The 55,969-nt window shown below is 56.9% G+C and carries 61 protein-coding genes and 1 riboswitch (2 of these 62 running past the window's edge); of the genes, 20 read left to right on the top strand and 41 right to left on the bottom strand.

The features are described 5' to 3' along the window. The 3 genes from AACY26_RS07970 to AACY26_RS07980 form a co-directional block, all read right to left on the bottom strand. Positions 1–811, bottom strand: partial view of a TonB-dependent receptor family protein gene (locus AACY26_RS07970; protein ID WP_339512732.1) — the 5' end (the start) only. 1,244 nt of this gene lie to the left of the window's left edge; only the first 811 of its 2,055 coding nucleotides appear in the window; it begins with the start codon at positions 809–811; its stop codon lies beyond the left edge, outside the window. 30 nt (positions 812–841) lie between these two features. Continuing rightward, entirely contained in the window at positions 842–2,572 is a 1,731-nt protein-coding gene (aceK, locus tag AACY26_RS07975; protein WP_339512733.1) for a bifunctional isocitrate dehydrogenase kinase/phosphatase, read from the bottom strand. 120 nt (positions 2,573–2,692) lie between these two features. Next, complete coding sequence (locus AACY26_RS07980) at positions 2,693–3,571, bottom strand: LysR family transcriptional regulator (RefSeq protein ID WP_339512734.1); 879 nt, start codon at positions 3,569–3,571, stop codon at positions 2,693–2,695. A 103-nt stretch (positions 3,572–3,674) separates the two neighbouring features. Here AACY26_RS07980 and AACY26_RS07985 point away from each other — a divergent pair, with 103 nt between their 5' ends. The 4 genes from AACY26_RS07985 to AACY26_RS08000 all read left to right on the top strand — a co-directional run bounded on the left by AACY26_RS07985 (position 3,675) and on the right by AACY26_RS08000 (position 7,848). After that, positions 3,675–5,027 carry an acyclic terpene utilization AtuA family protein gene (locus tag AACY26_RS07985; RefSeq protein WP_339512736.1) on the top strand — a complete coding sequence of 451 codons (1,353 nt, stop codon included), beginning with the start codon at positions 3,675–3,677 and terminating at the stop codon, positions 5,025–5,027. Further along, the gene (locus AACY26_RS07990) at positions 5,027–5,350 is read left to right on the top strand and encodes an AtuA-related protein (protein WP_339512738.1); all 324 of its coding nucleotides are present in this window, start codon (positions 5,027–5,029) and stop codon (positions 5,348–5,350) included. Before AACY26_RS07985 ends, AACY26_RS07990 begins: the two co-directional genes overlap by 1 nt. Positions 5,351–5,426: 76 nt before the next feature. Then, a complete protein-coding gene (locus AACY26_RS07995) occupies positions 5,427–6,740 on the top strand; it encodes a CitMHS family transporter (protein ID WP_339512740.1) in 1,314 nt (437 codons plus the stop codon). A 169-nt stretch (positions 6,741–6,909) separates the two neighbouring features. Continuing rightward, on the top strand, positions 6,910–7,848 hold the full coding sequence (locus AACY26_RS08000) for a DMT family transporter (RefSeq protein WP_339512742.1): 939 nt from the start codon (positions 6,910–6,912) through the stop codon (positions 7,846–7,848). Between the two features lie 77 nt (positions 7,849–7,925). Here the strand turns inward: AACY26_RS08000 and cysK are convergent, their stop codons facing one another. Continuing rightward, positions 7,926–8,900 carry a cysteine synthase A gene (gene cysK, locus AACY26_RS08005; protein WP_339512744.1) on the bottom strand — a complete coding sequence of 325 codons (975 nt, stop codon included), beginning with the start codon at positions 8,898–8,900 and terminating at the stop codon, positions 7,926–7,928. Positions 8,901–9,024: 124 nt separating this feature from the next. Between cysK and AACY26_RS08010 the strand changes: the two genes are divergently transcribed. The 3 genes from AACY26_RS08010 to AACY26_RS08020 all read left to right on the top strand — a co-directional run bounded on the left by AACY26_RS08010 (position 9,025) and on the right by AACY26_RS08020 (position 12,369). Then, on the top strand, positions 9,025–10,089 hold the full coding sequence (locus AACY26_RS08010; RefSeq protein ID WP_339512746.1) for a DUF748 domain-containing protein: 1,065 nt from the start codon (positions 9,025–9,027) through the stop codon (positions 10,087–10,089). Positions 10,090–10,238: 149 nt separating this feature from the next. After that, positions 10,239–11,084 (top strand): AAA family ATPase, encoded by an 846-nt coding sequence (locus AACY26_RS08015; RefSeq protein WP_339512748.1) that lies wholly within the window; start codon positions 10,239–10,241, stop codon positions 11,082–11,084. 106 nt (positions 11,085–11,190) lie between these two features. Beyond that, on the top strand, positions 11,191–12,369 hold the full coding sequence (locus tag AACY26_RS08020; protein WP_339512750.1) for a vWA domain-containing protein: 1,179 nt from the start codon (positions 11,191–11,193) through the stop codon (positions 12,367–12,369). A gap of 38 nt (positions 12,370–12,407) precedes the next feature. Here AACY26_RS08020 and AACY26_RS08025 read toward each other — a convergent pair whose 3' ends face one another. From AACY26_RS08025 to AACY26_RS08035, 3 genes are all read right to left on the bottom strand, one after another. Next, positions 12,408–12,932, bottom strand: a complete 525-nt coding sequence (locus tag AACY26_RS08025; RefSeq protein WP_339512751.1) for a DUF2937 family protein — start codon at positions 12,930–12,932, stop codon at positions 12,408–12,410. Between the two features lie 24 nt (positions 12,933–12,956). Further along, entirely contained in the window at positions 12,957–13,733 is a 777-nt protein-coding gene (locus AACY26_RS08030; protein WP_339512753.1) for a class II glutamine amidotransferase, read from the bottom strand. Between the two features lie 240 nt (positions 13,734–13,973). Then, positions 13,974–14,447 carry an MFS transporter gene (locus AACY26_RS08035; RefSeq protein ID WP_339512755.1) on the bottom strand — a complete coding sequence of 158 codons (474 nt, stop codon included), beginning with the start codon at positions 14,445–14,447 and terminating at the stop codon, positions 13,974–13,976. A 113-nt stretch (positions 14,448–14,560) separates the two neighbouring features. Here AACY26_RS08035 and AACY26_RS08040 point away from each other — a divergent pair, with 113 nt between their 5' ends. Together AACY26_RS08040 and AACY26_RS08045 are read left to right on the top strand one after the other, a co-directional pair. Beyond that, positions 14,561–16,591: a S9 family peptidase gene (locus AACY26_RS08040; RefSeq protein WP_339512757.1), complete on the top strand. Its 2,031-nt coding sequence runs from the start codon at positions 14,561–14,563 to the stop codon at positions 16,589–16,591. Between the two features lie 104 nt (positions 16,592–16,695). After that, on the top strand, positions 16,696–17,169 hold the full coding sequence (locus tag AACY26_RS08045) for a cyclic nucleotide-binding domain-containing protein (RefSeq protein WP_339512759.1): 474 nt from the start codon (positions 16,696–16,698) through the stop codon (positions 17,167–17,169). A gap of 190 nt (positions 17,170–17,359) precedes the next feature. Here the strand turns inward: AACY26_RS08045 and AACY26_RS08050 are convergent, their stop codons facing one another. Further along, on the bottom strand, positions 17,360–17,707 hold the full coding sequence (locus AACY26_RS08050; protein ID WP_339512761.1) for a hypothetical protein: 348 nt from the start codon (positions 17,705–17,707) through the stop codon (positions 17,360–17,362). A 131-nt stretch (positions 17,708–17,838) separates the two neighbouring features. Between AACY26_RS08050 and AACY26_RS08055 the strand changes: the two genes are divergently transcribed. Then, the gene (locus tag AACY26_RS08055) at positions 17,839–18,210 is read left to right on the top strand and encodes a YajD family HNH nuclease (protein WP_089358868.1); all 372 of its coding nucleotides are present in this window, start codon (positions 17,839–17,841) and stop codon (positions 18,208–18,210) included. Between the two features lie 56 nt (positions 18,211–18,266). Beyond that, positions 18,267–18,734, top strand: coding sequence for an RNA methyltransferase (locus tag AACY26_RS08060; protein ID WP_010483143.1), 468 nt, complete (start codon positions 18,267–18,269; stop codon positions 18,732–18,734). Between the two features lie 190 nt (positions 18,735–18,924). Here the strand turns inward: AACY26_RS08060 and AACY26_RS08065 are convergent, their stop codons facing one another. The 5 genes from AACY26_RS08065 to rnd all read right to left on the bottom strand — a co-directional run bounded on the left by AACY26_RS08065 (position 18,925) and on the right by rnd (position 23,285). After that, positions 18,925–20,160, bottom strand: a complete 1,236-nt coding sequence (locus AACY26_RS08065) for a hypothetical protein (RefSeq protein WP_339512768.1) — start codon at positions 20,158–20,160, stop codon at positions 18,925–18,927. Positions 20,161–20,294: 134 nt separating this feature from the next. Next, positions 20,295–20,744 (bottom strand): YcgN family cysteine cluster protein, encoded by a 450-nt coding sequence (locus AACY26_RS08070; RefSeq protein ID WP_339512770.1) that lies wholly within the window; start codon positions 20,742–20,744, stop codon positions 20,295–20,297. A gap of 146 nt (positions 20,745–20,890) precedes the next feature. Beyond that, positions 20,891–21,835, bottom strand: a complete 945-nt coding sequence (locus tag AACY26_RS08075) for a D-2-hydroxyacid dehydrogenase (RefSeq protein ID WP_339512772.1) — start codon at positions 21,833–21,835, stop codon at positions 20,891–20,893. 11 nt (positions 21,836–21,846) lie between these two features. Next, on the bottom strand, positions 21,847–22,140 hold the full coding sequence (locus tag AACY26_RS08080) for a YcgL domain-containing protein (protein ID WP_339512774.1): 294 nt from the start codon (positions 22,138–22,140) through the stop codon (positions 21,847–21,849). After that, positions 22,137–23,285, bottom strand: a complete 1,149-nt coding sequence (gene rnd / locus AACY26_RS08085; RefSeq protein ID WP_339512776.1) for a ribonuclease D — start codon at positions 23,283–23,285, stop codon at positions 22,137–22,139. The genes AACY26_RS08080 and rnd overlap by 4 nt, the downstream gene beginning before the upstream one ends. 273 nt (positions 23,286–23,558) lie before the next feature. On the opposite strand from rnd, the gene AACY26_RS08090 reads away from it, so the two are divergent. Next, positions 23,559–24,617, top strand: coding sequence for an SMP-30/gluconolactonase/LRE family protein (locus tag AACY26_RS08090; RefSeq protein WP_339512778.1), 1,059 nt, complete (start codon positions 23,559–23,561; stop codon positions 24,615–24,617). Between the two features lie 47 nt (positions 24,618–24,664). Here the strand turns inward: AACY26_RS08090 and AACY26_RS08095 are convergent, their stop codons facing one another. The 3 genes from AACY26_RS08095 to AACY26_RS08105 form a co-directional block, all read right to left on the bottom strand. After that, positions 24,665–25,348 carry a spermidine synthase gene (locus AACY26_RS08095; protein WP_339512780.1) on the bottom strand — a complete coding sequence of 228 codons (684 nt, stop codon included), beginning with the start codon at positions 25,346–25,348 and terminating at the stop codon, positions 24,665–24,667. Between the two features lie 94 nt (positions 25,349–25,442). After that, positions 25,443–25,829: a VOC family protein gene (locus AACY26_RS08100; RefSeq protein WP_339512782.1), complete on the bottom strand. Its 387-nt coding sequence runs from the start codon at positions 25,827–25,829 to the stop codon at positions 25,443–25,445. A gap of 36 nt (positions 25,830–25,865) precedes the next feature. After that, positions 25,866–26,237 carry a SpoIIAA family protein gene (locus AACY26_RS08105; RefSeq protein ID WP_339512784.1) on the bottom strand — a complete coding sequence of 124 codons (372 nt, stop codon included), beginning with the start codon at positions 26,235–26,237 and terminating at the stop codon, positions 25,866–25,868. A 141-nt stretch (positions 26,238–26,378) separates the two neighbouring features. On the opposite strand from AACY26_RS08105, the gene AACY26_RS08110 reads away from it, so the two are divergent. From AACY26_RS08110 to AACY26_RS08120, 3 genes are all read left to right on the top strand, one after another. Further along, positions 26,379–27,233: a sulfurtransferase gene (locus AACY26_RS08110; RefSeq protein WP_339512786.1), complete on the top strand. Its 855-nt coding sequence runs from the start codon at positions 26,379–26,381 to the stop codon at positions 27,231–27,233. A 226-nt stretch (positions 27,234–27,459) separates the two neighbouring features. Next, positions 27,460–27,939 carry a hypothetical protein gene (locus AACY26_RS08115; RefSeq protein WP_339512788.1) on the top strand — a complete coding sequence of 160 codons (480 nt, stop codon included), beginning with the start codon at positions 27,460–27,462 and terminating at the stop codon, positions 27,937–27,939. A 198-nt stretch (positions 27,940–28,137) separates the two neighbouring features. Further along, on the top strand, positions 28,138–29,388 hold the full coding sequence (locus AACY26_RS08120; protein ID WP_339512790.1) for an OmpP1/FadL family transporter: 1,251 nt from the start codon (positions 28,138–28,140) through the stop codon (positions 29,386–29,388). Positions 29,389–29,635: 247 nt separating this feature from the next. On the opposite strand, the gene AACY26_RS08125 is transcribed toward AACY26_RS08120, so the two are convergent. From AACY26_RS08125 to ttcA, 24 genes are all read right to left on the bottom strand, one after another. Next, a complete protein-coding gene (locus AACY26_RS08125) occupies positions 29,636–30,844 on the bottom strand; it encodes an MFS transporter (protein ID WP_445261287.1) in 1,209 nt (402 codons plus the stop codon). Between the two features lie 30 nt (positions 30,845–30,874). After that, entirely contained in the window at positions 30,875–31,300 is a 426-nt protein-coding gene (locus AACY26_RS08130; RefSeq protein WP_339512792.1) for a MarR family winged helix-turn-helix transcriptional regulator, read from the bottom strand. A gap of 75 nt (positions 31,301–31,375) precedes the next feature. Then, the gene (locus AACY26_RS08135; RefSeq protein WP_339512794.1) at positions 31,376–31,645 is read right to left on the bottom strand and encodes a hypothetical protein; all 270 of its coding nucleotides are present in this window, start codon (positions 31,643–31,645) and stop codon (positions 31,376–31,378) included. A gap of 28 nt (positions 31,646–31,673) precedes the next feature. Further along, positions 31,674–32,408, bottom strand: a complete 735-nt coding sequence (locus AACY26_RS08140; protein ID WP_339512796.1) for an adenosylcobinamide-GDP ribazoletransferase — start codon at positions 32,406–32,408, stop codon at positions 31,674–31,676. Continuing rightward, entirely contained in the window at positions 32,405–33,001 is a 597-nt protein-coding gene (gene cobC, locus AACY26_RS08145; RefSeq protein WP_339512798.1) for an alpha-ribazole phosphatase family protein, read from the bottom strand. Before cobC ends, AACY26_RS08140 begins: the two co-directional genes overlap by 4 nt. Beyond that, positions 32,998–34,053: a nicotinate-nucleotide--dimethylbenzimidazole phosphoribosyltransferase gene (gene cobT / locus AACY26_RS08150; RefSeq protein ID WP_339512800.1), complete on the bottom strand. Its 1,056-nt coding sequence runs from the start codon at positions 34,051–34,053 to the stop codon at positions 32,998–33,000. The genes cobC and cobT overlap by 4 nt, the downstream gene beginning before the upstream one ends. Beyond that, the gene (gene cobU, locus AACY26_RS08155) at positions 34,050–34,571 is read right to left on the bottom strand and encodes a bifunctional adenosylcobinamide kinase/adenosylcobinamide-phosphate guanylyltransferase (protein ID WP_339512802.1); all 522 of its coding nucleotides are present in this window, start codon (positions 34,569–34,571) and stop codon (positions 34,050–34,052) included. The genes cobT and cobU overlap by 4 nt, the downstream gene beginning before the upstream one ends. Positions 34,572–34,599: 28 nt before the next feature. After that, positions 34,600–36,078, bottom strand: a complete 1,479-nt coding sequence (locus AACY26_RS08160; protein WP_339512805.1) for a cobyric acid synthase — start codon at positions 36,076–36,078, stop codon at positions 34,600–34,602. Next, positions 36,075–37,067, bottom strand: coding sequence for a threonine-phosphate decarboxylase CobD (cobD, locus tag AACY26_RS08165; protein ID WP_339512807.1), 993 nt, complete (start codon positions 37,065–37,067; stop codon positions 36,075–36,077). Before cobD ends, AACY26_RS08160 begins: the two co-directional genes overlap by 4 nt. Next, positions 37,060–37,968 carry an adenosylcobinamide-phosphate synthase CbiB gene (cbiB, locus tag AACY26_RS08170; protein WP_339512809.1) on the bottom strand — a complete coding sequence of 303 codons (909 nt, stop codon included), beginning with the start codon at positions 37,966–37,968 and terminating at the stop codon, positions 37,060–37,062. The genes cobD and cbiB overlap by 8 nt, the downstream gene beginning before the upstream one ends. Then, on the bottom strand, positions 37,965–38,765 hold the full coding sequence (locus AACY26_RS08175) for a cobalamin-binding protein (protein ID WP_339513125.1): 801 nt from the start codon (positions 38,763–38,765) through the stop codon (positions 37,965–37,967). The genes cbiB and AACY26_RS08175 overlap by 4 nt, the downstream gene beginning before the upstream one ends. Continuing rightward, complete coding sequence (gene bluB, locus AACY26_RS08180) at positions 38,762–39,406, bottom strand: 5,6-dimethylbenzimidazole synthase (RefSeq protein WP_339512811.1); 645 nt, start codon at positions 39,404–39,406, stop codon at positions 38,762–38,764. The genes AACY26_RS08175 and bluB overlap by 4 nt, the downstream gene beginning before the upstream one ends. Next, positions 39,403–40,695, bottom strand: coding sequence for a cobyrinate a,c-diamide synthase (locus AACY26_RS08185; RefSeq protein ID WP_339512813.1), 1,293 nt, complete (start codon positions 40,693–40,695; stop codon positions 39,403–39,405). The genes bluB and AACY26_RS08185 overlap by 4 nt, the downstream gene beginning before the upstream one ends. Further along, positions 40,692–41,303, bottom strand: coding sequence for a cob(I)yrinic acid a,c-diamide adenosyltransferase (gene cobO / locus AACY26_RS08190; protein WP_339512815.1), 612 nt, complete (start codon positions 41,301–41,303; stop codon positions 40,692–40,694). Before cobO ends, AACY26_RS08185 begins: the two co-directional genes overlap by 4 nt. Beyond that, positions 41,300–41,869, bottom strand: coding sequence for a hypothetical protein (locus AACY26_RS08195; protein WP_339512817.1), 570 nt, complete (start codon positions 41,867–41,869; stop codon positions 41,300–41,302). The genes cobO and AACY26_RS08195 overlap by 4 nt, the downstream gene beginning before the upstream one ends. 57 nt (positions 41,870–41,926) lie before the next feature. Continuing rightward, positions 41,927–43,777: a TonB-dependent vitamin B12 receptor gene (gene btuB, locus AACY26_RS08200; protein ID WP_339512819.1), complete on the bottom strand. Its 1,851-nt coding sequence runs from the start codon at positions 43,775–43,777 to the stop codon at positions 41,927–41,929. 129 nt (positions 43,778–43,906) lie between these two features. Continuing rightward, positions 43,907–44,136, bottom strand: a riboswitch (cobalamin riboswitch). Between the two features lie 85 nt (positions 44,137–44,221). Then, the gene (locus AACY26_RS08205) at positions 44,222–44,542 is read right to left on the bottom strand and encodes a hypothetical protein (protein WP_339512821.1); all 321 of its coding nucleotides are present in this window, start codon (positions 44,540–44,542) and stop codon (positions 44,222–44,224) included. Positions 44,543–44,563: 21 nt separating this feature from the next. After that, the gene (locus tag AACY26_RS08210) at positions 44,564–45,226 is read right to left on the bottom strand and encodes an O-methyltransferase (RefSeq protein ID WP_339512823.1); all 663 of its coding nucleotides are present in this window, start codon (positions 45,224–45,226) and stop codon (positions 44,564–44,566) included. Positions 45,227–45,272: 46 nt separating this feature from the next. Further along, complete coding sequence (locus AACY26_RS08215) at positions 45,273–45,791, bottom strand: C40 family peptidase (protein ID WP_339512825.1); 519 nt, start codon at positions 45,789–45,791, stop codon at positions 45,273–45,275. Between the two features lie 41 nt (positions 45,792–45,832). Continuing rightward, on the bottom strand, positions 45,833–46,477 hold the full coding sequence (locus AACY26_RS08220) for a C40 family peptidase (protein ID WP_339512827.1): 645 nt from the start codon (positions 46,475–46,477) through the stop codon (positions 45,833–45,835). A 137-nt stretch (positions 46,478–46,614) separates the two neighbouring features. Further along, on the bottom strand, positions 46,615–47,220 hold the full coding sequence (locus AACY26_RS08225) for a C40 family peptidase (RefSeq protein WP_339512829.1): 606 nt from the start codon (positions 47,218–47,220) through the stop codon (positions 46,615–46,617). A 45-nt stretch (positions 47,221–47,265) separates the two neighbouring features. Next, positions 47,266–48,054: an NAD-dependent deacylase gene (locus tag AACY26_RS08230; RefSeq protein WP_339512831.1), complete on the bottom strand. Its 789-nt coding sequence runs from the start codon at positions 48,052–48,054 to the stop codon at positions 47,266–47,268. Positions 48,055–48,088: 34 nt separating this feature from the next. Continuing rightward, positions 48,089–48,760: a DNA-3-methyladenine glycosylase I gene (locus AACY26_RS08235; protein WP_339512833.1), complete on the bottom strand. Its 672-nt coding sequence runs from the start codon at positions 48,758–48,760 to the stop codon at positions 48,089–48,091. A gap of 61 nt (positions 48,761–48,821) precedes the next feature. Further along, complete coding sequence (gene ttcA, locus AACY26_RS08240) at positions 48,822–49,646, bottom strand: tRNA 2-thiocytidine(32) synthetase TtcA (protein WP_339512835.1); 825 nt, start codon at positions 49,644–49,646, stop codon at positions 48,822–48,824. Positions 49,647–49,806: 160 nt separating this feature from the next. Here ttcA and AACY26_RS08245 point away from each other — a divergent pair, with 160 nt between their 5' ends. The 4 genes from AACY26_RS08245 to AACY26_RS08260 all read left to right on the top strand — a co-directional run bounded on the left by AACY26_RS08245 (position 49,807) and on the right by AACY26_RS08260 (position 52,704). Further along, a complete protein-coding gene (locus AACY26_RS08245) occupies positions 49,807–50,415 on the top strand; it encodes a DNA-J related domain-containing protein (RefSeq protein WP_339512837.1) in 609 nt (202 codons plus the stop codon). Positions 50,416–50,581: 166 nt separating this feature from the next. Continuing rightward, positions 50,582–51,181 (top strand): Yip1 family protein, encoded by a 600-nt coding sequence (locus tag AACY26_RS08250; protein ID WP_339512838.1) that lies wholly within the window; start codon positions 50,582–50,584, stop codon positions 51,179–51,181. A gap of 114 nt (positions 51,182–51,295) precedes the next feature. Beyond that, positions 51,296–51,796 carry a SprT family zinc-dependent metalloprotease gene (locus AACY26_RS08255; protein ID WP_339512839.1) on the top strand — a complete coding sequence of 167 codons (501 nt, stop codon included), beginning with the start codon at positions 51,296–51,298 and terminating at the stop codon, positions 51,794–51,796. 173 nt (positions 51,797–51,969) lie between these two features. Then, a complete protein-coding gene (locus AACY26_RS08260) occupies positions 51,970–52,704 on the top strand; it encodes a S1 family peptidase (protein WP_339512841.1) in 735 nt (244 codons plus the stop codon). A 61-nt stretch (positions 52,705–52,765) separates the two neighbouring features. Here AACY26_RS08260 and AACY26_RS08265 read toward each other — a convergent pair whose 3' ends face one another. Continuing rightward, positions 52,766–53,947 (bottom strand): CaiB/BaiF CoA transferase family protein, encoded by a 1,182-nt coding sequence (locus AACY26_RS08265; protein WP_339512843.1) that lies wholly within the window; start codon positions 53,945–53,947, stop codon positions 52,766–52,768. A gap of 322 nt (positions 53,948–54,269) precedes the next feature. On the opposite strand from AACY26_RS08265, the gene AACY26_RS08270 reads away from it, so the two are divergent. Then, positions 54,270–55,969: the 5' portion of a glucose/quinate/shikimate family membrane-bound PQQ-dependent dehydrogenase gene (locus AACY26_RS08270; protein WP_339512845.1), read on the top strand. The gene runs 691 nt beyond the window's last position; only the first 1,700 of its 2,391 coding nucleotides appear in the window; its start codon is at positions 54,270–54,272; the stop codon falls past the right edge of the window.

The raw sequence follows: 55,969 nt of genomic DNA on the forward strand, positions 1-55,969 counted from the left end.
GCGCGGCCTGACCACGATCATCGGCAACTTCACTGGCATTGAGGCCACCGGGATCTTCAGCGCGATTGTCGATGGCATTGAAGTTGATGCCCAAGCGGCCGTAGTCGCTGTACCAATTCAGCTTGCCGGTCAAACTGTTGGTTTCAGCCTTTGCATGATCGCGATAACCCTCTGATTGCGTGCTGTTGAATGCCAGCAAAGCACCGATATCCCCTGCAGTGCCGCCGGTTTCCACCCGCGCGCGCTGATAACCCAACTCGCCGACGCTTAAATCAAAGAAGCTGTAAGGCGTGGCAGGCGGCTGGCGCGTTTCAATATTGAGCACACCGCCCGCCGCATTGCCGTAAAGCACCGAAGAGGGGCCGCGCAAGACTTCCATGCGCTCAACCAGGCCCAGATCCAGGCCATCAAGTTCGGTTTGACCGTCTGGCATGGTCAACGGCGCGCCGTCGACCAACACGCGCACGCCACGGACCCCAAAGTTGCCACGCGAGCCATAGCCCCGAATAGACGGGCGCAAGCCTTGTGCAAGGTTGTATTGGTTCTGGCTGAACACCCCAGGCACCGCGGCCAAGAGCCCCTGCAAAGTGAGGTTCTTTTCCGCACTGGACTGATTGGCTTTAACCACGCTCACCGCCGCTGGCGTGCTCAGCCAACGGGTACTTGTACGGGGTGAAACAATCAACAATGGCGCCATTTCAAGCGCGTCATCCGTTTGTGGCTGAGCCGCGCTAAGTGCGCCTGCATTCGCACCAAACAGCACTCCGGCCACCGTTACCATGGCTAATCTCAAAACAACCTCATCACTCATTGAAATACCTGGCTGAACGCATCAACCGGGCTATTCGGATTTGCGCCGATACGGAAATACATCGATGACTTTACCCTCAACAATCGCCGCCTGCAGGCTCTTCCAGTAATCGGCATCGTAAAGCTCACCATGCAGCTGACTAAAGAGCCGCCGCTGTTTGATATCGGCAAATAGAAACGGAGGAAACTCCTCCGGAAACACGTCGTTAGGTGCAACGGAATACCAAGGCTCGGACGCCATTTCATCTTCTGGGTAGCGTGGCGGCGGTATGCGCCTGAAGTTGACCTCGGTCAGAAAACAGATTTCGTCATAGTCATAGAACACCACACGCCCATGCCGAGTCACACCAAAGTTTTTCAGCAACATATCACCGGGGAAAATATTCGCCGCAGCCAACTGTTTGATCGCCAGGCCATAGTCCTCAAGCGCTTCGCGCACCTGGGCTTCGCTGGCACTTTCAACATAGAGATTAAGCGGCGTCATGCGCCGTTCAGTCCAACAGTGGCGAACCAGCACGGTGTCTCCTTCCACCTCGACGGTGGATGGCGCGACCTCAAGCAACTCAGCCAAACACTCAGGACTGAACTTGGCCTTTGGGAAGCGAAAATCCGCAAACTCCTGGGTGTCGGCCATGCGCCCTACCCGATCGACACTTTTAACCAGCCGGTACTTCTCGATGACGGTGTCGCGCACCACCGTCTTGGTGTGCGAAAAGCGATCCTTGATGATTTTGAATACCGTATTGAAGCCCGGCAAGGTGAACACGCTCATGACCATGCCACGCACACCCGGCGCCATGATGAACTGATCATCGGTCGTCGCCAGATGATTGATCAGCGCCCGGTAGAATTCGGATTTCCCATGCTTGTAAAAACCGATGGAACTGTACAGCTCGGCAATGTGCTTGCCCGGCAAAATGCGCTTGAGAAAGCCAACAAACTCAGCGGGAATCTCCACCTCGACCATGAAGTACGAACGAGTGAAGGAGAAAATAATCGACACCTCGGCTTCATCTGTAATCAGTGCATCTACCTGAATGCCCAAGCCTTCGCGGTGCAACAGTGGAAACACCAGCGGCCATTGTTCATCCTGGTTGAACACACGCCCGACCAGATACGCCCCTTTGTTGCGGTAGAGCACCGAATAGAACAGCTCGACGGTCAGCTCCGGGTCCTTGCATACCCAATCCGGCAGGCTCTCACGCATTTGCGCCTCAAGCCGAACCAGATCACGCGGTAAGTCTTCAAAGGGCGCGTTGAAGCTGTAGTCCTTGAAGATGGACTCAAGCATCCGGGCCAGCCCATGGGCGTTTCCATGGTTCGCCCCCAAGTTATAGCGACGCGTCTGCGCCGGGCGCTGGCGGCTGTGTATCGAGGGCCGGGTGGTGTGAATGAACATGCAGTCATCGCTGATTTGATCATGGCTGAACAAACTGCAAAAAATCGAGTTGAACCAGGTTTCAGAGAGTTCATCGTCAAAACGGCTGTCGATCAACTTGATGTAGGCCGACTTGACCTGCGACCAGTGCCTGATATCAAGCAACTCGTCGCCAATCCCATCGCGCAGGCGCAGGTTGAACTCCTTGACCTTCTCCTCGTAGAGGTTGATGCGCGCCGCCGAGGCCTGTTGACCGGCCTGCCACTGCGCCTGCTCGAAGCGCGCTCGGGCACCGTCGGTGATCCGGCGAAAATGCTCGCGGTAATCATCAAAGCCATCAAGAATCAGGCGAGCGATATCCGCTGTGAGCGCTTGCTGAGTCATGGGCAACCCTCTGCTGGAACTGGGACGTTGCAGCCGAGCTTAGCCAGATGCCAGCTCCAGCGAAAGCACAACCGAGCTGGCAAGTAGATCAAAGCCGCTCCAGCCGCCATTGCCGTATGGCTAGACAAATGCCTGGCTCAAGCGACGCTCAAGATACTGCACAAACATTTGCAGCGCCGGGGTTTGCCTGACCGGCTTGCGTTGCAATAGCCCCAAAGAGCGCTGAACCGGTTGCGCCACAGGCAGCACCAGCAAGGCTTCGCCAACATGCAAAAAGGATGAGCAGCTTGCCGGCAGTAACGAAAAGCCCAGCCCCTCGCGAACCATGGCTGCGGCAGTGCTCATGTGCGCGACTTGCCAGGCCGGATGAGCATTTACGCCCAAACTAAGCAACGTCATGTCCGCCAATGGACGAATACTGGTGTCGGCTGTCAGGGCGATATAGGGCTTGCTCTTCCAGCTTTCGAGGTCGCCGTCCTCATCGCGCACCAGCAACACCAGGTTGTCGTTGACCAAGTGCTTGAACTCAAGACCGAGCATGTCTTCAGGCAGCGAGGTAATACCCACATCGACCTCGCCCGCCAGTACCCAGTCCCTGACCTCCCCGGCTCGGCCATCAAGCAAGGACACCTGCACCCCCGGATGATCCCGGCTATAGGCAGCAATCGCCCCCGGCAGGAATGATGCAGCGGCTGTCGGCAAGGCCGCCAAGCGCAATGTGCCGCTGTCCAGGTTCAACAGCTCCTGCGCATCGCTGACTGCATCGCCCATCACCCGTAACAATTGTTGCGCCTGCGGTAAAAAATGCTCACCGGCGGGGGTCAACTCTACGCTGCGAGTGTTGCGCGCCAGTAGTTTCAACCCTAGCGCCTCCTCCAACCGGCGGATGCTGTAGCTCAGTGCCGGTGGCGACAAATGCAAAAGCTCTGAAGTCCGGGTGAAACTCAGGGTTTGCGCGACCAGGGTAAACGCCCGCAATTGACGAAAGTTGATGTCCACGGCGGTTCTATAAAATTTTATTGAATAGTTGTTCTTATAATTAAAATTCACAGAAATATCAATTGACGCCACTATTGCTCGGGCACTCATACCGAGCTTTACCATGACAAATACAATTCACATCGGTTGCGGAGCAGGTTTTGCCAGTGATCGCCCGGACGCTACCCTGCGCCTGGCACGAAGCCTGGCCAAGCGCTCTGGAAAACGCTATTTGATGCTTGAGCTGCTTGCCGAGCGCACCCTTGCCGAAGCCCAGCTGCGCAAACAGCTGGATGCCAACAGCGGTTACGCTTCCCGCCTGTTTGACTTTCTCGACCCTATTCTCGATATCTGCATCGAGTCGGGCATTCCCATCGTCACCAATGGTGGTGCGGCTAACCCCAAGGCGGCAGCACTGAAGCTGCGCAACAAACTGGCCGGGCGCCACGCAGACCTGAAAATCGCCTGCGTGCTGGGCGACGACCTGCTTGAACTGGGCCAAGCACATTTCCAGCAATGGCTTGCGACCTCCGAGCTGCCCGGCGAGTTGGTGTCGGTAAACGTCTATACCGGTGCCGACGGTATTACCCAGGCATTGGAGCAAGGTGCCAATATCGTGCTCTGTGGCAGAGTGTCCGATCCCTCATTGGCGGTCGGTCCAATTCGCCATGGGCTGGGCTGGGCCTTTGATGACTGGACAAAAATGGCGATCGCCACCACCGCAGGGCACTTGTTGGAATGCTGCACCCAGGTGACCGGCGGCTATTTTGCTCACCCCGGAATCAAAGATGTGCCTGACCCCGCCAACCTTGATTGCCCGATCATTGAGATCAACAGCACAGGCGAGCTGGTCGTGACCAAGGTCGACGGCAGCAGCGGGTGCGTCAATGAGCGCACGGTCAAAGAGCAATTGCTTTACGAAATTCACGACCCACGCCGCTACCTGACGCCAGACGTAATACTCGACCTTGGCCAGGTCAGTGTTGAACAGATCGGTGAAAACCGAGTCAGGGTTGCAGGTATTCAAGGCCATCCGCGACCAGACAGGCTCAAGGGCTTGGCGGGCGGGCGCGGCCTCTGGTTTGGCGAAGCGTCCATTAGCTACGCTGGCCCCGGCGCAGTTGAACGCGCCAGCCTGGCCCGGGACATCTTGCGGCAACGTTTCGCGCAGTTAGGTCCGACGCTGAACCCCTGGATTGATCTGGTTGGCGTTGCCAGTTTGTTCAATGACCAGCACGGCGACTACCTGGACAAGCGCCTGGCCCGCTCCCCCGCTGTGGAAGATGTCCTGGTTCGTGTCGGCATCGTTGATGAGAATCGCCAGTTGATTGAACAACTCCAAGCCGAGGTTGAATCGCTCTACACCAACGGCCCTGCCGGCGGCGGCGGCGTGCGTAGACATCTCAGTGAATCCATCACCACCCGCGACTTTATGATCCCGCGCAGTGCTGTGCAAACCCGACTGGAGTGGTACTGATGAATACAACCATTACCCTGGCCGACTATGCCCATGCGCGGGCGGGCGATAAAGGCAACATTCTGTGCGTCGCCGTGTTCCCCCTGAACCCCGAACACTATCAATGGCTCAAGCGTGAGTTAACCCCAGAGCGAGTGGCCGAGCAGTTTTCGGGGCGACGCCCGGCGTCCATCAAACGCTATGAAATCGACTCACTGCAGGCCCTTAACTTCGTTTTGGAAGGCGCATTGGAAGGCGGCGTAACCCGCAGCCCTGGGCTCGACCGCCACGGTAAAAGCCTGAGCTACCTGCTTTTGGCCATGCAATTACCGGCGCCAGACTGAACGCAAGAGATGACAGTCGCCGCGCTGAACTGCGCGGTGTGTTGAACAATAAAAATAATGATTGAGGTTGAACATAATGATCACAACCCTGGGCTTTGTGATGATGCTTGGCATCATCTCGTTGATACTGCTGCGCAAGATGAGTCCGGTAGTAGCATTCACTACCATTCCTGTCGCTATCTGCCTGCTGGCCGGTTTTACACCGGGCGAAACCGGGGGCTTTATCAAAAGCGGCCTGATAACCGTGGCCCCGACTGCCGCACTATTTTTATTCGCCATTTTGTATTTTGGCATCATGCGCGACCGGGGGCTGTTCGATCCGCTGGTTAACTTTCTGATTCGACGCACCGGCGGCAAGCCGCTGGCTGTGGCGATGGCCACGGTACTGATCACCGCATCGGTACACCTTGATGGTGTCGGCGCCGCGACCTTCCTGCTGGTCATCCCGGCGTTGCTGCCCCTCTACAAGCGCTTGAACATGAGCCCCAACCTGCTATTGATGCTGGTGGGTACCACAGCCGGGGTCATCAATATGGTGCCCTGGGGTGGCACCACCGCCCGTGCGGCTGCCACCACAGGGCTGGATGCCACTGAGCTATGGCTGGGCCTGATCCCGGTGCAACTGCTTGGCTTGGGCTTGATGTTACTGATTGCCGCCTGGCTCGGCCTGCGCGCCCAACGCACCGCACCCAAGTCCCTCGGCGCCGCTGCGACTTTCGACCCCAGCCTGGGGCAGCCCGAGTCGCGAGAATATGGCCTGTCACCGCGCACCCTGCGCTACTGGTGCAACGTCGCGCTCACCGCTGCCATCCTGGCCTGTTTGTTTACCGGCACATTCCCGCTCTACGCATGCTTTATGGTGGGTCTTGGCATCGCATTGCCGCTGAATTTCCCGGATATAAACCTGCAGACCGAGCGCATCAAGGCGCACGCTGCAGACGCCCTGCAAATGTCACTGGTGATGATGGCGGCCGCCGTGCTGCTTGGCGTATTGTCGGGGGCCAAGATGTCTGATGCCATGGCGCTGTCGATTATCGACATCCTGCCCCACGGATCAGCCCAATACCTGCATGTACTGGTTGGTATGTTCGGTGTCCCGCTGGGCATGATTTTCTCGCCGGACGCCTATTACTTTGCCTTGCTGCCGGTCATTCGTGACGTCGCCGTGGCCGCTGGTGTGCCCTTGGAGTCGGTCGCGCGCGCCATGCTGATTGGTGAAAACACCGGCTTTGCAATCAGCCCGGTTGTGCCGAGCGTCTACCTCGCCCTTGCGCTGGCAGGCGTGGAGTTGCGCAAGCACATCACCTACACCTTCTTCTGGGCCTGGAGTGTCAGTCTATTAATGCTGACGTTTGCCTTGCTGACTGGGGCAGTGCAATTCGGCTCCTGAGCACGTTTAAGCCCCATGAAAACCGCCGAACTGCCAATCGTGCTCGGTGGTTTTATGCGTTGATCGGGACCGCGCAAGGCAGATAAAAATAATTCAAAAGCAATTTTCGGATTGCTATCGCGCCTGTAGATGGAAACACTAGGCGCCTTGCCTGATCTGGAGTTTCACCGTGCGCCTGACAGACCTAAGCCGACTGCTGTTGCTTGCCGCCATCTGGGGCGCCAGTTTCATGTTTATGCGTATTGTCGCCCCTGTGCTTGGCAGCATGCCGACCGCCTTCTTCCGCGCCACACTTGGCGCCCTGGGCTTACTGGTGATCCTGCTGGTCATGCGGGTCGACTGGGATTTTCGCGGCAAACTCAAGCAATGCCTGGTGCTCGGTATTATCAATGCTGGACTGCCTTCGGCGATGTATTGCCTGGCCGCTTTGGTATTGCCTGCCGGTTACTCTTCGATCTTCAATGCGATGACCCCGCTTATGGGCGTGCTCATCGGCATGCTGTTTTTCAGTGAGGCCCTGACCACCAGCAAGGCTGTGGGTGTCGCCCTGGGTTTATTTGGGGTCTGGCTCTTTACTCAGACTGGCCCCGTCAGCGTCGACCTGCACATGCTGCTCGGCGCGGCAGCCTGCCTGGTGGCAACCACCTGCTACGGCTTTGCCGGTTTCCTGACCCGCAAGTGGATTGGTCAGCAAGGCGGACTCGACAATCGCCTGACCGCCTTTAGCAGCCTGGTCGGTGCCAGCTTGTTCCTGACTCCACTGTTTATCGGCTCCCTGATCGTGCAGCCGCCTGTCTCCTGGGGTGGCGCCAGTGAATGGCTGTCCCTGGCTGGGCTCGGCTTTATCTGCACGGCGTTCGCCTATGTGCTGTATTTCCGTTTGATCAGCGATATCGGCCCAGTTCAGGCATCAACCACAACCTTTTTGATCCCGGTGTTCGGCGTGCTTTGGGGCTGGCTGCTGCTCGATGAGCCGTTGTCCTGGGCCTATGTCTATGGCGGCGCGGCGATTGCCCTGGCGTTGTGGCTGGTGGTCAGGCCGACTGCGGTAAAGACGCCGATTGCAGCGCCTGCAGCACCGTTGGTGACCGAAAAGACTGCCCAATAGCTTTACAATCTGCTGTGAATAAAAAACCCCGCAAGGCTCGCGCTGTGCGGGGTTTTATCGCCAATACCCGTGAAGAATTACTGGACCATTTCCTGCTCGCTGAACATGTCGCTGAATAACATGCTCGACAGATAACGCTCGCCAGAGTCCGGCAGGATTACCACGATCGTCTTGCCTTGCATGTTTGGCTCATTGGCGATTCTCAATGCCACGGCCATGGCCGCGCCACAGGAAATACCGCAAAGAATGCCCTCTTCGCGCATCAGGCGCAGCGCCACTGCTTTTGAGTCGTCATCACTCACTTGCTCAACCCGATCAACCATGTCCAGATCTAAGTTTTTCGGCACGAAACCTGCGCCTATGCCTTGGATCTTGTGCGGGCTCGGCTTGACCTCGTCACCCGCAATGGTCTGGCTGATAACCGGGGAGCTGGTAGGCTCGACCGCCACCGAAAGGATCGGCTTGCCCTGGGTCTTCTTGATGTAGCGCGAAACCCCGGTAATGGTGCCGCCGGTGCCGACCCCAGAGACCAGCACATCAATCGCGCCATCTGTGTCATTCCAAATTTCCGGACCTGTGGTCTTCTCGTGAATATCTGGGTTTGCCGGGTTCTCGAACTGTTGCGGCATAAAGTATTTGCTGCTGTCCGACTGGGCAATTTCGGTGGCTTTTTCGATTGCGCCTTTCATGCCTTTGGCCGGCTCCGTCAAGACCAACTCGGCGCCTAGGGCCTTAAGCACCTTGCGTCGCTCAAGGCTCATGGAGGCTGGCATGGTCAGCAGCAGCTTGTAGCCCCGCGCCGCCGCCACAAACGCCAGGCCAATGCCGGTGTTACCGGAAGTCGGTTCAACAATGGTCATGCCAGGCTTGAGCACACCGCGTGCTTCCGCATCCCAGACCATGTTGGCGCCAATCCGACATTTGACTGAGTAGGCAGGGTTGCGCCCTTCGATCTTGGCGAGAATGGTCACCCCTTTCGGGCCCAGACGATTAATCATCACCAGCGGTGTATTGCCGATGGCTTGTGCGTTGTCTGCGAAGATGCGGCTCATGATGGGATCCTTGTTCGGAGTTAGCTGATTAGCCTATGACGCATGTTGCTGACAGTCCAGTAGTCATGTGACGCTTGAACTTACGGAATGGAAACCAATTGTTATTTAGCGAGTCAGTTTAATTATGAGAAAACGTTTCGCTATACCTTTGTGGACCCTGATCAGCCTCGCCTGCCTGTTGGTGGTGCTGCATATCATGCTGCCGTCATTGGTTCGTGATTACCTCAATGAGCAGCTCGCCGACATGGGTGATTATCGCGGGCACATCACCGATGTCGACCTCGCGCTGTGGCGCGGCGCATACCGCATTAACCAACTGAATATCAGCAAGGTCAACGGTAAGGTTCCAGTGCCGCTGCTGGAGGCCCCCTCGATTGATCTGTCAGTGAGCTGGAGTGCGTTGTGGCACGACCATGCAGTGGTCGCGAGCGTGGTCTTCGAGCAGCCCAAACTGACCTTTGTTGATGGTGGCAACGCCGCAGCCTCGCAAACCGGTGAAGGGGTTGACTGGCGCCAGCAACTCAAGGCATTCCTGCCCATCACCCTCAACGAAGTCAGGGTCAACCAAGGCACCTTGGCCTTTCGCAACTTCAACTCAAAACCACCGGTGGATATAAAAGCCACGCAGTTGAATGCAACGCTGCTGAATCTAAGCAACACCAACAACAGCAAAGAGTTATTGCCCGCCAGCTTCCAGGCAACCGGAAAAATCTTTGGCAATGCGCCATTGCAGACCAGCGCCAAACTTAATCCCCTGGGCGAGCTGGATGACTTTGATCTCAAGCTGCGCACCACTGATATTGAGCTTAAACAACTCAATAGCTTCACCCGCACTTACGCCGACTTTGATTTTGCCAAGGGCAATGGCGATTTCGTCATGGAGCTTGAAGCGCGTAAAGGCAAGGTCGACGGCTATGCCAAGCCATTGCTGCGCGACATGGAAATCTTTGACTGGCAACAAGATGTCGTCGCCGAGGATAAAAACGTTTTCAGCGGCATCTGGGAAGCTCTGGTTGGCAGCGGCGGCTGGCTGTTGAAAAACCATAGCAAGGACCAATTCGCCACACGCATCGAAATTGCCGGCGACCTCAATGCCTATGACGTCAGCAACTGGCAAGCTTTCAAATCGATTCTGCGCAACGCCTTCGTCAAGGCGTTCAGTAATAGGTTTGACTCAAGCCAGCAATGACCCGCTCCAGGGAACGTTTACAAGCTGACTCGCCATTCAGTGACTGAATACCCCGTATTCGTTCACAGCCCACAACCGGCACGGTATAGTTGAGCTTTAACCCATTGACCCGCGGCGATTACCCGGGCGTACCGGTGTGAGGATTTAGCATGAAGTTCGAAGGCACTCAGTCATACGTCGCAACCGACGATCTCAAGCTTGCGGTTAACGCTGCCATTACCTTGGAACGCCCGCTGCTGGTAAAGGGCGAGCCCGGCACCGGCAAAACCATGCTGGCTGAACAACTGGCCGAGTCCTTTGGTGCGCGCCTGATCACCTGGCACATCAAGTCGACGACCAAAGCTCATCAAGGCCTGTATGAATACGACGCGGTTAGCCGCCTGCGTGACTCGCAACTCGACTCCGACAAAGTTCACGATGTGCGCAACTACATCAAGAAGGGCAAGCTCTGGGAAGCATTTGAGTCAGAGGAACGAGTCATCCTGCTGATCGATGAAATCGACAAAGCCGACATCGAGTTTCCTAACGACTTGCTGCAAGAACTCGACAAGATGGAGTTCTACGTTTACGAGACGGATGAAACCATCAAGGCGGTCCAGCGCCCGATTATCATCATCACCTCGAACAACGAGAAAGAACTGCCGGACGCCTTCTTGCGCCGCTGCTTTTTCCATTACATCGCCTTCCCCGATCGCGACACCTTGCAGCGCATCGTTGATGTGCATTATCCGACCATCAAGAAAGACCTGGTCAGCGAGGCCCTCGACGTATTCTTCGACGTGCGCAAAGTGCCGGGCCTGAAGAAGAAACCTTCGACCTCTGAATTGGTTGATTGGCTCAAGCTGCTGATGGCCGACAACATTGGCGAAGCGGTCTTGCGTGAGCGCGACCCAACCAAGGCGATTCCGCCGCTGGCCGGAGCCTTGGTCAAGAACGAGCAGGATGTTCAGCTGCTCGAACGCCTGGCATTTATGAGTCGCCGCGCCGGTCGTTAACTGTCGATTGTGACATTTCAACCGGACAGACTTCCCCGCTCGGTCAATGGCTCACGCGCCAGGCCGGGATGCAGCCCGGCCAGAACCAACACACGAGGGTGCAGCCATGCTGCTTAACCTATTCAATGAAATGCGTGCAGCCAAGGTGCCGGTCTCGGTGCGTGAGCTGCTCGACCTGATCAACGCGTTGAAGCACAACGTGGTGTTCGCTGACATGGACGAGTTCTATTACCTCGCCCGCACTATTCTGGTTAAGGACGAGCGCCATTTCGACAAGTTCGACCGCGCCTTCGGCGCCTATTTCAATGGCCTGGAAAACCTCAGTCAGCATATTGAAGCCTTGATCCCGGATGAATGGCTGCGCAAGGAGTTCGAGCGTTCGCTGAGTGAAGAGGAACGCGCCAGGATCGAATCCCTCGGCGGCCTGGACAAACTCATCGAAGAGTTTAAAAAGCGCCTCGAAGAGCAAAAAGAGCGCCACGCTGGCGGTAATAAATGGATAGGCACAGGCGGCACCAGTCCATTCGGCTCGGGTGGCTTCAACCCAGAAGGGATTCGTGTTGGTGACGCCGGAAAGCGCCAGGGCAAAGCGGTTAAGGTGTGGGATCAGCGCGACTATAAAAACCTTGATGATCAGGTTGAGCTGGGCACGCGCAACATCAAGGTAGCATTGCGCCGCCTGCGCAAGTTTGCTCGCCAGGGTGCGGAAGATGAGCTGGATCTCGACGGCACCATCGACCATACCGCCAAGGACGCAGGCCTGCTCAATATTCGCATGCGCCCAGAGCGACGCAATACGGTCAAACTGCTGATTCTGTTCGACATTGGCGGCTCGATGGACGCCCACGTCAAAGTCTGTGAAGAGCTGTTTTCCGCGTGCAAGACCGAGTTCAAGCACATGGAATACTTCTACTTTCACAACTGCGTCTATGAGTCGGTGTGGAAGAACAACCTGCGCCGCACCTCCGAGCGCTTCTCCACCCAAGACTTGCTGCACAAGTATGGCGCTGACTACAAAGTGGTATTTGTCGGGGATGCGGCCATGGCGCCCTATGAAATCACCCAGGCTGGCGGCAGTGTCGAACACTGGAACGAAGAGCCGGGTTATCTGTGGATCAAGCGATTCATGGAGAAATACAAGAAACTCATCTGGATCAACCCCTACCCGAAAGACACCTGGGGCTACACCGCATCGACCAACATCATTCGTGAACTGGTCGAGGACAAGATGTTTCCCTTGACCTTGCAAGGGCTTGAAGACGGCATGAAACTGCTGTCGAAATAAGCAAATGCCGCAGGCTTGCCCTGCGGCATTACCTCAATTTAACGCCAGTGGCGGTCACGCACGCGGCGATCCTGACCACCGCCAAGCAGCTGTAGTAGAGTCACCAGCAACAACTCGACCAGCAAGGCCAGCAGCAAGGCGCAGATAATCCCCCAGGCAATCGCCTCAGGCACCAGCAACACTTGGAAGCTGTAAGCAGCGTAGGTTTCCCTGAGCAATTCTGAATCGGCAGCGGTAGCCAGATGCCAAACCTGCTGATACCAAGGACCATGCATGGCTTTGGATTCAGCGTTAAGCCAGTCTGAGCGCATTACCAGAGTATTGACGCTCTTGGCATCGCTTTGCATCACCGGATCATCACTGGCCTGATAATGCGCCACCAAGGCAACCATATCGCCCTTGAAGAAGCGTTTGGCGGTGTCTCGAAAGCCTTGCAAGCTCTGCTCCGACTCCTGCAGGTGCGCATCAACACGCTTGCTGTAATCGTCGATATAGCCCGGTACTTGCACCCCGACCAGCAAGCCCAAAGCAAACAGCGCCAAGCGTAGATAGCTTTTAAACATCCGCCCCCTCCCCTTTATTCTTGGTTAATCCGCCATACCTTGTGCGATACATTCCCCGGCACGCCATAGACGCCACTCACCTGGCTGGTAGAGATTCCAGCTCTCGTTATTGGTCAGCGGCGCGGTGGCCAGCACTGTGACTATGTCATCAGGCGTGGTTTCTGACTGAAAATCAACCTGCACATCAGCATCCGTCAGCTGTGCCGGCCCGAAAGGTGCACGACGGGTAATATGCGCTAGCTTGCTTGAACAAAAGCTAAATAGCCAATCGCCATTACTGAGCAGGCAATTGAAGACCCCCTTGCGGCGGTAGGCGGCACAGGCCTGAACCAGAGTCGGTAACATTTTCTCTACATCAACCGCACAGGAAAACTCAGTGCGTAGCCGGTTGAGCAAATCGCAAAAGGCCGCCTCACTGTCCGTATCGCCAATGGGCTGATAGAAGCCCAGCTCAGGAGCGAAATCCGCCAATTGGCCGTTGTGGGCAAAACACCAGCTACGGCCCCACATTTCGCGTACGAAGGGGTGAGTATTGGCCAGGCAAACCCGGCCAACATTGGCTTGGCGAATATGTCCGATCACCACTTCGCTCTTGATCGGATAACGCTGCACCAGCTTCGCCACTTCCGACTCATAGCTGGCACTGGGGTCTTGAAACAAGCGCAGGCCGCGCCCTTCATAAAAACCGATCCCCCAACCATCCCGGTGCGGGCCGGTGCTGCCACCGCGCTGCATCAGCCCGGTAAAGCTAAAAACAATATCAGTCGGCACGTTGGCACTCATGCCCAACAGTTCACACATCCTGTTTTCTCCAACCGCTGTAATAACATGGACACTCTATTTAGAGGCTCGCCATGGCGCAAAGCGCGTTTGCACAAGATTAGCCCAGGCGATACCCGTCAGTCGCCCGCCATCTGCATGCCGCGAGAGTTTTTGCAGCTAGGTTTATGCTCAGGTTTCCTATAGGCACGCTAAAAGGTGCAAACCTGTCAGCTGATGCCTTGGAGACCCGCCTGCAATTAACAGGCGGCGTGGGCAGGGCTAGAGTCGTGGTTCTACACGCATGCCGTGACGATCGTGCTGTGCGTAGCTGGGCTCGGCATCACCATCATCCATAATTTCACGCAAGGTGCGTGGATCTTGCTCCTCTTGCGGCTCAAGCTTGGCTTGGCGACGCTCTTTCCACCAGCGTTCGATTGGCCAGCGAATCGCCACAAAAATCAGGTAGGCGGCAAAGGCAATCATGCCGTAGAGGGCCAGGTCCGCGACTGCGCGCCAGAGGTTATTGCCGACTTTGAACAAGATATCCAGGGCGCTAACCGCAATCGCTGGAGCAAACAGCTCTTTGCCCGGGTCAACAATGGTCGGGCTGAACAACAAGACCGCAACCAGAACCCGCAAAGGCTCGCGCACGTAACGCCACATCCAACTGGTTAAACGGAACCAAACCAATAAGCAACCTAGCGCAGCAACGGCATAGACGGCCCAAGCGAGTAGGTTTTCGTTCTCAAACATAAGGTGGCAAATCCCTGACAAGATAGCGGGCGATGTATGGTGGCCCTTATGATAGCGACTTTTACGTCCAACGGCGCCCCTGCTGTCGGTACTCAATGATTCTGGAGTTATTCATGGCCAACGCCCCTATCGCCCGCAGTGAAGCGGGCAGCGACCCCTATCGCTGGCTGGAAAACCGCGACAGTGAAGATGTTCTCCAGTATTTACGGGCCGAAAATGACTACCTTGAGGCTCAACTAGGCGATCAGGCCGAGCTACGCGAGCGTCTTTTCCAAGAGATCAAAGGCCGCATCCGCGAGACCGACCTGTCGCTGCCCTCGCCTTGGGGGCCTTATCTGTACTACCAGCGCACCACCGCCGGTGATGAATACCCGCGCCATTACCGCTGCAAACGCCCGGCAGATGGCTCCCATATTGTCGATGAAAGCAGCGAGCAACTGCTGCTCGACCCCAACCAACTGGCCGACGGCGGATTCTTCTCCCTCGGTGCCTTCAGCATTAGCCCTGATCATCAGCGCCTGGCGTACAGCACCGATACCAGCGGCGAAGAAATTTACCAGCTGCACGTCAAGCAACTCAGCGACAACAGCGTCCAGACCCTGGCGTTTGAAGGCTGTGATGGCAGCATGACTTGGGCCAACGACAGCCAAACGCTGTTTTTTGTCGAGCTCGATGAAACCCATCGCCCACACAAGCTGTACCGCACCTCGTTGGGCTGCGATAAGGCCGAGCTGGTGTTTCATGAGCCCGATGGGCGGTTCTTCCTGCACTGCTACCGCGCTTCATCGGAACGCAAGCTGATCCTGATGATGGGCAGCAAGACCACCAGCGAAGTCTGGGTACTGGATGCCGAAACACCCGAGCAAGCCTTTAGCTGCGTTGCCCCGCGCCAGGAAGATCACGAATACGACGTTGACCACGGCCTGCACAATGGCGAGTGGCAGTGGTTTATTCGCAGCAACCAAAGCGGTATCAACTTTGCGCTGTACCGCGCGCCCGAGCATAACTTCACCCGTGATCACTGGATTGAGCTGCGCGCCCATGATCAACAGGTGATGATCGACGGCATGACGCTCAATGCCAATGCATTGCTGCTTAGCCTGCGCGAAGGCGGCTTGCCGGTCATAGAAGTGACGCCCAATGGCTTACCGACCTACCGCGTCAGCCTGCCTGATGCGGCTTACAGCCTGTATGTACAGGATGCGCTGGAGTTCGAGAGCAACAACATGCGCCTGCGCTATGAGGCGCTGAATCGCCCTGCCCAGATTCGCCAACTGAACCTGGCCACAGGTGAGCAACAAGTACTCAAGGAAACCCCGGTCGAAGGCCGGTTTGATGCCGATGCCTATGTCAGCCAACGGGTCTGGGCCACGGCGGCGGATGGTCAGCAAATCCCGATCAGCCTGGTCGCACGCAAAGACCTGATCGGCACGCCCTCCCCGCTGTATCTCTACGGTTATGGCGCCTATGGCGAATGCCTCGACCCATGGTTCTCCCACGCACGTCTGAGCCTGCTTGATCGCGGTGTGGTATTTGCCATCGCCCATGTGCGCGGCGGCGGTGAGCTGGGTGAAGCCTGGTACCGTGCAGGCAAACTTGAGCACAAGCACAACAGCTTCGATGACTTTATCGCTTGCGCCGAGCACTTATGCGCTGGCGGTTACACCCGCCGCGAGCAGTTGGTCATCAGCGGCGGCAGCGCTGGCGGCCTGCTCATGGGCGCAGTACTCAACCAGCGGCCCGATCTGTTTGCCGCTGCCATTGCTGAAGTGCCTTTCGTTGATGTGCTCAACACCATGCTCAACCCAGACCTGCCACTTACCGTCACCGAGTACGATGAATGGGGTGACCCGAGCCAACCCGAAGTGTATTCGACCATCAAGGCTTACGCCCCTTATGAGAATGTCCGCGCACAGGCTTATCCGGCCATGTTGGTGGTTGCGGGCTACAACGACAGTCGTGTGCAGTATTGGGAAGCAGCAAAATGGGTGGCCAAGCTGCGCGCCAGCAAAACCGATCAGAACTTGTTGCTGCTTAAAACCGAGCTGGATGCAGGCCATGGCGGCATGAGCGGCCGGTATCAGGCGCTCAAGGACGTCGCCCTGGAATATGCCTTTATCTTCAAGGTTTTGCAGCTTGGCTAGCCGCTTCAACACAGCCTGTGAGCACCCGCCTGTGCGGGCGTTCACAGCTTTGAACACGCCAGGACTGGCATGCTTGAGCCATCCGAAAACTGCCTTGAACGACGATGACTGACCGCTCATACCTGATCGACGAAATACGCGACATGCTGCTCGACTGCGGCCTGTTCAATAGCTTGCATCCTGCGGACATACTCGCTGCGGCTGGCTATTTCAGCATCAGCAAGTATGAGCCAGAGCAATTGATCTGCAGCGAAGGTGAAGCTGGTACCTTTATGTGCGTCATTCATTTCGGCGCCGTATCGGTCTGCAAGACCAATTCTGGTGGCGACACTGTTGAAATCGCCAAGCTGCGCAAAGGGCGCGCCTTCGGTGAAATGGCAGTGCTCGACGGCGAGCGCCGCTCAGCCAGTTGCATTGCAGTGAGTGACTGTACCTTGGTGGTTTTATCACGGGATTCGCTGGAAAAAATGATCAACGAATCGCCAAAGGCCGCCGCTAAACTCGTCCGAGCAATTGCCGTGGCCATGTCCAAGCGCTTGCGCATGCTGGACGGCCAACGTGTAGAACAGCAGCTTTAGCTAGGGTGCGACAACGCAAAGCTTGTCCACCAAGATCGCATACCTTCAGCCAAATATTCGCGCCACCGGGCGGTGGGTAAAAAGGCGTTACCCACCCTACAAAAGCATCTGTAGGGTGCGACAACGCGAAGCTTGTCCACCACGCACTTAGACGCGCCAGCCATGGGTGGATAAAAAGGCGTCAACCACCCTACTGTTCGGGTTTCGTCTCTTGCTTGAAGCCCTCGCGATTGCGCTGCAATTGCTCTTCAAGCTCGGGAATGGGGTCGTCCGCCGGACTCAAGGTGGTAGTCGGCCTTTGCTGGCGGATCGGTTGGTTAACCGAATTATTAAGCAGACGTGGACTGCTGGCTGGCGCAGCGCTTGGCGCCGAACGTAAACGTGGCTGCTCATAGGGTTGCGGGGTTGGGCTGCCCGGTGAGCCGGCAGACGAACCACTGCCGGAACCCAGGGTGCCGTAATTTTGCGCCTGCGCCGTCATGGCCGTAGCGCATAGGCTCAACGCCAGAGCAGTTATAACAGGCTTGATAGCACGCATATTGACCTCCAGTACTTCGACCTCAGTGTAGTGCTTATCTCTTGCATTGGACGGCAGCCCATCAAGACAGTTCTCGCTGAACACTACTGGCGCTAAACTAATGAGCAAGGTCACTCACTCGGACAACCTGCATGAACTCGCAAAAACCACCTGCCACCGCCAAGCTCGACCGTATCCTTGCTGACGCCCAGCGCAGCCGCGAAGAGGGTTATCGCGACAAAGCCCTGAAAATGTACCCTCATGTCTGCGGCCGCTGTGCCCGTGAGTTTTCTGGCAAGCGCCTGAGTGAGCTGACTGTTCACCACCGCGACCACAACCATGACAACAACCCGCAGGACGGTTCAAACTGGGAACTGCTTTGCCTGTTTTGCCACGACAACGAGCACTCGCGCTACACCGACCAACAGTACTTCTCTGAGTCTTCGACCGGCTCGCCGAAAAAAGCCCAGGTCACCCATAATCCATTTGCCGACCTGGCTGCGCTGCTCAAGAGCAAAGAGTAATCACCGGCGCGCAACTGCACGTATAATCAGCGCCTTTTGCGCAAAGGGCACAAGCTGTGGCGAACAAACGATACAGTTGCATTGGCTTGGTCAACCCGAAGTCACCGGACAACGTCGGCTCTATCATGCGGGCTGCAGGCTGCTACAGCGTTAGCAGCGTGTTTTATACCGGCACCCGCTATGACCGCGCCAAGGACTTTGTCACCGACACCAAGCGCGTGCACCTTGATATTCCATTGATCAATATCGATGACTTGCAGAAAATCATTCCGCTGGGCTGCACCCCCGTGGCTGTGGAGTTGGTTGATGGCGCTCACGCGCTGCCGGAATACACCCACCCGGACCGGGCGATCTACATCTTTGGCCCGGAAGACGGCTCGCTCAGCAAGGAAATTCGCGCCTGGTGTGAAGATGTGGTGTACATCCCCACTCAAGGCTGCATGAACCTTGCGGCGACAGTGAATGTGGTGCTTTACGACCGCATGGCCAAGGGAAATAACACCAAGTCCGGGCCGAAATTCTAGGGCACAACTCCGTAGGGTGTGACAACGCGAAGCTTGTCCACCAAGATTGCACGTCATCAGCCAAGCATTCGAGCCAATGGATGGTGGGTAAAAAAGCGTTACCCACCCTGCAAAAGCCACTCCGTCGGGCGGTCAACGCGGAGCGTGTCCACCAAGCGCCCAGACGGGGCTGTGCAATTTACGGCTGTACTTATTTGCTCTTCAGCAACTTGGTATCAAGCACGTCCGAAGCCTTGCCCATGACGTTTTCGCTGATTTCGATAAAGTCCTTGGTGCTGACCTTGTCGAGGCGCATCAGGCCGCGAGTCACGTCATCCAGCGATAGTTGCTTACGGTCGTTGGTGGCTTTGCGGATTTCACGGTCTAAATCCTGCAACATCAACACTGCACGCGCAGTGACTGGTCCCGTCGAATTTTCGGTGCGCAAGGTCTTGACCGGCTTGCTCCACTTCAGCAGTTGTTCACGCACTTTCTGGTAGCGCTCTTCAGTCATACCGCCCGAGCGGCGAACCAGTTCGATCGCGTAATACTCGGCCAGGCCCTCACTGATCCAATCACTTTTGTCAGTGTCCTTGATACGGGTAAACACGTGAACCAATTCGTGAACCAATGAGCTGGTACCGTTTTCACTGACAACGGGACGCTCGGCATGCATGAAATAGGAGTTCGGTGCTGACAGACCGCCACGCCACATCGGATCGTTAGCGCCCACTATGAGCAGCTTTTTCGGGTCCCGTGGGAATACTGCCTGCGCTTCTGGCCAGACGAAGGTAAGCATGGTGAGCATGTCCATGCGACGCATGCCCTGGCCATCTGGCGCAGCGATGGTGACATCGGTTTCGCCTAGCTTGGTGCGGCGGGTGCCGATTTTACCGGCAAGAATCCAGCCCGTTGGACGGTCGAACTTGCGCTGCGGGTTGTCAATCCTGAATGTGTTTTTACCCACACGCGGCCAACCGGTTTCGACGCTTGGCCAACCTTTGGGTAACTCGAATTTCAGGTGCGCGACCAGGTTGGTCTTGTCCTGAATCTGCATCGCTGCGCTGGGTATCAGGTTGTCGCCACGAAACAGCGCCCAATCCTCGGTCATACGCGCATCGAACTTACCGTCACTGCGCGGATGGCTTATTTTCACCCGGTAGCTGAGCTTGGTCTTGCCCTTGCCCGGCGTCCAGATACCGCGTTCAGGGCTTTCCTGGGTCCACTCCCCGCCTTCAGTGCTGAAGTCCGAGTAGCGTTGCTCGTCACCCAGATTAAAAGAAAATCGGTTGATGGCTTCGCCCTTATCCAGGGTCATGCTCACTTCGGCCACGTCATCCTCTGGCACGAAACGCACGTTGTAATCCAGGTCAACCTTAGTGGCTGCCCATAACGGCGAGCCGAAACCAAACAGCGCAACAGACAACAACAGGGGACGAATCGACATCACAGGGCAACTCCATGGCAAACGAGGTCAGTTCCAAACATAGACAAGCAGCCAACCCGGCAATTCCATCACCGGCCTGGGCCTTTATTCAGGTTAGCGGGAACAATCTTAGCGAATGTTCAATGGTGCAGATATTAGCCTGCCCGAAAAATCAAATAGTCTTCCCAGTCATCTTCAGCGACGTTTTTCTCACTGAGCATGCGCCCTGACTGCGAAATACGCTCGATATGCACCGCCTCTGGGTCGCCACACACCAGATGATGCCAGAGCGGCAGGTCTTTACCTTCACTGACTAACCGATAGCCGCAGGTCGGTGGTAGCCACTGAAACTGATCCGCCTGCGCCGGTGTCAACTGAATGCAGTCGGGCACAAACTTGATGCGGTTTTCATAATTGGTGCAGCGACAGGTGTCTAGATCGAGCAGCTTGCAGGCAATGCGCGTGTAATAAACGCTGCCGTCGTCTTCATCTTCTAGCTTTTGCAGGCAGCACAGCCCGCAGCCATCGCACAGCGATTCCCACTCAGCCTGATCAAGCTGTTCGAGGGTTTTACGTTTCCAGAAGGGTTCGACTTTAGCGGCCATGACAAAACCAACAACTACGATTGAGGTGCGAAAAGGCCGGCAGTCTAACGCGGCGCCCTTTCGCGACCAAGTCTACTTCGGCGGATAGTGGGTATTTTAAATGACTGGCTAGCCGAGGCCGGGTATATGCCCGAACCTGACCGAGGTTAGTAATCGCGAGAAAAATCCACAAACCCTTGAAGCCTCTGTCCAGCCTGGAAGCGCTCCAGGTTGCTGACAAACAGCTTGGCCATCAACGCCGGCTGCGTCGGGGCGGAACTATGCCCGGTGAGCAACAAGCGCGGCCCAGTCCAGAACATATGTCCGGCTGGCAACGGCTCCACCCGGCAAACATCGATTACCGCGGCCGCCAGCTTGTCCGCCTGCAACGCGCTGACCAAATCTTCATCCACCACGGCTGCGCCGCGCCCGGCATTGATAAACATGGCGCTCGGCTTAAGCAGGGCAAACAGCTCGCTATTGTAGATATCCTGAGTTGCCGGTGTATCTGGCAGCAGGTTAATCAAGTAATCCGCCCGGGCTGCCATGCGCGGTAGATCAGAAATCGACGCTACCTCAATAAACGGCCCTTGTTCACGTGCCTGGCTGGCAACGCCTAGGAGCTCAACGCCAAAGGCTGCCAAAAACAAGGCCACGCTGTGGCCAATATCGCCACAACCTACAATCAATACCCGTCGCCCGGCCAGGCTGTGCGGTAATACTCCACGCCAGTGCTGCGCTTGTTGCGCCGCTTGTTGAGCCGAGATCTGCCGTTCATGGGCAAGCATGTGGCAAAGCACGTACTCAGCCATGACCTGGCCAAAAATACCAACCGCCCGGCTCAGTAAGTAGTCACGCGGTAAATCATCAGCCAGCAAGGGTTTGATGCCTGCCCAGGTCGATTGCAGCCACTGCGGTTTTAGCCCTTTACGCAGTAGGCCTGCGAGCAAATCTGGCTGCCCCAGCCAAACGTGGCAATCCGCGGCCAGGGCCGGCAGGCCTTGCAGATCATCACTAGCGACCAGCTCAAGCCGTGGCGAGCCTGAACTCAGCGTGGCCTTGATCAGTTCGGCGTATTTGGCATGGGACTTTTCAGCAATGAGTACACGCATAGCATTTCGACCTATACAGGGTCATTACGGCGCAACAGCTCTTCGGGCAGGTGCTGGATGTAGTCTTCTTCTTGCGGCGGCATCTGCAGGTGATAGCCCTGGTTGTCGAGGTTATCCAGCACCTGGTGAATATCCTCGCGGGCCAGGGCGCGCTCAGGGGTCAAGATCATGCTGAACGCCAGGGTTGGCGTGCCAAAAGCCGCCAGCAAGGATTCTGGTACACGCTTGAGCTCATCGCTTTTGAGCACGTAGAGGTACATCTCGTTGCGTTTTGAACTCTTGTAGATATTGCAGATGCGCTTCACACCCTTTCCTCTTCTTTGGCTTCGCTGATTTTAGCCAGACGATCTAATAATGCTTGTCCCATCAACTCACGGCGCCAGCCGGTAAGGGACTCAGGCAACTCATAAGGCCCCGTTGGATAGCCACTTTTGAGTAGTGCCTCGAGGATCTTCTTGCGCAGCATCAGCTCAGGCGCAATATCCAGACGCTCAGCTTCTCGCTGGCCAATGGCGCGCAGCTTTTTAAGGATTCCAGATGCCTCAATCGGCAGCGGCTCAGGCAAGGCTTCCGGCCACTCTGAGGCGGGCAGCGCCGTAGCATCCTTGATCAACTGCAGTATAAACTCGCCGTCTTGACGCACCGTCTTTGGATGCATCTCTTCGATACGCGCCAGGCTTTGCAGGTTATCCGGCTGAGTCTTGGCCAGCGGCCACAATGAGTGCTCACGCAGGATTCGATTGCGCGGCTGGTTGCGCGCCCGCGCTTCATGTTCACGCCAGGCACAGAGCTCGCGCAACACTGCCAATTGCGCACGGGACAGCTTCCACGCCAGCTTGGCTTCGCGGTAGGCCTCTCGTGGTTCGATTTCACGGCCAAGGTTATTGACCATGTCGGCGCAGTCTTCAAGCACCCATTGGTATTTTTCAGGCGAGAGCTTTGCTTGCAACTCACGGTAGACATGCGCCAAGTGCAGGACATCTTCGGCTGCATAGCTGACCTGAGTCTCTGAAAGCGGACGCTTGAGCCAGTCCGAGCGCGTCTCGCCTTTGGGCAACTCAATATCCAGCACGGCCTTCACCAAACGGGAATAGCCCATAGAGAACCCAAGGTTGAGGTATCCCGCGGCAATCTGGCTGTCAAACAGCGGCGCGGGCAAGCTGCTAGTCAGACGCAGGAAGACTTCAAGGTCTTCGCTGCAGGCATGTACGACCTTAACCACCTCGGGATTTTCGAGCAGCGCCGCGAATGGCGTCCAATCGCTGATCAACAGCGGATCAATCAGGTAGGCACGTTCACCTTCGCTAACCTGGATCAGGCCAGCAATCGGGTAGAAGGTATCAACCCGCATAAACTCGGTATCCAAGGCCACAAACGCCAAGCGCTGCCATTGCGCGCAGTGCTGGGTCAGGCTCTGGTTGTCATTGATCCACTGAATATCAATCGCCACGCGGCTCTCCCTTGTTGAATGTCCGGCAGTATATATGCCCGCGCCGTATATCGGGGGCCTGGTTAAGCGATAAGAATCTACAAGCGTCGTGTTTCATTGCGTCGACCGGTCGCCATGCAAAAGCTTAGGGGATTAATTGTGCACGGCAGCTACCATTCGACTGAATGATGCAACCATAAAGAGCTGCATGGTTACCCAACCATTGCCCCGAAACCTGTAGTCTGGTGGCTAGTCCCAAGGTGCTGCGCCCATCACTCAATACGGAAAATAATAATGAAAAAACTGCTTGGTCTTTTGATACTGCTGATCGCCTGCGCTGCGGTCTTCCTCGCCGTCACACCCAGCCCGATCAATCCAGTCGCCTGGCAGGCACCCAAAGCGCCAGCCATGACGGGTGTACTTGAACCAAATGACACGCTGATGAAGGCGCAGCTAATCGCCAAAGGCAAGGTTCACGGCCCGGAAGACACCGCAGTTGATGGCCAAGGCCGCGTTTATGCAGGCCTCGCAGACGGCAGGATTGTGCGCATTGAGGGCGAGACGGTCGACACCTTTGCCAACACCCAAGGTCGCCCTTTGGGCATGGATTTCGACGCACAGGGCAACCTGATCGTTGCCGACGCCTATAAAGGCCTGCTTTCAGTCGACCCCAAGGGCAGTATCAAGGTGCTCACCACCGGCGCTGAAGGCCTGCCGTTCAAGTTTACCGATGACCTGGCCATCGCCCGTGACGGCACCATTTATTTCAGCGATGCCAGTTCACGCTTCGGGCAGCCCGACTATTTACTGGACCTGCTCGAAGCACGCCCATGGGGTCGCTTGCTCAGCTACACGCCAGCCACCGGCGAAACCAAGGTATTGATGAAGGATTTGTACTTCGCCAACGGTGTCGCGCTATCCGCCAATGAAGACTTCCTGCTGGTCAACGAAACCTATCGCTACCGCATCAACCGTTACTGGCTCAAGGGCGACAAGGCGGGCAGCCACGATGTGTTTATCGACAACCTGCCAGGCTTGCCTGACAACCTTGAAAGCGACCATGCCGGCACCTTCTGGGTGGCAATGCCTTCGCCGCGCAAAGCCGATGCAGACTTTCTGCACCAGCATCCATGGCTAAAAGCGCAAATCAGTAAACTGCCGCGCATGTTCTGGCCCAAGGCCACGCGCTACGGACTGGTAATTGCCATCAACGAGCAAGGGGAAATCACCCGCAGCCTGCACGACACCAGCGGCAGCCACCTGAGCATGATCACCTCAGCCAAACCCGTGGGTGACTATCTGTACCTTGGCAGCCTTGAAAACGACCGCATCGGCAAACTGAAGATCCGCTAAAGCGATGCTGACAAAGGCCCCTCACCGGGGCATTTCATGACGGGTACTCAACCCTGCTTTTCGGCAATCCAGATGGTGTGGCGTGTGCCCTTGTTGCCATGGGCATAGACCTGCACCGCTTCGGCTTTAAAACCAGCCTTGGCGATTTTCTCGGAGAACTTGCGATCTGCACTTGAGGACCAGACCGCCAAAATACCTTGACTGCGCAAGGCCTTGTGGCACTGGCGCAGGCCTTCCATTGAGTACAGCCAGGTATTGCTCTTTTGCGTCAAGCCTTCAGGGCCATTGTCGACATCGAGCATGATTGCGTCATAGTCGTCCTTGGCGGCGTTAAGCACCTTGGCCACATCATCCTCAATGATTCGGGTACGCGGATCATTGATTGGGTGGCCTGACTTAGCACCCAAAGCGCCGCGATTCCACTCGATCACCCCCGGCACCAACTCTGCCACAACCACTTCGGCATTTTTGCCCAGATGCAGCAGTGCTGAAGCCAAGGTAAAGCCCATGCCCAAACCGCCAATCAGTACGCGCGGCGCTGGACGGCCTGCAATCTTTTTACAGGGGATCGCCGCCAAGGCATCTTCTGAGCCGTGCATCCGGGTATTCATCAACTGACCGCCATCACCACCGGCAATCTTGATCACAAAGTCTTCGCCGTACTCGAACAGGCACAGCGCGGAACTGCCTTGAGGAATAGGTGCGGTGTCCAGCAACACAAAGCGTTTCATTGGCAACTCACGTAAAGACATCATTGAATGCCGCGCACCATACAGCAGCGAAGCCAAGCTTAAAACGCTAAGGGACCTCCACGCATTAAAACGCTTAGAACTCGCCGTGCTGCCCGGCCAGGACTACGATGTAACCGTCAGGGTCGCGCAACCAGACCTCACGGTGCTGCGCGTTCGGGTTCAATAACGGCCCTTGCAGCACCTTGATTTGCAAAGCTGCAATGCGCACCAACGCGGCGGCAAAGTCATTGACCTGGAACCACAGCAATACACCATTGCCGCGCGAAGCCTGGCTGCTGTCGCCCAGGTACCGATGATTGTGCGCATCCCAAGCATGCAGCTGCAGGATCATCTGGCCCTTAGAGTTGACCAGTTGTTCATACTCAGCCCCACCATGGGCCGACCTACACCCCAGCAATTGCTGGTACCAAAGGCTACTAGCAGGCACATCGGCAACTGCGATCAGGGGTTGTGGCTGCATTGCGCTAACTCTCGTGGTTAATGGGGCATTCGATAATCAGACATTCTCTGTGACGTTTCGAATCCAGTAGCGCGCCTGATCAAGTTCATTCAGAGCAAAGTTACGGATCTGGGCCTGCATCAGGGGTTTGACAAGTTCGCTAAACCAGCCAATCCATTTTTGGTCGGCAACTATTGCCACATGGGAGAAATCCTTGAGGTGCTTGGGAGCAAATTTAAAATCGGCCCATAGCGCAGATGGAGAGATCGCGCCCACATGCTTGACCACCTCGACAATGCGCACCTCGCCGTACTCACTGATGACTTGCTCAATACGCGCAGCCAACTGATCAAACTCCTCACGACTTAAACCACCATCAAGCTCAAACTCGATGACATTAGTGTGTTCACTCGGTTTAATTGTCAGCATTTTATTCACCTCGCAATTGGCGGATGCTTAAAACGAAGGCTCAGGATCAAGCGCTACGATAATGAATAAGACCACGCCGCTACGCTTGAGTTTTGCAGCATGATAAAAAGCCTGTTGCCCCACCAGACCGAGAAGACCCAAATGCCTATCGCTCAACTGATCACTGCCGAACAACTGCATAAGCGCCTGCAAGCCCCCAACTTGCGGATTATTGATTGCCGTTTTGCGCTGGAGGACAAGGGCTACGGCAAACGCAGCTTCGCCGAAGGGCATATCGAAGGTGCGCAATTTCTCGACCTGGAAGACGATCTTTCCGGTGAAATAAAACCCGGCATCACCGGCCGCCACCCCCTGCCACAGCCGCTACCGCTGATCCAGCGACTGGCTGAGCTTGGCCTGGACAATCACAGCGAAGTCATTCTTTACGATGACGGCCCCGGCGCTTATGCCGCCAGGGCTTGGTGGCTATTGGCATGGCTGGGCAAGCGCGAAGGTGTTTTCCTGCTAGATGGCGGCCTCAAGGCCTGGCGCGAGGCGGGCTTGCCGGTCAGCACTGAGACGCCGCCTGTGACTGCAGGCAACTTCAGCGGCCAGCCCGACAGCGCGATGGTGCTCAGCGCCGAGCAATTGCAGGTCCGTTTGAACGCTCCAGATATGACCTTGCTGGACGCCCGCGCCCTGCCGCGTTTCAAAGGCGAAGTGGAACCATTGGACCCCGTGGCCGGGCATATTCCGGGGGCGCAATGCGCCGCATTCACCGACAACCTGGACAGTGACGGCCGCTTCTTGCCCGCCACTGAGCTGCATCAACGCTTCAGCGAGCTGCTCGGGCAACGCCCTGTTGAGCAACTGGTGGCCTACTGTGGTTCTGGGGTGACGGCTTGCCATAACCTGTTCAGCCTGTGCCTGGCAGGCTACCCGCTTGCAGCGCTTTACGCAGGTTCCTGGAGCGAATGGATCACCAATCAACACAGGCCCATAGCCACTGGCGAGTGAACAGCGCTACGACCGGCAAACCCGCTACATCAGCGGGTTTGTTAATTCCCAAGTGCTATATAGATATTTTGTGAGCGAAGAAAACAATTTAAAAACAGGCCTTTACAACTCAAAGGTAGCACTACACTTCAACATGAGCGGCTAAACCCGCCCCCGGTAGAGCCTTTGTACGAACAACCAGCTGCCAAGCGCCCGCCCTACCGGTCTCCAATTTTGTGAGGATGGTATGGGAATTGCGGCCTGTGAACTAAGCCAGCACGTTATTCGCCCGACATTGGTCTATCTGGGCCACTACTCACCAGCAGCAGAGGCCCTGCTTCTGGGTGCTGCAGCCAGTCAATCAAGCCTGTGCTCGGAGCTCGATGACAACCTGGGCCATGGCCTGTTTCGTATTACCGAAACCCGCCATCAGCAACTCTGGGACTGCCATCTCGCTTTTGACCCAGACCTTGCCAGCCTGATCCGTGGGCTGGCCAGCCAGCATGCCTTTCTCGATGCTCCGCATATAGAGCTCACGGTCAACCTGCGCTATGCAACTGCAATTGCCTGGATGCTGATTGAAATTGAACACCGCCCCCTGCCTGAAGTTGATGACCTGGCGGGCATGGCAACAATTTGGCGCCATGTTTTTCGACCAACGGGGCGTGCGCAGGATTTTATTGAGGCATGGCAACGTTGCATCGGCCAGCTCGGTCAAGTTGCCTGACATATTGCCAAACTGTCCGAATAGTCAGGGTTTGCGTCATTTCAGCTCAGTGTACGCCTGTTCACATTCAGCGAAGATAGCGGCACAACGCCACAAATTGTCCTACAAAACCCAACTTTTCAACTGAACTTTTGCTCTTGGCAAACGCCTAAAAAGCCTGTTAGCTTGCGCTCCCCAGCTACCCTTTGGAGTCCTCCCGTGAGCCAAAAAATTCTAAAAAGCAGTTTGGCCTTAGCCATCAGTGTTGTATCCAGCTACAGCCTTGCCAGCGGTTTTGCCCTCAATGAGCAAAGCATCAGCAGCATGGGTACTGCATTTGCTGGCCGCTCTTCCTCTGCCGACGACGCCACCACGCTGTACGGCAACCCTGCTGGTATGTCTCGCCTCAAGCGTGAAGAAGTCTCCGCCGGTGCCGCAGTGGTCATCGCCAAGACCGACATCAAAAACGCCGATGGCAGCCTTAGTGGCAGCAACGACGGCGATATGGTGCCAGTCGTGGGCGTGCCTATGGGTTACTACGTCAAGCCAATCGACGACAAGGTCAGTTTCGGTATCGGCATGTATGTACCCTTTGGTTTGGTAACGGATTACGAGAGCGACTTCCAGGGACGTTATTTTGGTGACAAGAGCGAAGTTCAGGTCATCACACTGCAACCCACTGTCAGCTACCGCTTCAATGACAATCTGTCGATCGGTTTTGGCCCAACCATCAACCACATCTCCGGCGAACTGACCTCGAAAATCCCAAGCTTCACGCCAGAAGACGGCAAGGTCAAAATCAAGGGGGACGACGTCGCCATTGGTTATAACGTGGGTGTGCTCTACGAATTCAACGAGCACGTACGTGCCGGTGTGACTTATCACTCCAAGGTGGATTACGAGCTTGATGGCGACACCAAGGTATCCGTGCCCGATGGCAGCCTGCTAAGCGGCTTCCAAGGCAAGTACGACGCTGGCCTGGATATCACCACGCCTGAATCGGTTGATATGTCCCTGACCTACGACATCAACGACCAGTGGACTGTTTATGCAGGCAGCACCTGGACCCGTTGGAGCCGCCTGGAAGACATCACGGTCAACAACGAAGGCGTAACAGCTCCGTTTGAAACCATCACCGAAGAGCAAGACTGGCACGACACCTGGGCCCACGCCATTGGTGCAGCCTACAAGCTCAACAAGCAGTGGGTGCTGCGCGCGGGCTTGGCTGTCGACCAGTCGCCTGCCAACAACACGCACCGCTCGCCGCGTATCCCGACCGGCGACCGCAAGATCTTCAGCCTGGGTGCTGGCTGGAGCCCAACCGATGACATGACCATCGACGTGGCTTACTCCTACCTCAAAGAAGACGACGCCAAGCTCGACAACAGCGATCCGCTGCGCGGCAACTACAGCTCTACCTATGAAAACAGCGCCCACGGTCTAGGTGCGCAAGTGACTTACCGCTTCTGATTCACGGCAGTTAAGCACTCCATTTGTGCGGCGCAAACAACAATAAGAAAGCCGCGCAAATCTACCGCCCCCGACACCAGCCCCATAACGCCTACTGCAATCTGTGCTTGCAAGCCAACGACCCTTCAGCAGATACCCACTCCTAGCTGCAACACTGCCAACCCGCCCTGAAGCCAGCCCCAGCCAATCAAGGCCAATAGCAGCAGCCCAGCAATTGCCAGGCAAGTCCGGATCAACCAAGGCTTATTCATATAGCCGCCGGTATAGTTTGCAAACGTGCAACCGGCTGTTCACGCACCGGCCAGTTAAGCGCCGCAGCGATCAGGCTCAAGCCAATCGAGATCTGCCAAACCAGGTCATAGTTGCCCGTCTGGTCATACAGATAGCCGCCCATCCAGCCGCCGAGAAATGCGCCAAGCTGGTGAAACAGAAAGACGATCCCACCCAACATCGACAAGTTGCGCACGCCAAACATGGTGGCAATGGTACCGTTGGTCAAAGGTACGGTTGAAAGCCATAAAAGGCCCATGGCGATACCAAAGGCATACGCACTCCAGACCGTAAGGGGCATCCAGATAAAGGCGCCTATCACCACTGCCCGCGCCAGGTACAAGGCACTGAGCAGTCGCGGCTTGGAACGCGAGGCGCCGAGCCAACCTGCGGTGTAGGTTCCGAAAATATTAAACAGTCCAACCAGCGCCAATACAGTGGTACCGACCAGCGCCGGTAAATGCTGATCGACCAGATACGCAGGCAAATGCACGCCGATAAATACCACTTGGAAACCGCAGACAAAGAAACCCAGGGCTAACAACCAGAATCCCGAGTGCGTACTGGCTTCATGCAGCGCCTCAAGCAAACTTTGATCGCCAACCTGAGCCGGAAGTGGCGCATCCTTGATCATCTTCGCCAGCGGCACGATCAGCGCAACCAGCAGTCCCAGGGCCAATAATGCCGACGACCAACCCAGCCAACTGATCAAGCCAAGCGTGCCCGGCAACATGGCAAACTGCCCGAATGAACCTGCTGCACTGGCTATACCCATCGCCATGCTGCGATCTTCGACCGCAACAGCGCGCCCCACCACGCCTAGAATCACCGAGAACGACGTGGCAGACAGGCCCATGCCAATCAGCAAGCCAGCGCTCAACGACAGCGACCACAATGAGTCTGCAAAGCCCATCAAGACCAGGCCCAGCGCATACAGGACGCCACCAATAATCACCGTGCGTTGCGCACCAAAGCGGTCGGCAATAGCGCCGGTGAAAGGTTGAGTCAGGCCCCAGATCAGGTTTTGCAGGGCAATGGCCAAGGCAAAGACTTCGCGCCCCCAGCCAAATTCTGCGCTCATTGGTGGCAGGAACAAGCCAAAGCCATGTCGAATACCCAGCGACAACGCAAGGATCAACGAAGCCCCAAGCATTATCCAACCACTTTTGCGCCACACATTATTCATATCAATTCCTGGATACGCAGTGAGCTGCGCTCAATCGAAGTCCGAGTCGAATGCTTGCAACTTGGCTAGCAGGTGGCTCAATTCATCCACCTGCTCAGCCCCCATACGCTCGACGAGCAGCTGCTGGACACCTTGCCATGCAGCAAACGCCGCCTTGATGACCTGTTCCCCATGGGCGCTCAGCTGCACAATGCGATTACGCTGATCGGCGCCCTCTTGCATCACGACCAAGCCCTTGGTCTCCAGCACACGCAGGTTGCGCCCCAGGGTGCTGCGATCCAGGCCAATGGCCAGGGCAAGGTCACTGATGCTCGGTTGTTCCAGACGCTGCAGATGTTTAAGCAGTGAATACTGGGCAACATTGATCCCGATGGCGCTGAGCGCATCGTCGTATAGCTTGCTGACCCCGCGACTCGCACGGCGCAGCTGAGTACATAGGCATTGAGTCGATAACATAAATGCGGGTATATACCCGCATCAATCTAAAAGCAACTTAAATCGAACTGAACATAGGCTGAAGGTTTTGCTTGGCTAGACAAGTTGCCAGCTTTGCTCCGTGCCTGGCGAAGGCTGAATCTTGGGGCTTTTCTGGCAAACCTGGTTGATGCGCTGCGGCTTCATCTGCGTTTGCAGAGCAATGGACTGGCTGCTCAATTGCGCTTGCCCTGAAGCGGTCTTTGCATCCTCAAGGCACTTGAGGATCACCCCTTCGTCGATCTTGAATTTCACCCAGCGATACAGCCAGTAATGCGCCGCCAGACTGACAATAACGACCAGAGCGATGATGATTTTTGCAGACACAGGCAAATCCTTTCCTTCTAGGTGTCGGTCAGCTAGCAGCGCAGCCCAAGACCACCACTATTGCGCACTCCATTATCTCGAGCAAGGCGCCCGCAGTGTCGCCAGTTGTACCGCCCAGGTGCTTGAGCATCAACTGACGGCAGAGGACAAAAACCAGCCCCGCTGTTATCAGTGCCAGCCAAGCAGCGGGGATAAATACCAGTGACACCCCAGCCACCGCGGCCAGCAACCAGGGTAAGTGCTGACGTGGCAAATGACTCGACAGCGCCTGACCCAAGCCACCCTTGCGCACATAGGGCGTGGTTAAAAACAGTAAAGGCAGCGCACTGCGTGCCAGAAGTGGCGCCAGCAACAGCGCTGAAGTTGAAGCGGCACCGAGCAAGACCATCAGCGCAGCAAACTTGAGCAACAGCAACAACAGCAAAGCCACCACGGCAATCGGGCCACTGCGCGGGTCTTTCATGATCTCAAGCGTGCGTTGCTTGTCACCAAAGCCGCCCGCCCAGGCGTCCGCGCTGTCAGCCAGGCCATCGAGGTGCAGGCCGCCGCTCATCGCTACCCAAAGGCTTAACAGCAACGCGGCCTGCAATACCGCCGGCACATCGTCGAGCAGATAATGGGCCAGCCACAACACAATGCCAATCAGCATGCCCACCAGCGGATACCAGAGCACAGAGCGGCCGTTCTGCTCGGCGCTGGGCATCTGCTTCAGGGTGACAGGCAGACGGGTCAGAAACTGCAGCGCAATAAGCAATCCGTTCATCGACGCTCACCCAAGGTGCCGTCCGGTTCGACCGCCAGCCTGACCAGTTGCGCATGGCCAACACTGACCTGCATCAGATCGCTGCGCGGCAAGCCACGTGCCCGCGCCAGCAACAAACGCATCACGCCGCCATGGGTGAGCAGCAAGATACGTTCGCCGCAATGCGCCTGTTGCATTCGCTGCACACTGGCGAGAATCCGCGCCTCAAACTGGAGCAAAGGCTCGGCATTGGGCGGGGTAAATGCATAAGGATCAGCCCAGAACTGGCCAAGCCCCTGCGCGTCTCGCTGCATGACCTCGGCGCTGCTCAAGCCTTCCCAGTCGCCAAAATGCAGCTCTTGCAAGGCTGCATCAAAACTCAGGGGAATGCCCTGCGCCTGGGCGACCTCTTCGGCAAAGCGCGCGCAACGTTGCAGCGGTGAGCTGATCACGCGGTCCCACAGCGGCTGGCCCTGCTGTTCACTCAGGGTAGTTGCCAGTGCTTCACGCAATTGGGTCCAGCCCGTGGCCGTCAGTGCATCGTCAATCGAGCCACGCAAGCCGCCGCCCTGCTCGGTTTCGCCATGTCGCAGCAGGTCGAGCTGCACGGTCATGCCGAACGCCCTGAGACAGCCGCTTCAGCAAAAGTCGCCATATCGTTGTGCAGCGCGCAGGCCATGCGCAGCAGTGGTGCTGCCAAGGCCGCGCCGCTGCCCTCACCCAAGCGCAAACCGATATCCAGCAACGGCTGCCCATCAAGCGCGTGCAACACCTTGCCATGCCCGGGCTCAGCCCCTCGATGAGCGAAGAACAACCAGCGCCCACACTCTGCATTTAACTGCTGCGCTACCAAGGCCGCCACTGTGCAGATAAAGCCATCGACCAACGCTGCAATGCCTTGCTGCGCACAGGCCAGATAAGCGCCCGCCAAGGCAGCAATTTCGAAACCGCCCAAGCGGCGCAGCCCATCAACCACGTCGTTTATCTGCGGACGATGCAGCGCCAATGCCGTGTCGATTACCTGAGTTTTGTGCTGCACACCTGCAGCATTCAGACCCGTGCCGGGACCAACCAGCGCCGAAGCATCGCATTGCAACAACCAACAGGCCAGCGCCGAGGCGGACGTCGTATTGGCAATGCCCATCTCACCTGCGATAAACAGCTCAGTACCTGCGGCTTGCGCGCGCAGCACCGCATCACGCCCGGCAGCCAACGCCTGCGTCACGTGCTCGGCAGTCATCGCTGGCCCATGCAAGAAGTTCTGGGTGCCTGGCCCCAACGCCAAATGACGGACACCGGGTAATGCGTCAAGCGCTGTCGCGGTACCAAGATCAATCACTTCAAGCTGAGCGTCCAGCTGACGCGCCAGCACATTAATGGCTGCGCCACCGCCGACAAAATTACCCAGCATTTGCCCGGTGACTTCTTGCGGATAAGCCGAGACACCTTCACTGGCAATACCATGATCAGCCGCGAAGATGCTGATCCAGATCTTCTCGACCCGGGGTTTCTCGCGCCCCTGCAAGCCAGCTAGGCGGACCGCAATCAGCTCAAGCTGAGCCAATGAACCGGCAGGCTTGGTCAGTTGAGCCTGGCGCTCTTGCGCCGCCTGCTGTGCGTCCACATCCAACGGACGACAAGCCTGCTGTAACCATGACTTGCTCACAGCGCCGCTCCTTTTAACACCATTGGCAATCCGGCGACGGTAAACACCACGCGCTGGCAGCGTTCAGCCAAGGCCTGATGCAGCCAACCCGCTTGATCGACATAACGCCGGGTCAGCTCGCCAAGCGGAATCACGCCGAGACCGGTTTCATTGCTCACCAAAATGACGCGTCCAGGTATTGCCTCAAGGCAGGCCAGCAATTGATCAACTTCCCTATGCAAGCGTGCATCATCGTTCAACATCAATAGGTTGCTTAGCCACAGCGTCAGGCAATCCACCAGTAAACAGCGATCCGCTGCAGCATGCTCCTGCAGAACCTTGGCTAACTGCACCGGCTCCTCAATCAGTTGCCAATGTGCTGGGCGACGCTGGCGATGATGAGCGATGCGCTGACTCATCTCGCCATCAAGCGCCTCGCTGGTGGCGATATAGGTCACCGCCATGCCAGATTCCGAAGCCAGGCGCTCGGCCAGACGGCTTTTGCCGGAACGAGCGCCGCCGAGAATTAATTCATGCATGGCGCGGCTCCAGATCGATAAATAAACATCAGCTTAATCCGCACAAGTTTTTAAGCACGGCGCAATCAAGATGCGCCTCGACCATATCGGCCAGCCGCTCGATATCACGCTCGCGCAAGGCGTGATAATCGATCTCTTCGACCTCGCTCAGGCCCGCCCAGCGCAGCAGCGCCGAACAGGCTGATGGCGACTCGAACAAACCATGCAGATAAGTCGCCAGAATCTGCCCATCGGCGCTGACGGCACCGTCGCTGCGGCCATCATCCAGCTCGATAGCGGGCGCCAGCACAGGGTCGATTACGCTGACACCGGCATGAATTTCATAACCACTAATGGCCGCGCCGCTCGCCCGCAATCGCCCAGACACATTGCGTAATTGCTTGTGCGACTCAAGCACGGTCTCGATACCCAGCAAGCCCAGGCCCGCGCTGTTGCCAGGCGTGCCTTCGAGCCCATGGGGATCATCAATCTGCTTGCCGAGCATCTGCAAGCCACCGCAAATCCCCAGCACCTTGCCGCCGTAACGCAGGTGCTTGGCAATGGCCTGCTCCCAGCCCTGTTCACACAAGAATGCAAGGTCGGCACGCACCGCTTTCGAGCCCGGCAGGATGATCAAATCGGCATTGGGTATCGGCTGGCCCGGCCCGACAAAGGTCAGCTCGACCTGTGGATGCAGGCGCAGCGGGTCAAAGTCGGTGTGGTTACTGATGCGCGGCAGCACCGGCACTATCACCCGCAGTACCTGCTCGGTTTTACTGATTTGCCGGGTATCGATTGCATCTTCGGCTTCGAGGTGAAAATCCATCAAGTAGGGCAACACCCCCAACACCGGCTTGCCGGTGCGCGCTTCGAGCCAGTCGAGCCCAGGTTGCAGCAAGGCGATGTCGCCTCGAAAGCGGTTGATCACAAAACCCTTGATCCGCGCTTGCTCGCTTTCCGAGAGCAGCGCCAAGGTGCCGACCAGATGGGCAAAGACTCCGCCTTTGTCGATATCGGCAATCAGGATGACCGGGCAATCGACCGCTTCGGCAAAGCCCATGTTGGCGATGTCGCCCTCACGCAAATTGATTTCCGCCGGTGAGCCAGCCCCTTCGACCATGACCACCGGATAGGCGCTGCGCAAACGCTGGTGCGACTCCAGCACGGCGCTCATCGCGACCTTCTTGTAATCGTGATAAGCCAGCGCATCCATGCTGCTGATCGCCCGGCCATGAATTATCACTTGCGCGCCGGTATCGCTGCTCGGCTTGAGCAATATCGGGTTCATGTCGGTATGCGGCGCCAAGCCGGCGGCCTGCGCTTGCACGGCCTGGGCGCGACCTATTTCGCCACCATCGGCAGTCACCGCGCTATTAAGCGCCATGTTTTGCGGTTTGAATGGCACCACGCTCACTGCTTGGCGCCGCAACCAGCGGCACAGCGCAGTCACCAAGGTGCTTTTCCCGGCGTCGGAGGTGGTGCCCTGCACCATCAAGGTCGCGCCGCCCGGCGGCTGATTGTTATTCATCGCAAACTCTCGTTGAATGCCTCAAGCGCAGCGGCCAGACGCTGCCAGCCGGATTCATCGGCAGGCAGTCCAAAACGCAGGCTTTCCGGCTGCTGGAAGTGACGCAGCAAAATGCCTTGATTGGCCAGATACTCATGCAGTTGCGAGGCTCGCTCAGTTGCAACCCACTGGAACAGAGAGCACCCGCCCAGAACGGGTAAACCTTGGCTTGCCAGCAATTCAGCAAGGCGCCGCGAATCATTGATCAAGCGTTGGCGTTGCGCCGACTGGCCCTCAAAATCCTTGAGCAAGGCCGTTGCCAGCACCCGGGTCGGCCCACTGATCGGCCAAGGCCCGAGCATCTCGGCCAGATCTTGCAACAAGGGTTGCTGCGCCAGCACAAAGCCCAGACGCGCACCGGCCATGGCGAAAAACTTGCCAAACGAGCGCAGTACGATCAGCCCCCGCAAATGGCTAAAACGGGCCAGGCTTTGCTCTGGGGTGCAGTCAATAAAGGCTTCATCCACAACCAGCCAACCGCCGCGTTCGGCAAGACGCGCGTGCCACGCCAGCAATTGCTCAGGATCGATAAGACGCCCAGTCGGGTTGTTCGGATTGACCAACACCAACACATCCAGGCGATCAATGGCGCGATGAATGCTGGCTTCGCTGAAGCTCAGCAACTTGTGCCCGTGGCGGCGCCATGCGGCGGCATGTTCGGCATAGGCCAGCGGCAACATGCCGACCACCGATTTACGGCGTAGCCGGGGTAGCGCCTGAATAGCCGCTTGCGAACCGGCCACGGCTAAAAGCGTACTGCAGCCATAATAATCACGTGCCGCAGCTTCCAGGCCATCTTCGGTTTCTGGCAAGCGTTGCCAGGCAGATGCAGGAATATCAGGCAGCGCCCAGCCATAGGGCGCAATACCGGTAGACAGATCCAGCCAATCCGGTAGCGCGATGCCGAATTGCAGCGCAGCCAGGCGTAAGCGTCCGCCGTGCTCAAGCACTGAACAATTCCCACGCGCCCAACAGCAGCAGCCAAAGCAACACGCCACCCCAAACCAGATTAAGCGCCCGCTCGATATCAGCGGCACGCGCCTGCGGCCCAGCACCCAGATCAGGCCGCTGGTGCGTCTCGCCCCGATATTGCGCCGCACCGCCCAGTTGCACATTCAAGGCACCTGCCCCAGCCGCCATGACCGGCCCCGCATTTGGGCTGTCCCACAGTGGCGCCTGCTGACGCCAGCAACGCAAGCCCAGGCGCGTATTGCCGAGCAATGCATAGGTCAGGGCAACCAGGCGCGCAGGAACATAATTGAGTGCATCGTCAATCTTCGCAGCGGCCCAGCCGAAGCGTTCATAGCGCTCAGTACGATAGCCCCACATCGCATCCAGGGTGTTGCTCAGGCGATACAAGACTACCCCGGGCGCCCCCGCGACGATGAACCAGAACAGCGCTGCAAACACCGCGTCGCTACCATTCTCAAGCACTGATTCGGTTCCCGCTCGCGCCACGCCATTCGCGTCGAGCTGCGCCGTATTGCGGCTCACCATATAACCCACACGCTCACGGGCCTGGCTTAAATCCCCCAGGCGCAATGCCTGTATGACTGGCCGCGCATGCTCACCCAGACTGCGCAAGCCCAAGGCAATGTAGAGCACGGCAATTTCGACAAACCAGCCAAAGGCTGACACCTGGCTGAGCAACCAGACCAAGAAGGTCAGCGGCACCACGGCAAGGCACCAGGCGCTGACACCATGACTGCGCCAGCCAGCGCCCGACGGATTAAACCGCTGCTCAATGCGCTCGGCCCACTGACCAAAAGCCACCAAGGGATGCCAACCTTTGGACTCACCAAAGACTGCATCCGCCGCCACGCCTGCAACAGTGCTAAAAAACAAACTCATCCTCGCGCTTCTACGCAACCTCTTATCAATGCCTGTAGCTGCTGCACGCCATCGGTGAGTGCAGCAGGACCGGGCTGGAGGATATCTGGCGATTTGATCTCATGCAGCTGTTGATTGCGCACAGCCGGAATATTTTCCCAACCAGAACGTGCAGCCACCTGCTCAGGACGAAAACGCTTGCCACACCAGGAGCCAATAATCAGATCGGGAGCACGGCGCACCACCTCGCTCGGATCGGCGATAATGCGCTGTTTGGCAGCCTTGAAATGCCCCAGTTCGGCAAAGCAGTCTTCCCCGCCCGCCAGCTGGATCAACTCACTGACCCAGCCAATACCGCTGATCAACGGTTCGTTCCACTCCTCAAAGTAAACTTTTGGACGAAACGCCAAGTGTTCGGCAGCTTGTCGAACTTGCTGCAGACCCGCCGTCAACTCAGTGACCAACTGGCTGGCGCGATCATTGGCATGTACCAACGCGCCAAGGGTTTCGATCATGCGCAGACAACCATTGATATCACGTTGATTAAACAGGTGAACCTCCAGCCCGGCACGGGCCAGATCCGCAGCGATATCCGCCTGCAAGTCGCTGTAACCAAGCACCAGGTCTGGCTGCAGGGCGATAATCATCTCCAGCCGAGCGCTGGTAAAACCGCTGACCTTGGGCTTTTCCTTGCGCGCCTGCGGCGGTCGTACAGTGAAGCCGGAAATACCTGCAATACGCGACTGCTCGCCGAGCATGTACAGGGTTTCACAGGTTTCCGTAGATAAACAAACGATGCGTTGTGGGCCGACCATCATGCTCCCCATTGGTTCTCAAAAAGCAGTTCGCTCAGCTCGCGTGGCTGTGCCCAGCCTTGTGCTTGCAACATGGGTTGCTGATAAAACGCCTCTACAGGTCCAAGACACAAAACGGCGAGCGGCTTACTGCCAGCGGGCATGCCCAATAGTTTGCCCAGTGCAGCAGGATCAAAAAGTGACACCCAGCCCATCCCCAAGCCTTCAGAACGTGCGGCCAGCCACATATTTTGAATCGCACAGGCGACAGAGGCTAAATCCATCTCGGGCAACGTGCGGCGCCCGAAAATATGCGCCTCACGCTGGTCCATCAGCCCGACGACCAACAGCTCGGCGCATTCGCGAATCCCCTCAACCTTGAGCCGCATAAACGCGTCAGAACGCTCATTGAGTGCTTCAGCCGTGCGCACACGCTCTTGTTCGACCAACCCAGCAATCGCCTCGCGGGTTTGCGCCTGGGTAATGCGGATAAAGCGCCAGGGCTGCATCAAACCTACGCTCGGTGCCTGATGTGCGGCTTCAAGCAGTTTGGCTAGCAGTTCAGGAGCGACCTGGCCGCCGCTGAAATGACGCATATCACGCCGCTCGGCAATCACCCGATAGATCGCCGCACGCTCTGCGGCGCTGTAGGCATGCTCAGTCATGGTCGGAACAGCTCAGCAACTGCCCGCGGGTTGGAGGCGAAGTAGAAATGAATGTACGAAGCGGTCAATCGTCCCTGACGGTAAACCGCCTCGCGGGTACGCCGGTAATTGGGGCACTCGCCACGTGCGATCTCAGGCAGTTCGCCTTCAAGCGAGGAGTGATGAAAGCTGTGCCCACGCAGCGCGCCCTCAGGCAACTCGACTTCTTGCAAGGCCAGCGCAGTCAAGCGCGGTTGCAACGTCGCCCGCCCCTTGAGCAAGCCCAACATGGTGCCGGTCTCGCCTTGCTTGTCGGTCAGGGACTCAAGCAGATAAAGCATGCCGCCGCACTCGGCCAACAGCGGTTTGCCTGCGCCATGATGCTGCCTGATCGCCGTGGCCATATCCTGGTTTGCGGCCAGTTGCTGCAAGTGCAACTCGGGATAGCCACCGGGCAAATACAAGCTATCGGCCTGGGGCAATGCACTGTCTTCAAGGGGTGAAAAGAAGCACAGGCTGGCGCCGAGTTGGCGCAGAACATCGAGGTTGGCCTGATACAAAAAGGCAAATGCAGCATCCCGCGCAACGGCAATCCGCACGCCAGCCAATAAGGGCTCGACGGGATGCACCTGAGGTGCTGAAAACTCAATCGGTGGCGGTAACTCAACCTGCGCACTGGCTGCCAGCGCATCTGCCGCAGCATCTAAACGAGCATCCAGATCCGCCAACTCATCGGCCTGCACCAACCCCAGGTGTCGGCTTGGCAGCTCGATATCGGCACTGCGCGGCAAGGCGCCATACCAACGAATCGACTCAGGCAATGCATCGGCCAGAATATGTCCATGACGCTCGCTGCCAACGCGATTGGCCAAAACCCCGGAAAATGGCAAGCCAGGCTGGAAACTGGCCAGCCCATGAGCCAATGCGGCAAAGGTCTGCGCCATGGCCGAGGCGTCGATGACCGCCATGACCGGCACCGCAAAGTGGCGGGCAAGATCAGCAGCCGAAGGCGAACCATCGAACAGGCCCATGACTCCTTCGATCAAGATCAAATCGGCATCGCCAGCCGCTTGCCACAACAAACGGCGGCTCTCGGCCTCGCCAACCATCCATAAATCCAACTGGTACACCGGCTGGCCAGAGGCGCGCGCCAGGATCATCGGGTCAAGAAAGTCCGGACCGCACTTGAACACCTGAACCCGTTTGCCTTGGCGCGAATACAAACGTGCCAGCGCAGCGGTAACCGTGGTCTTGCCTTGCCCGGAAGCAGGCGCGGCGATCAACAGTGCCGGGCATTGGCGGGCAGTCAAAACTCAACCCCTTTCTGCGCCTTCACCCCCGCTTTGAAGGCATGCTTGACCAGCGTCATGTCGGTCACGGTATCCGCCGCTTCAACCATTCCCGGCAAAGCACCGCGTCCGGTGACGACCACATGCTGCAACAGCGGCCGGGCTTCGATATCGGCCAGCACGGTTTCAAGTTCAAGGTAGCCGTACTTCAGCGCAATATTGAGTTCATCGAGTACCACCAGTGCAACGTCTGGATCCTGCAGTAACTGCGCGGCAACCGCCCAGGCTTCACGGGCTTTTTCGATGTCGCGCTGACGATCCTGGGTTTCCCAGGTGAATCCCTCGCCCATTACGTGATAACTGACTTCATCTGGAAAACGCCGGAAGAAGCTTTCTTCACCCGTGCTCGCCGCCCCCTTGATGAACTGCACGACACCGACTTTATAGCCGTGGCCCAAGGCCCGGGCGACCATGCCAAACGCAGAACTGCTTTTACCTTTGCCGTTGCCGGTATGCACCAACAACAGGCCATATTCATCTTGGGCCTGAGCGATTTTTTCGTCGATCAGGGCTTTCTTGCGCTCCATTCGCGCCTTATGCCGGGCATCGCGCTCAGTTGACTCGCTCATGACTGCACCTCAGATTTACGCCCGGCGAACGCTGCATGCAGACCGATATAAAAGACGCTTGCAACGCCCACATACAAAGCCAAAGTGGTCAGATAACGTGGGTAGTAAACCGCGATGCGCTCGCCCAACTGAGCCAGGCTTGGATCCGGGTAACGGCCCGAGAAGAACAAAAAGCCACCACCGGAAAACAGGTAACAAACAAAGGCACTCACCGAGACAACAGCTGCCAGCAACAGCAGGTTGCTCAACTGTTGGCGGTGCATGCCAGCATACAAACGGCCACCCAACCAGAGTGAACCGTAGGCTGGAACCAGCATCCAGTAGGCGGGAGACATGCACCAGTCACTCACGCCCGCCCATTGCACGGCAGCCATATCGAGCAAAGACGCCTCGATAAACAGTGCAGGAAATACCCAACGCGGTTTAAGCAACACACCCGCCAGAAAGAACACAGCCCAGGATGCGCTGGGCAGGTTGACCGTGGCGAAATGCTGACCTCGGGTCATGGCCATCAAGGCAGCAAGTGCAATGCCGACCAGCAACTGGTTACGCGGTGAAAGGTTCATCTTCTTCTCCTGTTGGTAGCCCAAAACGCCCTGGGACGTTCTGGGCAGTTTTGTCCGCTAGAGCGCTTGGTAACGCACGCTGAAATACACAGCCTGCCCTGGCTGGTTGTAGCCTTCGGCAGTTTCATAATCGGCACCGAGCAAGTTTGCCACCCGGCTTTGCAGGCGCCATTCCTCGGTCAGGCGATACTCACCGCGCAGGTCAACCGTGGCGAACCCCGACAGCTCCTTGGTGTTGGCCAAGTCGTCATAACGCTGCCCTTCAGCGTGCACAGTGCCGCCGATGCTGAACTTGCCAATCCGGCGATCAACGTCAAGGTTGAACAGTTGCTTGGCCCGGCGCGCCAATTCGTTACCATCATTGGCTCCGCTCGATTGGTTTTCCGGGTCCATCAGGGTGTAGTTGGCGCTCCAGTCGAACCCCAGCAACTGACTGGCGACTACTAGCTCAACACCATTGATGCGGGCTTTATCGACGTTTGACGGGCCCTGAACCGAGGAGTCGTAAGCAATCAGGTCGTCAATTTCATTGCGGAAAGCATTAACCGACCAATGTCCCCAGGCGTGCTGGCCGGTCAGGCCTATTTCCAGGCTTTCCGAGGTTTCAGCATCCAGATTTGGATTGCCATAATCGGGAAAATACAACTCGTTGAAAGTCGGAGCCTTAAACGCAGTGCCGTAACTGACAGTGCTGCGCAACCAATCGGTCAGGGCAAAGCCATAAGCGACGTTGCCGGTCTGGTGATCACCGAACTGCTCGTTATCATCGCGGCGCAATGCCACTTGCCAGTCATGGCGCCCCACATCGCCCAAGTACTGGATGAAGTAGCCATTGTTGTCACGCGAGTCACTGTCGTAATCGGTGCTGCCGCTGATTTCATCGCGTTGGTAGTCAGTCCCCAGGGTCAGGGTTTGGCCCTCGGCAATGCTCAGGTCGTTCTGCCAACTGGCGGTATCGCGGCGACTGTCAAAGCGCGAATTGAAGCTACCGTCGGTATAGGCATCGGACTTGTCTTCACTGCGCCCCGCTTGCAAGGTGACTTGCCAGATATCGAACGGAGCGAAACGGGCGCGGGCGCCATAGACATTGGATTCGCCATCGGCATTGGCGTTGAAACCGGAAGTGCGGCTGCGGTTAACACTGTCGTAATCGTTATGCGACTTGGCTTTAAGCACATTGCCGTCAAGCTCAAGGCCATTATCGAAACGATAACCAGCACTCAGGCTGCCCGACAGGTTGCGATAGCCATCGTCGTCGCTTTCATAACCGCTGACATTGGCTGATTTAACGTTGATGCCGTCGGTGTCTGAACTGCTGACCCCAACGCTGTACCAGGCCTTGTCATCGCCACCAGAAACACCCGCGCTGCCGGTGTAAGTGTCGTGGGTGCCGTAACCCGCCGAGAAGAATGGCTTGGCGCCGCCACTCTGGCCTTTGCGGGTAAAGATCTGGATAACCCCACCAATGGCTTCCGAGCCATAAAGGCTGGAACGTGGACCGCGCACCACTTCAATCCGCTCGATCAGCTCAAGTGGCAGATCCTGCAAGGCTGCGCCGCCTGAACTGACAGAGCCGATCTTGACCCCGTCGATCATCACCAACACATGGTCAGACTCTGTGCCGCGCATAAACAGCGAGGTCGACTTGCCCGGCCCGCCGTTATTGGCCAGTGAAACACCCGGGACCTTGCGTAATAGTTCAGGAACGGAATTGACCTGGCTTTGCTCGATCTCCGCGCGATCGAAGACGGTGACGGCAGACAGGCTCTGTTCGGCCGTTTGCGCCGTGCGCGTGGCGGTAACCACGGTATCGTCAAGCTGGTTCGGCTCTGCTGCGAAAACCTGGGAACCGCTGGAAACGCCGCACAGCACGACTGCTGCCGACGTCAAAAAGGACTTGCTCTTCATTGTGTATGCTCCGCCGCTCTCACCCGTGCGACATAGGCTGGGAAAGGCATACGGAGAACAGCAGAGGCATAAACCACAGGCACGCAAGAACGTACAGAGGGTACTACGCCCGACAAAGCCCTCCGCGATGCCGTGAACATGCGACAGGCCGGTCTCCGGGCTTACGAGCAGCGTACTGTTGCCAGCACAGCTACAAACGCACCTTCCCATGCGAATGCACAGTGGTTGAAAAAGCGTTTGGTTTGACTCGTTTACCGTTGCGGGGGCAGCGTCGGAATTGTTAGGCGTGGACACGCGAAACGCACCGACTTCCCTGTTTCACCCTGTAAATACAGGGCACCTGAAGCAAGTCGCGCAGAGTAGTGACTTGCGAGCAGAAGGTCAAACAACAATGCGCGAACAACATGCGATTGCCTGACTTCGCTGGAAAACCATCAAGACGGGTCAGTGACGGGGATGAAAACCCGCAGGCTTGGCCGCCAACCAGGCAACAAAGGTACTCAGGCGCTCATCACTCAATAGGCGTTCCTTATTGTTGTAAGTCAACGCCAGCTCCTTCTCGGTGAATAAGCGATGCACCTGGTTATGGCAGGCACGACACAGCCACAAGGTTGCAGTGATGCGCTCGCTCTTGGCGTAGCGCTTTTGCACATAGGCTTTGTTATGCAGAGACTTGGGGATCAAGTGATGGCGAGTCAAGGGGGCATTGCGCGCGCACAGCTCACAGGCAGATGGCTGCGTGGGCAAGCGAAGCGGTTCAGGCATAGCGGACTATCTCTACAGTGTTTAGCGCTTGCGACAGAGCGTCAGCCCATCGCCCAGCGGCAGCATCGACAAATCAATTCGTCTGTCATTTTTAAGCTGCAGGTTTAGCGCTTGGATTGCACGGGTATCCGCGCTTTGCGGCGCCACCTCAAGCACTCGTCCACTCCACAGGGTATTGTCAAAAAGCAGCAGGCCAGCCGGTTTGAGCAACCGCAAGCCACGCTCGAAATACTCGGGATAATTGGCTTTATCGGCATCGATAAAAATCATATCGAAGGTCTCGGCTAGCCCCTGAGCTTCTAGCTCGGCCAGGGTTTGCAAGGCTGGCGCCAGGCGTTGCTCAATACATCCACTGACCCCAGCTTGCTGCCAATAGCGCTCGGCAATGGCGTTGTAGTCTGCTGGCAAGTCGCAGCAGATCAGTTGACCGCCGGCGGGCATTGCCTGAGCCATGCAAATGGCGCTGTAACCAGTGAAGGTGCCAACCTCGATGATGCGCCTGGGTGCGAGCAACTGGACCAGCAGCGCCATGAACTGACCTTGCTCAGGCGCTATTTGCCAGCGCGCATTGGCCAGCCCGGCAGTTTCGTCACGCAATTGTTTAAGCAACTCCGATTCACGCAGCGATACATCGAGCAGGTATTGGTAAAGGGACTCATCAAGATTGAGCGTTCGATTGGTCATTATCTTTCCGGCTCTCAATAAGCGGGCTCCCTAACACGCTGGCTGCCTACAGGTTATGCGCAAGCTCAGGGCTAAATACCCGCTTGGCATCCAGGTAGACACCCTGCCAATAGCTGTTAGCCAGGCTGTCGAGGCGCACAGTGCCACCACTGGAAGGCGCATGTACAAAGCGGCCCTCACCCACATAAATGCCCGCATGGCTGACTTTGCTGCCGCCACTGGTGGCAAAGAACACCAGATCGCCACTTTGCAGGTTGTTGCGACTGACATTTTGCCCGCGCATCCGACTCAGTTGGCTGGTGGTGCGCGGCAGGCTGATACCAGCAACATCCCGGTAGACGAAGCCTATGAGGCCGCTGCAATCGAAGCCGCCGTCGGGCGTATTGCCGCCATAGCGGTATGGCGTACCGACCAAGCCAATCGCTCGGATCAGTACATCGTCAGCATTACCATTGGCGGCGGGGTTGGTTATTCGCGGGACAGGTTGCGGTGTCGGGGGATGACTGGAGCAGGCGCTGAGCAGCGCTGCAAGAGATAGCAATGCAATGCGGATCGTTCGAGTCATGCGAGGCGCACCTTATTCCCTAATGCGCCTACTCTGCCGCGCTATCGCTTATGACGCAAGCGTGAGCGTGATGCGAGCACAGGTTGGCTGCGCGAAGCTTTATGTGCTGAAAGCACCGTTCGCGAGAATCCACCCTTGTGATTCAGCTCAGAGCGAGTACGCGAAGCCAGCATCGGCTGGTCCCGCGAGCCATCACCTTTAAGGAAGCGCTTGGCCCCGATGTAGTGACGCGACCAGTAGCCACTGCCCAACTTGCTGATACGGATGCTCTTGCCAGTGCGTGGCGCGTGAATGAACTGCCCCTCGCCGATGTACAAGCCCATATGGCTGACGCGCCCACGTCCATTGTGATTGAAGAACACAACATCGCCTGCACGCAGGTCGTTCTTGGCAACCTTGGGCGCCTTCATCTTGATCATCTGCGCTGTGGTACGCGGCAGGTGGATATTCGCCTCGCTACCGAAGAGGTAGACAATCAAGCCACTGCAATCGAAACCACGACGAACATTGGTGCCGCCCCAGCGATAAGGCACACCGATCAATTCTTGCGCACGGCCAACCACCGCAGCGGCTTTTGGTAAAGAAGCCTTTTGCGCACTGAGGTGTTTCTCTGTGGCCTGCGCAGAAAAACTGGCCAAGAGCCCAAAGAAGCAACAAAACAAAATACTGAGTAGAGACCTGCGCATTACGAAACCCAAACAGCAACAGCGGTTGCGGATGCCAAAAAAGTGAAAAAACAGTACGACCCATCCGGGCCAAGCGCCCGCAGAAAACCAGTACCACCAAAATGAAAAAGGCGCCGAAGCGCCTTTGCACACACAACTTAACGAACAGTAACTCCCTGCCCGGTTGAAGCCATCGCCAGTACGCGTTTGGCTTCCATGTAGTTTCGCTTCCAGTAGGGGCTTTGCAGGCTGTCAACCCGGACCCCGCCACTGCGCCGGCTGGCAGAGTGGATAAATTGATCATCACCCAGGTAAATCCCGGCATGGCTTACACGGCCGCGACCGTTGGTGCTGAAGAACACCACATCACCCGGTTCCAACTCATCACGCTTAACAATAGGCGCATCAAGATTGATCATTTCGCGGGTGGAGCGCGGTAACTGCATGCCCGCTTCTTCTTCGAACAAATAGCCGATAAAGCCACTGCAATCGAAGCCTGACTTGACGCTGCTACCGCCCCAGCGATAACGCGTACCAACCAAGGAAAGACCATGTTCGAGAATACTGTCGGCCAGTTGCGGCAACTGATAAGACTTCTGCGCAGCAAGCGCATCAGTGAAATCAGTAAAATCTTCCGTCGCCGGATTAACTGCCTCAGCCAGAGGCTCAGGCTGATTGACTGGTGGTTGCGGTGCCTGGCTAGCACAGGCTGCCAGAAGAACCGTAAGTGCAATAGGCACGAGGGGTGCGAAGCGTTTTAGCATGGGCACAGCCGTGTCGAATTTAATAAATTCGCGAGACTATGCCTTCTATGGCGTCGATTTGCAAATTCTATCGCCCGAAATGTGACTTAGCAGTTGCGGCAAAACATCTAAGGCCTTCCCGGCTATGTAGACATCAACAGCGTCGCTCAGGTCGGTTCGCGAAGGGTTTATTTCCGCCGTGAAGCCACCAATGGCCCGGGTTCGCAGCACCGGTTCGGCAATATACGCGAAACTGGCGCTGGTGCCGATGCTCAATACCAAATCAAAGCCCTCGGCCAACTGTTGATAGAGCATGGCGATGGCTTTTTCCGGCAGCATCTCTTCAAACAACACCACCGGCGGGCGCATCAGCCCTGCGCACTGCCGACAAAGAGGCGGTAAGTCCTGCTCCAAACGAGCGGCCAGTTGATTATCCTGCAGCCCACATGCCTGGCAATACAATGGCGCAAGCTGGCCGTGAATCTCTATCAGCCGCTCTACAGGGCTGCCTGCGGCACGATGGAAGCCATCGATATTCTGGGTCAGCAGCCAGCATTGTGGCTTGAGCCTTTGCAGCTCGGCGATGGCCTGATGCCCTGCGTTAGGCTGCGCACCAAGGCAGGCCCGACCCAGTTCAGCCAGGTACTTCCAGCACAACGCCGGGTCGCGCTGCAGCATTGGCCCGCTAAGCGCGACTTCGATGGGCACACCTTCGTCGGTATTGCCGTTATACAGGCCGCCAACGCCACGATAGGTCAGCAGGCCGGAATCCGCTGAAAGCCCCGCACCCGTGATAATCAGCACGCGCTCGGCGCATTTAAAGGCTTGGGCCAGTTGTTCGATTTCGCTCAGCATCATCCACCCCTGCCGCCGCGGCAAATGGTCGCATTCAATGATTAACCGTGTAGGCCAACATCGTAGACAACTGACACAACGGCCGCCCGCTTTGCTCATGCCAGGCATTGAACGCCGCCTGCACCTTTGCCAAATCCCTGAGGCTGGTCGGGACCTTGTCGATAATGCCCTGCGCATTCAGCGCCGCGACCATGTCATTGGTCGGTACAAAGGTATCTTTACCGACCATGCGTAAAAATCGTGGCGCCGACAAACCACCCATTTGCGCGCCGTGCTTGGCGATGTACTTCCACAGGCCAACGATATCCGTCACCGGCCAGCTGGCGATCAGCTCACCAAAGCTGCCCTTTTCGTGGCGCACATCGAGAATAAACTGGGCATTGCGTGGCACGCTCTTGAGCTTGCCCAAGTGACGAATAATGCGCGCATCCTGCATCAGGTTTTCAATACGCTCGGCGCCCATCAGCACCACTTTTTCCGGGTCGAACCCAAAGAAAACCTGCTCAAATGCGGGCCATTTGGCGTCTATCACACTGTGCCGCAAGCCTGCGCGGAACACTCGCAAGCTCATCACCGACAGATAGCGGTCATCACTGATGCTACGCAGATGTTCAGCCGACTCAGGCCGAGGCAAGTGCGCCTCAAGCGCGGCGGCGGAGCCAAAACGGTTTAGACAATATTCATGGAGCCACTTGTAGTCGCGCATGCATTACCTTTGTGAATTGTGTGAGCGCTGCCGGCTGTTGCTTGCTGCCCAAGGCGGTTCCTCAGAGGTTCATCACATCCACAAACCGTGGCGTCGCCCCCTGATCGATCTTCAAGCTGGCGAAGTCAAATAACTCCCGGTCAGCCAGTTGCGAAGGCACAATGTTCTGCAGGGCGCGGAACATGATCTCGGTACGTCCCGGGGTTTTACGCTCCCACTCCTGCAGCATTTCCTTGACCACCTGACGTTGCAGGTTTTCCTGCGAGCCGCACAGGTTGCACGGAATGATCGGGAACTCTTTCAACGTCGAATAGGCTTCGATATCCGCCTCGTTGCAGTAGGCCAGCGGACGAATCACCACATTGCGCCCATCATCTGAACGCAGCTTGGGCGGCATGGCCTTCAAGGTGCCGCCGTAGAACATATTGAGGAAGAAGGTTTCCAGAATGTCGTCCCGGTGATGGCCCAGCGCCATTTTCGTCGCACCGATTTCATCGGCAAAGGTATACAGCGTGCCTCGGCGCAAGCGCGAGCACAGCGAGCACGTCGTTTTGCCTTCAGGTATCTTTTCCTTGACCACCGAGTAGGTGTCTTTCTCGACGATGTGGTACGCCACACCAATGGAGTCCAGATAGGCTGGCAACACGTGCTCGGGAAAGCCGGGCTGCTTTTGATCCATGTTCACGGCGACAATTTCAAACTTGATCGGCGCGACTTTCTGCAGGTGCAGCAACACGTCGAGCATGGTGTAGCTGTCTTTACCGCCCGATAGGCACACCATTACCTTGTCGCCATCTTCGATCATGTTGTAGTCGGCAATGGCTTCGCCAGCCTGACGACGCAGACGTTTTTGCAGTTTGTTCTGATTGACCGAAAGGGTGCCCATGGTGCGCTGGTGTCCGCATAGAAATACTAAAGCCCGACAGTTTACCTAGATTGGGCGCGCTGCCCTACCCCCATTAAGCAAATGAGACTTTGCACACAGTTACCGCGGCCCAACTTGATCATCCGCTGCCAGCGGGCGGCACAGTTGGTAGGCTTAGCCCATGACTGAAGCCCTTGATCCAACACTCGATTTATCCGAGCAGGTGCTGGGCCTGCTAAAGGCCGCACCCGAAGGGCTGAGCGAGTACGCGCTCATCCAGCAGCTAAAAGCCCTGCATTCAACGCACATTCCCAATTTGCCGCTAACCGACAAGCTGGCTTTGTTTCGCACACATTTTGTGCTGTTTAACGCACTCTATCGACTGCGTGATCAGCTTTGGCGTGAACAGGCTGCCGAGCTGCACATCAGCGCAATCTTGATCGAGCTACGGCCCTATCCGGACAATCTGCACCCAGGCGAGCAAAACCTGGGCGAGCACGACCCCTTGCGCAGCTATTACCTGGATATGGCCAACTTGCGCGGAATGGAAGAGCGCGATGTTGAAAAGTTATTGGCGAGTTTCTGGACGCGAATGCAAGGTGGCGATGAGAAATTGGCTGCACTTGAGCTATTCGAACTTCAACACAGCGCTGAAGCCCTCGATCTTGCGCGAATCAAGCAGCGCTATCGACAGTTGGTCAGCATCCACCACCCGGACCGGGGCGGCAATACCGAGCGGTTGCAGTCGATCAACAAAGCCATGGAAATTCTTACGCGCTATTACCAGTGAGCTGTACAGAGCAATTTGCTCTAAGCCAATACCCCTCATGATCGCCAGCCTCTGCCTATACTGCGACATACGGTCGCATTTAAATTGGCCTGTACCCGGCAACGCTGCTCATGCGTCTCGGGCACTTCGCTGGGGGGCGATCGGATAACAAGAGGAGGTGCCTGGTATGATCCACCATGTTTGGGGGCTCTTCACCCATCCCGACCAAGAATGGCAAGAAATACGTGGCGAGGAAGAATCCATCAGCCACATGTATCTCACCCATGTACTGGTGCTTGCAGCCATTCCCGCAGTATCGGCCTATATCGGAACCACGCAGGTTGGCTGGTCCATCGGCCAGCGCGAACCGGTGATGCTGACCGAAAGCAGCGCCCTGTATCTCACCATAATGTCCTACATCGCCATGCTTGCCGGGGTTGCAGTCATGGGCGCGTTTATCCATTGGATGGCACGCACCTATGACGCCACGCCATCATTCACCCGCTGCGTGGTGTTCGCCGCGTATACCGCGACCCCGCTATTCATAGGAGGTTTGGCTGCGCTTTATCCGCATATGTGGCTGGGTTTGGTGCTCGGCACCGTTGCCATTTGCTACACGGTTTACTTGCTCTACGTCGGTATTCCAACCTTTATGAGCATTCCCGAGGATGAGGGCTTTATGTTCTCAAGTTCAGTGCTCGCCGTTGGCTTGGTGGTGCTGGTAGCAATGATCGCCGCATCGGTCATCTTCTGGGGATTGGGAATTGGCCCTGAATACACCAACTGATCACTAGCTGAAAACCACTGACGAAACCACCAACCGGTGGTTTCGTCGCTTAATAGCTGCTGAAACAGCTAGGCACGGGCATAATCGGGGCTCTGATTAGTTGCTGTGAAGCCAATGCCCGAGCAGATCCACGACCGTGTAGAAGCCTGTTACTTACAAGCTGAGGCCTTCTTCAAGCGACCTTTCCCGCGCCCGGAAGTCAGTTTCAAGCTGCGCGGACAAAAGGCTGGAGTCGCCCACCTCACGGAGAATAAGCTGCGTTTCAACCTGCAGCTCTACCGTGAAAATCAGCAAGATTTTCTAAAACAAACCGTCGCCCACGAAGTCGCCCACCTGATTGCCCACCATCTGTTTGGCTTGAGCATCCAGGCCCATGGCGAAGAGTGGCAACTGATCATGCGCGGCGTTTACGAACTGCCGCCCCACCGCTGCCACAGCTATGAAGTCCAGCGGCGCCAGGTGCAGCGTTATATCTACCGTTGCACCTGCCCGGACAGCAAGGGTGAATTCCCCTTTTCGGCCCAACGCCATGCGCTGGTCGCCAAAGGTCGGCGCTATTTCTGTCGGCGCTGCCGGGTGACGCTGAGCTTCACCGGTGAGCAACGCGTCGAATAATCCCCGCAACGCCGCGCTGTTGTTTTTCGCACAGGCCTGGATGGCAGCCAATTGCAGCCGAGCCAAATCGCTAGGTTGCGGCCTGACCGGCACTATTGCGCAAAATGCCCGTCAAACCCCCATGCATGCCCGCAAGGTGCATACTCACTTTTTCTTTGCGCAAGGACAGGCTAATGATCGAACCCATTTTGCTGACGGCCACTCGCTTATCGACCTTTGACCAGGAACGTCACCTGACCAACGCCACAGGCTTTTACTTCGAGCGTGATAATCGACTTTTTTTGGTGACCAGTCGACATGTGGTGGTCGATGCAGCAACCGAGCATTACCCCAATCGCATTGAAATCGAGCTGCACACCGATCCAGACAACATTGCACAGTCAATCGGTTTCTCGATCCCCTTGTACCTGGATGGCAAAAGCATCTGGCGCCAGGCAGAGGATGCCACGGGGGAAATTGATGTCGCGGTCATCGAGCTCGACCGCACCGCCCTGCCCGAGCAAATGTTCTATCAGGCCTACACCCCGGCGCACTTGCAGCATTCGCTGGACCAGGTCGAAGTCGGCAGTTCAATGCTGGTGGTTGGCTTTCCACTGGGTTTCCACGACACCTTGCACCACATTCCCGTGGTCAGGCAGGCGGTTATCGCATCATCGTTCGGTCTCAGGTTCCAGGGCGAAGGCTACTTCTTGAGCGATGCCCGCACCCACCGCGGCATCAGTGGGGCACCGGTGGTAATGCGTGCCACCTCGGAGCAAAAGGACAGTCTTGGCGGATTACCCTGGGTGCTGCTGGGCATCCACTCGGCACGTCTGGATGTCGGCACCCGCGACCTTGAACTGGATGAGGCCTTGGGGCTCAACTGCACCTGGTACGCCGACGTGCTGATGACCCTGACCAAGAACTAGGGAATCGCTGAGCCGTGGCGTATTCAGGCTCAGCCAACCCCTGCACCAAATGGCTTGCGGCTCATATTGCAGCTTTGCTGGCCTTTAGATCTGCGATTTGCTGCTCGCTGTAACCCAGTTCAGCGAGCACTTGAGCGGTATGCGCGCCAACCTCAACCCCAACATGCCGGGGTGCGGGCAGTCCAGCAGAGAACTTGATCGGACACGCTAACTGTTTTTGCGCCGCCAGGCCTTCACGCGGCACTTCTGTGACCAAGCCGCGGGCCTTTGCCTGCGGATGCTCACAGGCCTCGGAAAAGCTCAGCATCGGCTCGACACAGGCATCGATTTGCGCAAAACGCTGGCATAGCTCCTCGAAATCGTGCTTCTCGAATTCGATCTCCAACTCGCGCTTGAGCGCCTGCTGCTCTTCGGGCTTTGCCGACAAACCCGATGCTGCCAACTCGGGACGGCCAATTGCAGCACAAAACTGCTGCATAAATTGCGGTTCCAGACTGCCCACCGAAATCCAACGCCCGTCCCGGGTGCGGTAGTAGTCATAGAAACTGCCGCCATTGAGCGCCTGCTTTTGCATTTCCGGCTCAACACCTGCGGCTAAATAGCCCGCACCCGCCATGGCATTGAGGCTGAACGCGCAGTCCGTCATGCTGATATCTACATACTGGCCTTCGCCTGTAACATTGCGCTGGATCACCGCCGCTAAAAGCCCCATCACGCCATGCAGCGAGCCGCCTGCTAGATCAGCAAGCTGCACGCCTAGCGGCAAAGGCCCGGACTCGCTGCGCCCGGTGTAACTGGCAACCCCCGCCAGGGCCAGATAGTTGATATCGTGTCCCGCACGGTCCTTGTAAGGCCCGGTTTGCCCGTAACCGGTAATGGAGACATAGATCAGCCTGGGGTTTATCGCCTTCAAGGCTGCATAGCCAACCCCGAGCTTATCCATCACCCCGGGCCGGAACTGTTCAAGCACAATGTCATAATCGACAACCAACTGCTTGACCACCTCAACCGCAGCGGCTTGCTTCAAGTCCAGGGCAATGCTGCGCTTGTTACGGTTAAGGTAAGCATGACTGGCTGAAACCCCATCAACATGAGGCGGCAACACACGCACAAGATCGGTCCGCGTTGGCGACTCAACCCGCACTACCTGCGCGCCCATGTCAGCCAATAGCAGCGAGGCAAATGGCCCCGGAAGCAAGGTCGAAAAATCCAATACTTTTAACGAAGCAAGCGGACCGGTCATTGCAACTCCTTGGGTCTGATTATTGTGCTCGACACAGTCATGGTGATGCAGGCTTGGCCACACCTATACTGCCAATACAGTGCCTGCTCAGCCTAGACTCAGTATATAAGCGCCTCAATGACGCATGTGCTCAGCCTGCATTGACTGTTTCTGTCAGGTATTATGGACAGCTGTGACAAACTATTACGAACAGCGATTTAACAGTGCGCGTGATAGCAAAATGCTCTACAGCACTGAACCAATCGCAGTTCAGGCATTCCGATAATCTGTATCGATGCCAAACTGTTAACACCCTTGTTAATCCCCAAACAGGAGCTTGTATATGCGCACTGCAGGTGCACGGAATCGCGGCCGAATACCCGCCAAATTATTGGCCGGGCTTTTGCTCATCATGGGCTTGGCATTACTGATTGGAGGCATCCGCCTCGGCCTGCTGGGTGGTTCCTGGTATTACTTGCTCGCTGGCATCGGCGTTAGCCTCAGCGGCTTCTTCCTGTTCCGGCTGCATCCGGCAGTGATCATTATTTACGCGATTTTCCTGTTCGCCAGCACTGGCTGGGCGCTTTGGGAAGTTGGCCTTGACTGGTGGCAACTGGTGCCACGCCTGTCGTTGTGGTTCGCTATCGGCTTGGTGCTGTGGCTACCCTGGCTACGTCGCCCGCTACAACCGCAACCTGTCGGCTTGGCCAACGGCCTGCTCGGTGCCTCGGTGGTGCTGGCCGGAGCCGTGGCGGTTGCCAGCCAGTTCACCGGGTATAACGGTGAAATCAAGGGCGAACTGAGCCGCGCCAGCACTGATGTAAAAAGTGCTGCGCCACAAATGCCTGACGGCGATTGGCAAGCATACGGCCGCACCAGCTTTGGTGACCGCTACTCACCGCTGGGCCAGATCACCCCAGAAAATGCCAATCAGCTAGAGCTGGCCTGGTCTTACCGTACAGGTGACATTCCAGGACCAAACGACCCGCAGGAAACCACAGCTGAAAACACCCCACTCAAAGTCAACGGCATGCTCTATGTCTGCACACCGCATAGCCAGGTGATTGCACTCGACCCAGACAGTGGCAAGGAAATCTGGCGCTTTGACCCCAAACTCAGCACGCAAAATGCTGATAGCTTCAAAGGCTGGGCGCATATGACCTGCCGTGGGGTTGCCTATCACGAAGACAAGAGCGCAGCTCAAGCCGGTACTTCACCTGAGCAGAACGCCTGCCCACGCCGTTTGTTCCTGCCTACAGCCGACACCCGCCTGATGGCGATCAACGCCGACACCGGTAAGGTCTGCAGCGACTTTGGCGACAATGGCACCGTTGACCTGACCGCCAACATGGGCAGCTTTACCCCAGGCGGTTACTACTCCACTTCGCCTCCTGGCGTCAGTGGCGACTTGGTGATCATTGGCGGCCACGTGACTGACAACCTGTCGGTCGACGAGCCTTCCGGGGTCATTCGCGCCTACGACGCCAAAGATGGCCATCTGGTGTGGAATTGGGACAGCGGCAAACCGGATGCCACTGCACCGATCGCCGAAGGTGAAACCTACACTCGCAACTCGCCGAACATGTGGTCGGTGATGAGCATCGACGACAAGCTCGGCCTGCTCTATCTGCCGATGGGCAACCAGATGCCCGACCAATGGGGTGGCAACCGCTCTGAGGCATCAGAAACCTACAGCGCTGGCGTGACAGCGCTGGATATCAAGACCGGTAAAGTCAGCTGGACTTTCCAGATGACCCATCACGACTTGTGGGACATGGACATTGGAGGCCAGCCAACCCTGGTCGACATCAAGACAGCCGATGGCGTTAAGCCCGCGCTGATGGCCTCGACCAAGCAAGGCAGCATCTATGTGCTTGACCGTGCGACGGGCAAGCCTATTGTTCCAGTCAAGGAAGTACCGGTTCCACAGGGCGCCGTCGAGGGCGACTTCACTTCGCCGACGCAACCCATGTCGGACCTCCACTTTATGCCGAAAACCCTGACTGAGAAGGACATGTGGGGCGGCACGCCATTTGACCAGAT

The sequence above is a fragment of the Pseudomonas sp. RL_15y_Pfl2_60 genome (assembly GCF_963970595.1).
Classification (GTDB): Bacteria; Pseudomonadota; Gammaproteobacteria; order Pseudomonadales; family Pseudomonadaceae; genus Aquipseudomonas.

Coding starts and splice junctions, on each gene's coding strand:
- AACY26_RS08020 (WP_339512750.1), top strand. CDS start 11,191: ATGCTGCTTAACCTATTCAATGAAATGCGTGCAGCCAAGGTGCCGGTC.
- ttcA (WP_339512835.1), bottom strand. CDS start 49,646: ATGGGCACCCTTTCGGTCAATCAGAACAAACTGCAAAAACGTCTGCGT.
- AACY26_RS08095 (WP_339512780.1), bottom strand. CDS start 25,348: ATGAAACGCTTTGTGTTGCTGGACACCGCACCTATTCCTCAAGGCAGT.
- AACY26_RS08260 (WP_339512841.1), top strand. CDS start 51,970: ATGATCGAACCCATTTTGCTGACGGCCACTCGCTTATCGACCTTTGAC.
- AACY26_RS08140 (WP_339512796.1), bottom strand. CDS start 32,408: ATGAACGGATTGCTTATTGCGCTGCAGTTTCTGACCCGTCTGCCTGTC.
- AACY26_RS08055 (WP_089358868.1), top strand. CDS start 17,839: ATGAACTCGCAAAAACCACCTGCCACCGCCAAGCTCGACCGTATCCTT.
- AACY26_RS08065 (WP_339512768.1), bottom strand. CDS start 20,160: ATGTCGATTCGTCCCCTGTTGTTGTCTGTTGCGCTGTTTGGTTTCGGC.
- cobO (WP_339512815.1), bottom strand. CDS start 41,303: ATGAGCGAGTCAACTGAGCGCGATGCCCGGCATAAGGCGCGAATGGAG.
- AACY26_RS08015 (WP_339512748.1), top strand. CDS start 10,239: ATGAAGTTCGAAGGCACTCAGTCATACGTCGCAACCGACGATCTCAAG.
- AACY26_RS08105 (WP_339512784.1), bottom strand. CDS start 26,237: ATGCTGACAATTAAACCGAGTGAACACACTAATGTCATCGAGTTTGAG.
- cobU (WP_339512802.1), bottom strand. CDS start 34,571: ATGCATGAATTAATTCTCGGCGGCGCTCGTTCCGGCAAAAGCCGTCTG.
- btuB (WP_339512819.1), bottom strand. CDS start 43,777: ATGAAGAGCAAGTCCTTTTTGACGTCGGCAGCAGTCGTGCTGTGCGGC.
- AACY26_RS08115 (WP_339512788.1), top strand. CDS start 27,460: ATGGGAATTGCGGCCTGTGAACTAAGCCAGCACGTTATTCGCCCGACA.
- AACY26_RS08195 (WP_339512817.1), bottom strand. CDS start 41,869: ATGAACCTTTCACCGCGTAACCAGTTGCTGGTCGGCATTGCACTTGCT.
- AACY26_RS08075 (WP_339512772.1), bottom strand. CDS start 21,835: ATGCGTGTACTCATTGCTGAAAAGTCCCATGCCAAATACGCCGAACTG.
- AACY26_RS08225 (WP_339512829.1), bottom strand. CDS start 47,220: ATGCTAAAACGCTTCGCACCCCTCGTGCCTATTGCACTTACGGTTCTT.
- AACY26_RS08070 (WP_339512770.1), bottom strand. CDS start 20,744: ATGGCCGCTAAAGTCGAACCCTTCTGGAAACGTAAAACCCTCGAACAG.
- AACY26_RS08130 (WP_339512792.1), bottom strand. CDS start 31,300: ATGTTATCGACTCAATGCCTATGTACTCAGCTGCGCCGTGCGAGTCGC.
- AACY26_RS08220 (WP_339512827.1), bottom strand. CDS start 46,477: ATGCGCAGGTCTCTACTCAGTATTTTGTTTTGTTGCTTCTTTGGGCTC.
- AACY26_RS08050 (WP_339512761.1), bottom strand. CDS start 17,707: ATGCGTGCTATCAAGCCTGTTATAACTGCTCTGGCGTTGAGCCTATGC.
- AACY26_RS07995 (WP_339512740.1), top strand. CDS start 5,427: ATGATCACAACCCTGGGCTTTGTGATGATGCTTGGCATCATCTCGTTG.
- AACY26_RS08215 (WP_339512825.1), bottom strand. CDS start 45,791: ATGACTCGAACGATCCGCATTGCATTGCTATCTCTTGCAGCGCTGCTC.
- AACY26_RS08040 (WP_339512757.1), top strand. CDS start 14,561: ATGGCCAACGCCCCTATCGCCCGCAGTGAAGCGGGCAGCGACCCCTAT.
- AACY26_RS08030 (WP_339512753.1), bottom strand. CDS start 13,733: ATGTGTGAACTGTTGGGCATGAGTGCCAACGTGCCGACTGATATTGTT.
- AACY26_RS08045 (WP_339512759.1), top strand. CDS start 16,696: ATGACTGACCGCTCATACCTGATCGACGAAATACGCGACATGCTGCTC.
- AACY26_RS08110 (WP_339512786.1), top strand. CDS start 26,379: ATGCCTATCGCTCAACTGATCACTGCCGAACAACTGCATAAGCGCCTG.
- AACY26_RS08210 (WP_339512823.1), bottom strand. CDS start 45,226: ATGACCAATCGAACGCTCAATCTTGATGAGTCCCTTTACCAATACCTG.
- AACY26_RS07990 (WP_339512738.1), top strand. CDS start 5,027: ATGAATACAACCATTACCCTGGCCGACTATGCCCATGCGCGGGCGGGC.
- AACY26_RS08205 (WP_339512821.1), bottom strand. CDS start 44,542: ATGCCTGAACCGCTTCGCTTGCCCACGCAGCCATCTGCCTGTGAGCTG.
- AACY26_RS08035 (WP_339512755.1), bottom strand. CDS start 14,447: ATGTTTGAGAACGAAAACCTACTCGCTTGGGCCGTCTATGCCGTTGCT.
- AACY26_RS08160 (WP_339512805.1), bottom strand. CDS start 36,078: ATGAATAACAATCAGCCGCCGGGCGGCGCGACCTTGATGGTGCAGGGC.
- AACY26_RS08255 (WP_339512839.1), top strand. CDS start 51,296: ATGCCCGAGCAGATCCACGACCGTGTAGAAGCCTGTTACTTACAAGCT.
- bluB (WP_339512811.1), bottom strand. CDS start 39,406: ATGACTGAGCATGCCTACAGCGCCGCAGAGCGTGCGGCGATCTATCGG.
- AACY26_RS08010 (WP_339512746.1), top strand. CDS start 9,025: ATGAGAAAACGTTTCGCTATACCTTTGTGGACCCTGATCAGCCTCGCC.
- AACY26_RS08090 (WP_339512778.1), top strand. CDS start 23,559: ATGAAAAAACTGCTTGGTCTTTTGATACTGCTGATCGCCTGCGCTGCG.
- AACY26_RS08265 (WP_339512843.1), bottom strand. CDS start 53,947: ATGACCGGTCCGCTTGCTTCGTTAAAAGTATTGGATTTTTCGACCTTG.
- AACY26_RS08235 (WP_339512833.1), bottom strand. CDS start 48,760: ATGCGCGACTACAAGTGGCTCCATGAATATTGTCTAAACCGTTTTGGC.
- cysK (WP_339512744.1), bottom strand. CDS start 8,900: ATGAGCCGCATCTTCGCAGACAACGCACAAGCCATCGGCAATACACCG.
- AACY26_RS07985 (WP_339512736.1), top strand. CDS start 3,675: ATGACAAATACAATTCACATCGGTTGCGGAGCAGGTTTTGCCAGTGAT.
- AACY26_RS08125 (WP_445261287.1), bottom strand. CDS start 30,844: ATGAATAATGTGTGGCGCAAAAGTGGTTGGATAATGCTTGGGGCTTCG.
- AACY26_RS08245 (WP_339512837.1), top strand. CDS start 49,807: ATGACTGAAGCCCTTGATCCAACACTCGATTTATCCGAGCAGGTGCTG.
- AACY26_RS08230 (WP_339512831.1), bottom strand. CDS start 48,054: ATGCTGAGCGAAATCGAACAACTGGCCCAAGCCTTTAAATGCGCCGAG.
- cbiB (WP_339512809.1), bottom strand. CDS start 37,968: ATGAGTTTGTTTTTTAGCACTGTTGCAGGCGTGGCGGCGGATGCAGTC.
- AACY26_RS08250 (WP_339512838.1), top strand. CDS start 50,582: ATGATCCACCATGTTTGGGGGCTCTTCACCCATCCCGACCAAGAATGG.
- AACY26_RS08100 (WP_339512782.1), bottom strand. CDS start 25,829: ATGCAGCCACAACCCCTGATCGCAGTTGCCGATGTGCCTGCTAGTAGC.
- AACY26_RS08025 (WP_339512751.1), bottom strand. CDS start 12,932: ATGTTTAAAAGCTATCTACGCTTGGCGCTGTTTGCTTTGGGCTTGCTG.
- aceK (WP_339512733.1), bottom strand. CDS start 2,572: ATGACTCAGCAAGCGCTCACAGCGGATATCGCTCGCCTGATTCTTGAT.
- cobC (WP_339512798.1), bottom strand. CDS start 33,001: ATGACCGTGCAGCTCGACCTGCTGCGACATGGCGAAACCGAGCAGGGC.
- AACY26_RS08175 (WP_339513125.1), bottom strand. CDS start 38,765: ATGATGGTCGGCCCACAACGCATCGTTTGTTTATCTACGGAAACCTGT.